The organism is Photobacterium sp. 270122K, from assembly GCF_059941365.1.
The window spans coordinates 115,344-173,014 of record NZ_JBPOEN010000011.1 but is presented as its reverse complement, the minus strand read 5'-3'; the positions used below and the strand labels follow the sequence as shown (position 1 = coordinate 173,014).

Below are 57,671 nucleotides of genomic sequence, written 5' to 3'. Positions count from 1 at the left end.
CCACCAAATTCGTATACGAAGACATCCTAGGATGTCCAGAAAGCCCCCTAAATCTCTGGTTTAGGGGGCTTTCTTGTATTTATATTCTTTACTCGTGTTACCTTCCCTCTTTTGAGAGATAGCTCTAGTTCATGTCCAATAGTATCCGTAAAGGGCTAACGAATATTGCATATCCCCTACAAGGGATATAAGGTTAAATATCCCTTACAGGGGATACGAGTTTGAATATACCCTATAAGGGATAGCTTATTTCATACTATGGATGCGCCTACTATGATTTACAGTCCACGCCAACTCGCTAATCATCTAAAACTAATCCGAACAAAACATCAGCTGACCCAAGCAGAGCTTGCCCAACGTGTGGGCCTAAAGCAGGCTACCCTCTCCAATTTTGAAAATAATCCAGACACCACCCAACTCAAAACCTTATTCAAGATAATTCAAGCATTGGGTGTCAAAATAGAAATTCACGACCAAATCCCCCCAATGCAACAACAAGATAATGAAGAGGTGTGGTAATGGACACGTTAAACGCTTACATGAATGGTGAACGGGTCGGTGAGTTCATCAAATTAACGAATGGCGCCCACGAATTTCAATATGATACCCATTGGATTGAAAGCCCTAAAGGTAGACCCTTATCGCTCTCTTTGCCTCTCCAGTATCAAAAACACACCTCAAGTCATGTTATTAACTACTTTGATAACCTACTACCGGATCTGACTGAAATCCGCGATCGCATTGTAGCCAGATATCAAGCCAACTCTCGGCAAACTTTCGATTTATTAAAACAAGTCGGCAAAGACAGCGTCGGGGCCATTGCTTTATATAGCACGAATGAAAAACCAAACATCAAACGACTTGACTACGATGTACTCAATAAAGACCGCTTAGAAAAAGTGCTGAGCGCGTACCAAAGCAAGCTCCCGCTTGGCATGCTCAATGATGAAGAAGACTTTCGTATCTCTATTGCTGGCGTACAAGAAAAAACGGCGTTGCTAAAAATGGGCGATCAGTGGTGTGTGCCTAAAGGTGCAACCCCTACAACACATATTATCAAGCTGCCTATTGGTGAAATAAAGCAGCCCAATGCAACCCTTGATATGACCGACAGTGTCGAAAATGAATATCTCTGCCTTTTGCTCGCAAAGGCTCTTGGATTCAATGTGCCCCATGCAGAAATCATAAAATGCAACCACATCAAAGCCCTCGCCGTTGAGCGCTTCGACCGTCGATGGTCAACTGACGGTTCTTGGCTATTACGCCTCCCTCAAGAAGATATGTGCCAAGCATTCGGTAAGCCTTCTGCCATCAAGTATGAAACCGATGGTGGTGTCGGCATTAAAGACATTATGAAATTACTGCTAGGATCAAGTAACGCATTGGCCGATCGAGAAACGTTTATGCGCTTCCAAGTCTTTCAATGGATTATTGGTGCAACAGATGGGCATGCCAAAAATTTCTCTATTTTTCTTGGCGTAGGCGGCTGTTATCAACTTACCCCATTTTATGACATTCTTTCTGCTTACCCCCTCTTAGGAGGAAAAGGCTTACATCTTCGTTCTCTAAAATTGGCAATGGGACTCAAAGCGAGCAAAGGGAAAAAGTATCAGTTAGACGGTATTTTTGCCCGACATTTTATTGCTACAGCGAAAGACGTGGGCTTCAGTCTCCACCAAATGAATACAATCATTGATGAATTCGTTGTTCAACTTCCAGGCGCCATAGAAAGTGTCAATCGCATACTACCAGAAGACTTTCCAGAACATATCTCTCAGGCTATTTTTGAAAATTCATTAAAAATGGCCCATAGACTGACGCTGGGGCGCTGATCATTCAAATAGAACATGGATCACTCACTCAATGATTGGAAAGCAAACGCTGTTTACACGGAACATACCATCATCATATAAAAGAATCATAAAAGAAAGGCTGCACAAAGCAGCCTCTCAGTCTCGATAACACGTGGTTTACCCAATGCTTATTTTTGCTCACTCTTCTTCATGTGAAAGTGAAAGCGTTCATGAAAGTAAGCTTGGATATGCTCTTCCATTTCCAAGACTTTTGCATCAATACGGTCACATAAGTATTGATCACTGTTCATCGAATTCACTTTATCTGTCGCCAATTGTTCAATCAGGCTTTTTTGTTCATCAGTGAGCGTTGCTAATGACTTGTTATTCATAGGATGTTCTTTTTCTTAGAAGGCTGGAATTCTTGTTTAACGTTAGCATAGGCAAAGTGACTTTGTCTTACCTGAAAAGTGGCATCTGTGTTTGATCAAATTGATGTCAAGATGATATGCATGAACACTAGATTGATAAAGCATACACAACGGACAGATGTGACTTATAGTCCGTGGACTTAAAGTCTACACAGGTCAAATATATCGTTCATAAATATAAATGGATTTGTTGTAATGAACGAACATATTCTCAAGCCCTTCGGTAACCATATCAAATCACTCAGGCTAGAGCGTGACTTAAGCCAAGAAGAACTTGCTGCACGATGTAGCCTTGATCGTACTTATATCAGTGGCATTGAGCGTGGACGGCGAAATGTCAGTCTCGTTAATATTTTTCGTCTAGCAACAGCACTTAATACACCTCCTTCTCAGCTCCTTAATTTTGAAGTTGGTGATAAAAATGAGTAATCGCGCTTTTTATTCATCAGATATTAAAACCTTTATTTCTACAGCCAAAGAAGAAATCATAGGTAATTTATCCAAAGCACATACACAACAGCTCGAACATCAACAGACATCAGCTTGGTTAACTCAAGTAAATATCTTACAAAAAGAGCTTTCAAAACTAAAATGTAAAACCGGCTACATTTTCTTTGAATTTTTAATTCCACGGATGGGCCGACGCGCTGATGTGATAATCATACTTGGTGGTCTTGTCTTTGTGATTGAATTTAAAGTTGGGGCAAGCTCATATCACGCAGAAGATATGAGGCAGTGTTTGGGTTACGCTTTAGACCTAAAAAACTTCCACAGAGGCAGTCACCCAAAGACTATCATTCCACTCTTGTTATCTACGAAAGCTCCAAGTTCAGATGTTGATCTGGCAATATCCCATGACTTAGTCGTTAACCCAATCTGCTCAAATGGTGAAGACTTAGCAGCGCTATTAGAACGCATTGCTAATCAATACATTAACACACCTTTTGATGCATTAGAATGGGCTCACAGTGGCTACCTTCCTACCCCAACAATTATTGAAGCAGCACAGGCACTATATGCCGATCACGCTGTTGAAGATATTGCTAAAAGTGAAGCCGACACCTTAAATCTTGGCGTTACAAGCAACCAACTTATCGATATTATTCATAATGCAAAAATTGAAAAGAAAAAAGTCATTTGCTTTGTTACAGGTGTACCAGGAGCAGGTAAAACACTCGTTGGCTTAAATATCGCAAATACTCATTCAAACCCTAAAGATGATGAGTATTCAGTATTTCTTAGTGGTAATGGCCCTCTCGTAACCGTTCTTCAAGAGGCATTGGCTGTTGATAAATCAAAAAGAACAAATATTTCGAAAGCCGCTGCTCGACGAGAGACATCACAGTTCATCCAGAATATTCATCGATTCAGGGATGAAGCTTTAGATGGCTCTATTCCTCCAGAAAAAGTAGCCATCTTCGATGAAGCCCAACGAGCTTGGAATGCAGAACAGACATCTAAGTTCATGCAAACGAAAAGAAGCCAACCCGGTTTCAATAAGTCAGAGCCTGAGTTTCTTATCGAAGTGATGGATCGCCATCAAGATTGGGCTGTCATTGTCGCTCTTATCGGTGGCGGGCAAGAAATCAATACAGGAGAAGCGGGACTTGAAGGGTGGCTGTCTTCTTTAAACGCCCACTTTCCTCATTGGCAAGTCTACTGCTCAGACCAACTACTAAGCGGCGAGTATATTTCCGGGGATTTAACCGAGGAGAATTTAAGTCAACTACATAAAATTGATAGCTTACATCTAGCCACTTCGATGCGATCATTTCGTGCTGAGGCACTTTCTAGCTTTATTCATTTTGTTATCGCAGGAAAGAAGGATGATGCTTTCTCTCTATCGGTTAGTTTAAAAGAGAAATACCCTCTTTTAATCACACGAGATCTTAAAAAAGCAAAGCTCTGGCTAAAATCACAATCTCGAGGCACTGAAAGTGCGGGGTTACTTGCTTCGTCGAATGGAATACGTCTAAAAGCAGAAGGCATTTACGTAAAAAACAAATTCGATCCTGTGAATTGGTTTCTTGGTTCACATGACGATATTCGATCATGCCACTTTTTAGAAGATACCGCGACCGAGTTTGATGTACAGGGGTTAGAGCTAGACTGGTGCTTAGTCGGTTGGGATGCAGATTATCGTTACAATGGCTCTCATTTTGAGCATTGGCGATTCAAAGGCTCTAAATGGCAAAAGAGGCACAAAGAAGAAGACTGCCGCTACCTTGAAAATGCCTATCGAGTGCTACTAACACGGGCAAGGCAGGGAATGATATTGTATATTCCCAAAGGGAGTGACGACGATCAAACACGCTTGCCCGCTTACTATAATGAAACCTACAAATTCCTACTTGAATGTGGTTTCACTGAGGTTTAAGCCTCAAACAATCAACCTACCACTCGCCCACCAGTAGCCGGCTCTTCACGCCACGCACTTGTAGGCCCATGGCTTCGAAGACGTATTCGAAGTCTTGGCATTGCGGGGGGATATTGGGCAGTGACAATACCGCTTCGGAAAAGAAGCGGTGTTGTAACGCCTCTTCTGCCCCCCATGCGACCTGCCACCAATCAAGAATGCGGCTTTTTGAGGCTTGCAAGCGATAAGCGGTGGGGACCTTATTGCTCTTTTTGAGGTTTTCACTGGCTGTCGTAGGCAATAAATTCCACTTATCATTATTCGGCCAATAAGCAAATGGCAGGCAGTGATCAATATGAAAGGTGTCGTTAAGTTTGCTACCACTCCATACGCTGTGCAGGGCAATATCTTGCTTTTTTAGCTCGGCGACACGCTTTCGCACATCACGAGTGTCGTGGTCTTTATCAATCCACACTAAACAATCATGGTAGGTTTGTAGGCCGATATTTCGAGCGCGGTTTAGCTCAAAACGCTGCATTTCTAAAATCCACTGGTTGACGACCAAGGGTTCTATCCATGCGTTGTACAACCGGAAACATTCCCACAAGCTTTCATCTAGTACGAAACTGCCGAAACTAGCCAGAAAGTCACTGTCGATAACCAAAGATTCAAGCGTCTTACGTCGGTGAGTCGGCGCCACAATATCAAACAAGCGATTGGCTTTATCACCTTGGTAAATAAAAGTCACCGGCCCACTTTTGATGGTGGCCAAGGTATGAGAAAGCGTCTTTTGCAAGGCTTTCGCTTCCGCGCCAAGGAACAAGGCTCCCACGGTAAGATCATCCGCCGCTAAATGTTGGAGTTGGTTCCAGCCGTCTTCTTTGACAAACCCCAGCCCTTTGGTGGTATTTGAGTTCTGCTGAATACCACCACAGCCTTCGATGTCCACATCCAATAAACGCTTGAACTGGCGCATCCAATACAATGCAACCAAGCCTGCCGGGATCGCTATTTTGCCATCACTGCGATCGATCACCGCACCAGCATGGGCATCAGCAACGCGCAATAACGTACGCAGCAGAGCCAGCTTATACGTAGCCGATTTACTATCATTGACAATAATGTGGCGCACCCGATTCAAGTCACCAGAGCCGTCATCGGGCAGACTCATTACAACGGTTTGCCAATGTACCTCATCGCGCTTTAATGAATCATCACTATCACTAATCTGACGTACTAATAAGGCGCTGTTTTTAGCAAACTGTTCGAGTTCTTCAACCGAGACGCCAAAGTGCTGGCGCGAGTCGTTAAATTCACCATGGCGTAAAGTGATCACCAAGCGTCCATTGGGCGCTAACAAGTTAGATAACTTACGAAAGGCGCGTTCACGGTGACTCGGCGCAAGATGCATCCATACTGCACTCACTAAAATACAGTCAAACCGCATCCCGAGATTTTCAGTTTTCGTTAAAGCAGGCAACGCATCGTTAAGCCAAGTGACCATTGAATCGGTATACGCTTGACCTGCTTGGCGCAATCCATCACAAGGTTCTAAGGCAATAACGTCACAACCTTGTGCTGCCATCCACTTCGCATCACGACCACTGCCTGCGCCCACATCTAAAACGCGATCGCCACTGTGTGGCCAAAAGGGTTGCCAGCTTGCATGAACATGCTCAAACATGAGCGAGTTATATTGCTGACAAAGGCTGAGGGTGTTTTGCTCGTAAAATGAAAGTGTTGCAGACATGATGATAGGTCAATTATTAAACTGTTGGCATCATAGTGCAGGGAGAATCCGTTAGCAAATAATATGAAAGATGTCTCATCTTTATTCATCAACGCTCTGATGACTGAACCACAGGACAAATGTCCTCACACCTCCCCGACTAGGCTCTTTATAATCGCGGCCATAAAGGCAGCGCATAACAATAACAATCGCCTGCCCGGTGGTAAAAAACCATCTCGCAACACCCCGTACAACCAGGTTGAATAACCGGCGATAGACCCTTTTGACAAGCCTGAACGGCACGCTCAGGCCCTTGCTCTCTTTTTAGGATTCTGTATGAACGTACTTGTTATCAATGGACACCCTGACTTGTCTCAATCGGTGTCGAACGCCACGATTCTGGCGGACTTGACCGCACAAACGGATTGGACCATTCACTCGGTGGCGGGCTTTGCCGGCGATATTCGCGCCGAGCAACAACGTCTGCTAGACGCGGATGTGATTGTGGTGCAGTTCCCGCTGTACTGGAGCACGTATCCGGCTGTGCTGAAAAAGTGGATCGATGACGTGTTCACCTACGGCTTTGCCTTTGGGCCAGAAGGCAGTCAACTAAAAGACAAGCCGTTCTTGTTCTCAGTAACCGCGGGGGCAACGGCTGAGTCTTACAGCACCACGGGGTTTAACTTCCTGCCGTTTGAGCATTACCAAGTGGCGTATGAACACCCGTTCCGCGCGGCTGAAGTGACGATTTTAGATACCCTGATCACCTTTGAAATGAACGCGACGCCTGAAGAAGGCGGCGACAAAGACAACACGCTGGCACTGGCGCACACCCATGCCACACGCATTATCGACGCGGTTAACGCGCACCAGGAGTCACGTGCATGATGCAATCATTGCTAGGGATAGCAGTCCTACTTTCCATCGGCTTTTTAGCCTCTGAAAACCGTCGCCAAATTAGCTGGCGGGCGGTGGTCGGTGCCTTCGGCATCATCCTGACAGTCGCGTTTTTCGTACTCGCTACTGAAGCCGGCGGCGGCGTGCTGCTGGCGGTCTCTAATACTGTGGGCAAGGTGTTTGGCTACGGCGCAGAAGGGATCCGCTTTGCCTTTGGCAATCTGGTGAACTTCAGCGTTGATGGCATCGGCTTTGTCTGGGCACTGCAAGTGCTGCCACAAATTATCTTTACCGCGTCACTGACCTCGTTACTTTACTACTTGGGCATCATGCAGTGGTTCGTGTTGATCATCGGCGGCGGCCTGCAAAAAGTGCTGGGCACCTCGCGTGCAGAATCAATGAATGCGGCCGGTAACATTGTGCTGGGCCAAACGGAAGCACCACTATTAGTGAAGCCGTACCACCACGTACTGACCCGCGCGCAGATCTTCGCCATCATGGTGGGGGGACTGTCGTCTATCGCGGGGTCGATTTTGGCAGGCTTAGCGGGCATGGGCGTGGATCTGAACTTCCTGATCATGGCGTGTTTCATGTCGGCACCCGCGGGCCTGATGTTCGCGAAAATGATCATTCCAGAAAGCGAATCCACTATTGATGAAGTGCCTGAGCTGCCAGACGATGAGAAGCCCACCAGCTTCATTGATGCGGTCGCCAAAGGCGCGATTACCGGCGTGGGCATTGCCGCGATTGTCGGTGCGGTGATCATCTCGTGTATCGGCCTGATGGCGATGCTGAACGGCGGCCTTGGCGCGATTGGCGAATTGCTGGGCGTACCGAACCTGTCGGTGGATGTCATTCTCGGTACCCTGTTTGCGCCCGTGGCATGGCTGATCGGTATTCCGTGGGATGAAGCCATGACCGCAGGGGCCTTCTTGGGCCAGAAGATCGCGATGAATGAATTCGTGGCCTTCGCCAGCATGAACAGCGTAGAGATGACCGATCGCTCAACCGCGATCATGACTATCGCCTTGTGTGGCTTTGCCAACATCGGCTCGGTCGCCATGGTGTGTGGTGCGCTGAGCAAGATGATCCCGGCACGCGCAGGATTGATCGGCCAGTTGGGCATGAAGGTACTGCTGGCGGCAACGCTGGCCAACCTGATGAACGCGGCGATTGTCGGCCTATTCGTCTAACAACGTTTTAGCAATACCGCCGTGGGTTGGCGCTTGTCAGCCCACGGCTTTTTTATCGTTCTTTTTTCGTCACCTTTTTGTGTGACGTTCTGTGTAACACCCATTTTTAGTAACTGTAACAAGCCGTCACTATGGCGGAGTAAGGGCATTAATGAGCAAGCAGCCTCACCTTTTAGTTGAACCCCAGCAGATCACAGACAAGGTCATTGTGTGTGGTGAGCCAGACCGCGTTAACCGTATCGCTGAACATTTGACGGACGTGGAATGTCTGGCTGAAAACCGCGAATTCCGCTTGATGCGCGGCCTGTACCAAAACACCCCCATCACCGTGTGTAGCACCGGTATTGGGGCCGCCTCGGCATTAATTGCGCTAGAAGAACTGCGCCTGTGTGGCGCAACACACATTGTTCGTGTCGGCTCCGCCGGGGCGTTACAGCACCATATCAGTTTGGGCGAGTTGATCATCGCGGAAGGGGCGGTACGTGACGAAGGCGGCTCTAACAGTTATGTGCCTGCCGCGTTTCCGGCCTACAGCGATATCAGCCTACTCAACGGCCTGCATGCCTACTGTACCCAAGCCAATATCACCGTTCACGCGGGCATCGTACGCTCACACGACAGCTTTTACACCGATGATGAGCAGCAGATCTGCCAGTTCTGGCATCAAAAAGGCGTGCTGGGGGCGGATATGGAAACCGCCGCTCTGCTGACCGTGGGCCGTCTGCGAGGCATGAAAGTGGCCGCGATCCTGACGAACGTGGTGCGCTTTGAGCAAGACGTGCAAGAAGGCGTGGCGGATTATGTGGCCGAGTCTGAGGCCACCAGCCAAGGTGAGCGTCACGCGATCCTCGCGGCACTGCATGCGCTGACCTGTTGATCGAGATTCTAGGTTTTCGGTTTTTGATTCTCGGTTCTCGGTTCTCGGTTCTCGGTGCTAGCAAGCACGAAACAAATTAGTAAGCGCAACACAACAGACGGGGGACAGCCCTGACACCCTGCCCTGATCACACCCCCATACAAAAAGACCACAGGGGGTGCGATCAGCGGCCTTCAACATATTGGGACAACGCGCCCTTTTTTGTATACTGCGCGCTCTTTATTTTGAGTGCCGTTCAGAATGCAATTACATCCCATGCCTTCCACCCGTTTTGCCGATCACCTTGCGCCGCAACAACAGGCGTTTGAGCAGGCGTTGTTTGCGTGTCAGACCGGCACCCGCATACTGGCCGCTGGCGAGACCCTGTTAGAGCAAGGCCAATCCGTGACCCACCTGTTTGTGATCCCAACCGGGCGCGTGTCCATGCACACCAGTGCCAGTAATGGTCGCCGGTTTCAACTGGGAGAAGTGCACTGTGATCAGCACGTATTCGGCGAGATGGAATTTTTCACCAGTCAGCCGTGCCAATGGAATGTGGTGGCCGATGAACCGCTCACGGCCAAGGTGATTTGCGCTACGCGCCTGCAAAAATGCCTGACCGAGCAACCGCATTTGGCACTGTTTTTTGCCTCGGCACTGGCGTGGGACTATCAAGAGTCGATGGAGATCTACACCCACCGCGTGTTGCACCCCATCGCGTACAACATCGCGTTTGATCTCTGGCAGCGCCACAACAGCCAAGTCTCGTTAGGAGCCTTTGATAAGATGGAACAAGAAGCCGAGCGCTTTGGCACCTCCAGCCGCGTTTACCGCCGCGCCTTAAATACATTGATTGAGCAAAACCTGATTGCGAAAAACGGCAACCACATCCACATTGTGGATCACGCCGCACTTGAAGCGTTTATTGCAGTCTGTTGAATACGTCGCATTATGGTTACATCCACCAAGCGCCATTAACAAGTCAATACAACCTACTTAACAAGCGGTAATTGTTAGTGATTCACCCCGCGATATTGGGGGCAAGATCAAAAAGTCATGGGGAAATTCCCTTAAGATGATCCCATTTAACAGGATCCTTGAGGAGCCACCATGACCCTTGTAAATCAGGACCGCTTGGTCCAACACTTCATTGAATTAGTCAAAATCGACAGTGAGTCTGGCAATGAGAAAGCCGTGGCAGAAACACTGGCTGAACAGCTTGGCGCGCTGGGCTTTGTCGTCAACAAGTTGGCAGTACCGGCCGATCTGTCTAACGGCTTCAACCTGTACGCAACCTTGGCCGGCACCCTGCCAGGTAGCATTTTACTGAGCTGCCACATGGATACCGTGACACCGGGCATCGGCATTGAGCCGGTGATTGAAGACGGTATCATCCGCTCACAAGGCGACACCATTTTAGGTGGCGATGATAAATCCGGTATTGCTGCCATTATCGAAGCGATCCGCGTGATCCAAGCGACAGGCGTGCCACACCAAACCATCGAAATTGCCTTCACCGTGTTTGAAGAAGGCGGCCTGCACGGCTCGAAAAACTTCGACATGAGCCAGATCCAATCACAGCAAGCGATCGTATTGGATTCTAGCGGCCCGATCGGCACCATCATCACCACAGCACCGGGTCAGCAGAACCTGAAAGTGACCATTCAAGGCAAACCGGCTCACGCAGGCTTAGCACCGGAAGAAGGGATCAATGCCCTGACTGTAGCGGCAGATGCGATCAGCCAGATGCAGCTGTCACGTATCGACCATGAAACCACGGCGAACATTGGTGTGGTGAAAGGCGGCCAAGCGACCAACATCGTCATGCCTTCGTTGTATCTGGAAGGGGAAGCGCGCTCGCTGGACGATACCAAACTGCAAGCGCAGGTAGATCACATGGTCGCGACCTTTGAAGCCGCGGCTGAAAAGCACGGCGCCACGGTCGACATCGTGTCTTCTCGTGCCTACAACGCGTACCGCATCAACGAAGACGACAGCCTGATCGCCGGTATTAAAGCCGCTTTCGCGGCGAACGGGATTGATGACATCACGAAATCCACCGGCGGCGGCAGCGATGCCAACGTCTTTAACGGTCGTGGCCTGAAAACCGTCAACCTGTCGACCGGTATGTCAAAGGTACACACCACAGAAGAATTCATTAAAGTTGACGACATGGTCGCCATCAGCCAGTTCCTCGTGACTTACCTGACCCGCTAACCGCCTGCGCAGGGCACTGCCCTGCGCCCCCTTTCTTTATTCCCCAAAAGAATACGCCCACAACGTCAAAATGTTGGCTTTATCATCTTATTTTTGACGCTTAATCAAGAAAAAGGTCATTAGTGACAAATAAAACGCCCGGCAGCCATCACTCAGTAAACCGTCGTTTTGTTATTTTTATCGGCAAAAACAAAAAACGCACAAAATCAATACAAAACAACCACTTAAACAAAAAATCAATAAACGAGACTTTTTTGACTCAAAGTGATGGCTTGGCACATCCGACCTTAAAAAGTGATCTTGCTCCACGGCGAAAAGGGGTCTTCGCTTAATTCGATTACAAAATTTTGAGCCAAAAATTTCCCATCTTATAAATTAGCGATATTCCCATGTCGAAACCAATCGCATTTTTTATACCCTTTGGATCCCTTCTCCGCTGTTATCAGTACAATCAATATGACTTTTAAGAATGCATGTTGCATCTAACCTTTTTTGAGCAGGAAGCTAGTGAGTATGGAATATTTAGAGCGAATTAAGCGTTTAGCGAAAATTCAAGGGATCAGCCAGAAACAACTTGGCGAAGCACTTGAGCTACAACAGGGAACAATGAGCCGTAAGCTATCCGGCAAATACGGCATTGAAGTTCGTGAACTGGAGAAAATCGCGGAAGCCCTCAACACCTCTATCAGCTACCTATTAACCGGGCAAGTAGACACCGGCACTCAGGCGACTACGACAATTAATAACGCGTCAGAGCAAGGTACAACCAGCACCTACATCCCGATTATTCACCGTAAAGATTTCATGTCTTTCAGCAATGGTGCAACGGTTGATGTCGTGAGCAAGCGCGCTATCCCACAACACCTTGTGCGTGAAGAGTGCCTGGGTTTGTTGGTCGACAATGAAAACATCGCACAATGTGCACCGATCGGTAGCTACGCACTGGCAACCAAAACCGCGTCATACCGTCCAAAGCAGCCCGTGTTCGCGTCAGTTCGCGGCAGTGAGCCGGATTTCTACCACATGACGCAGTTGGCTGACGGCGTGGTATTTTCAACGTCACAACCGGATTTCCCGAACTTGTTTGTGAACAACGGCGAATTCCAGATCCACGGTTTCATCATCCAATCAGATTGGGCTTACGATCGTTAATGCCCGCTGCCTTGCAGCCATGACGTATCGCTTGGCGGTGTAACATTGCGCCGCCAAGACGTATACCACGGTCCCTGTAAGACGCTACAATCATCCCCTCTCTTTCAAATGGATGATTGTCATGCCTGCCATTATTGTTGCTTCCACCAACCCCGCGAAAATCTCTGCCGTTGAGCACGCCTTTGCCCTCGCCTTTCCCCAACTGAATTTTTCCATTCAAGGGGTCAGTGTCGCCAGTGGGGTCAGCGAACAACCCATGACAGCAGATGAAACCCTGCACGGTGCGCGCACTCGTGTCCGTAACGCCAAACACGCCATGCCCGAAGCCGACTATTATGTGGGACTTGAAGCGGGGCTGGATGGCGATCTGACCTTCGCGTGGATGGTAATTGAAGACGGTCACACGTCGCGTCGCGGCGAAGCCCGCTCTGCCTCACTGCCTTTGCCCCCTGCCGCGCTCGAACAACTGCACCAAGGGCTGGAACTTGGTGATGTGATGGATGCGATGTTTAACCAAACCAACATCAAGCAAAAAGGCGGCGCGATTGCCGTGCTGACCCATCACTTGCTCAGCCGCAGCTCGGTGTACCAGCAAGCGCTGATTTTGGCACTGATCCCCTTCATGCAGCCGGATCTGTTCCCGGCCGAAACCGCCTCGGCATAATCATTCGAGCCGGTGTTGTGCGAGCAGCGACGCTGCCATCAAGCAACCATCAAAAACGTCCTCGCCACAGGCATGAACACCGCGCATAAAAAAGCCCCCAGCGCCAATACGCTGGGGGCTTTTTACATCTGGCACACATGCCTTAACGCGGCTTTTGCGCGTCCAACAAGGCAGATAACCACACCTTGGTGTCGTTATCATGGTGCTTGAGTTCATTCGAGCCACGGGTGATGGTCGCCACGCCCACACCTAGCAACTCACTGATCTTGCGCTGGCTTCGATCACCATTGAGCAATTCATGCAGAATATTGACGCGCGAGAGTAACACCGTCCGTTCATCTGGGGTCAACAACAGCTTCAGTAACGTATCGTCCCTCTGTTCGCTGGTTGCTTGACGTAAAATATCAAGTACTTGTTGCCACTCGGTAAATTCCGGTGTTTCTTGGCTATTCGACATGTCATCCTCATTTGATGTACTCGTTTTCGAGTACTGATTCTATCCCTTTACGCCAAGACTACCTAGCCCCGATCAGGAAAATTCCTTTTACGCTGCGTCGTTCCGTCCAAAACAATCAGTATTTTGCGGCTAATTCATTCTTTCTGAGCAACGGCGGCATTTGCCCCATCAACTCGCCGTAATAAATCTCAAACATCAAAATGTTCTGCACGTAACCGCGCGTTTCATTAAACGGAATAGCTTCAATGAAGGCATACGCGTCCAGCTTACCGTCGGTGCCGGCACGCCAGCGATCCACCCGACTCGGCCCCGCGTTGTACGCCGCAAAGGCAAAAATGCGGTTGTTGTCGTAACGCTCCAGCATCATCTTGAGGTAACCACTGCCTAAACGAATGTTGACCCCAGGATCAAACAGACTCTCTTTACCGGCATAATTACGTCCCAGCTTCTTTGCTGTCGCTTTGGCTGTGGCTGGCATCAACTGCATCAATCCACGTGCGCCTACTGGCGACATGGCTTCCACGTTCATGGCACTTTCTTGTCGCGCCAACGCCATCATGGTCACCGTCGGCAGATCGCGCTTCTTACTGAAGAAGTCAAACCACCACTTATGGGCAATTGGGAAACGCAGCGGAATGTGATCCCATAGCTTACCGGCAATGGTCGCCTGCACGGCCAAGTGGTGCCACTTATGCTTGGCCGCATACGCGGCCAGTGCGGCGATCTCGTTTTGATCCAACCCGCGCATCAGATAGTGCCATTCGCGGTTCGCCGCCAGCACCTTGTCTTCCAGCACCAGCTCTTTGATCCGCACCAGTGTCTCTTGGTACTTTTTGGTCACCGCCGAGGTATCTGTCACGGTTTTGGTCGGGTATGTAATCGGCTCGCCCAATACTGTCGCAGCGGCAGCACTGTAGAAATTACGCTGACCTAATAGCGCGGTATAACCGGCTTTTGCTTTATCATCACGCCCCGCCATCGCATCCAATCGGGCTTGCCAGAAACGCCAGCGAATGTCTTTCTTCGCTTTTGCAGGCAGGCGATCGACCCATTGCACCACCGCGTCCCAATCGTCTTCACGCATGGCTTGGCGAATACGGCGTTCCAACAATGAAATGGACTGACTTTTCGCCAACGCTTGATCCCGCCACTGTTGCATGTCCGCATCTTGCGTCGCCATTAGCCGGCTGGCGGCGTAATCCGCCAACACCTGTTGCTTCGTTTGGCTGAAATGCTGCCCTTTCATGGTAGCGGTGTATTGCGCGATCGCTTCATCCACATCGCTGCGCACCAGCTTTTTATAGGCCAAAGTGGTCAACTGTTGATTAAACGGCGTGACCTTGCTGCGCTTGGCAAACACGGCAACGCCTTCCGGTTTATCATACAGGCTGACAATGGTGTTGCCCGCTTGCTGGCTGTTGCCGGATAACTGCTTGCGCAGGTACTTGAGGCGATTTTTGTTGCCCTCGCCGTAGACCAGCAACATGCGATCCAAGATCAGGCCGTTAGTGAGCTTACCCGCCGCTTTCCATGCATCGAGTAGTGGATCACAGGTATCGTGGGTCGAATTGCCCGTCAGCCACGCGGCTTTTGCGCCTTTCCACGCTTGGTTTTTGTCACCGGTTTCCAATTTTGCCGTGTAGTAATAACACTGCAATGCACGGCCTCGCGGCGCCTCTGGCTGCATGGCGAGGAAGGTTTTCCATTGCTGCGTGCGCGCCAGTTGGTATAAATAACGATCATGGATCGTGCCACTGAACGGCAAGGCGTTAAATTCCTCAACAAACGTCTTCACGTCTTCCGGGCTTTTAGTCGGCAGCAACAAGGAAAACTCGCGGTAATCCAAATACGGCGCCAAGGGATACGCATCCAGTTGGCTGCGTAAGGCTTGGTAGGCCGGCATGTCCTGTTCTTCTAATGCGGCCTGCGCTTGTGCATACCACTCGCGCTGCTCGTCCAAGGTGGCCGCTTGCGCCATAGATAGCGGCAATAGCAGCATCCCCAGCGACAACGCCCATCCTGATAATCTGTTTCGATTTTTCATGCTATGCACAGCACCATCCCATTCTTCGTTCGTCCATGCCGATTCTGGTTATCTCTCATTTTTGTCGCGATAACAGTGTTATATTGCATATATCTGCCATCGACCACAAGTCACGCTCGGCAAGGTTGGATTGACGTCAAACCCCGCACTGTACCGAATGATACCCTGCACACATCAACGGAGCGCAAACACTAAAATTATAGACAGCCTCATCGTCGGCAGGCATGTATTAGGGGGTATTTCCCGTGTATTTTTCTGGCCGTTTTCACCGGCTTTTTTCGCCAAGGCATCTCGATTGACCCCCTCTCGTCCCGTTACCGCTCACACCACCGCCACGTCAGCACACCGTTCATCTTGCCTGTGACTGTGATCGTATTCACGAACATGTTCGCGAAGTGGCCGAGAAGCATCAGAATGCATCGGGTAAACGCCAACAATTATCAACATAGCTGTTAAACTTGTGTCCAGAACAGGTAAAATACTCCCTTTCATTTATAGTTTAGAGATCGCAAACGGATATGGCTGAATACGTCTATACCATGTCGCGCGTGGGTAAAATCGTCCCACCAAAGCGTCAAATCCTAAAAGATATTTCACTGAGCTTTTTCCCTGGCGCCAAAATCGGCGTATTGGGCCTAAATGGTTCAGGTAAATCCACCCTACTTCGCATCATGGCGGGTATTGATACCGACATCGAAGGTGAAGCACGCCCACAAACTGGCCTGAAAGTGGGTTATCTCCCACAGGAGCCGGTACTGGACGAAGAAAAAACCGTCCGTGAAGTGGTTGAAGAGTCGGTTGCCGATGTAAAAGATGCGCTCGCGCGTCTGGACGCGGTTTACGCGGCCTACGCAGAAGAAGATGCAGACTTTGATAAGCTGGCGAAAGAGCAAGGCGATCTAGAAGCCTTGATCGAAACCAAAGACGGTCACAACCTTGAGATGCAACTTGAGCGTGCGGCCGATGCCCTTCGCCTGCCTGAATGGGACGCGAAAGTGAAGTTCCTGTCCGGTGGTGAGCGTCGTCGTGTGGCAATCTGTCGCCTGCTGCTTGATAAGCCAGACATGCTACTGCTTGATGAACCAACCAACCACTTGGATGCAGAATCCGTGGCATGGCTTGAGCACTTCTTGGTGGACTACAGCGGCACCGTTGTGGCGATCACGCACGACCGTTACTTCCTGGATAACGCCGCAGGCTGGATCCTGGAACTTGACCGTGGTGAAGGTATTCCATGGGAAGGTAACTACACCTCATGGCTTGAGCAGAAAGATGCGCGTTTGAAGCAAGAATCCTCGCAAGAGAAAGCGCGTCAGAAGACCATCGAGAAAGAACTTGAGTGGGTGCGTCAGAACCCGAAAGGCCGTCAGGCGAAATCAAAGGCCCGTATGGCGCGCTTTGAAGAGCTGAACAGCACCGACCACCAGCGTCGTAACGAAACCAACGAACTGTTCATCCCGCCAGGTGAGCGTTTGGGTGACAAAGTGCTGGAAGTGAAGAACCTGACCAAGTCGTACGGTGATCGCGTTCTGATCGACGATCTGTCATTCAGCATGCCAAAAGGCGCCATCGTCGGCATCATCGGTGCGAACGGCGCGGGTAAATCCACCCTGTTTAAGATGCTAAGCGGCGTTGAACAGCCTGACTCAGGGACGGTTGAGCTGGGTGAAACCGTGAAACTGGCGTCGGTGGATCAGTTCCGTGACAGCATGAACGACAAAAACACGGTCTATCAGGAAATTTCAGAAGGTGCGGAAATCATCCGTATCAACAACTTTGAAATTCCAGCCCGTGCGTATGCGTCTCGCTTTAACTTCAAAGGCAGCGATCAGCAGAAGTTGATTGGCGATTTGTCTGGTGGTGAGCGTAACCGTGTTCACTTGGCAAAACTGCTGAAAGCGGGCGGCAACGTGTTGCTACTCGATGAACCGACCAATGACTTGGACGTAGAAACCCTGCGTGCATTGGAAGAAGCGCTGTTGGAATTCCCGGGCTGTGCCATGGTGATCTCGCACGACCGTTGGTTCCTTGACCGTGTGGCGACCCACATTCTTGACTACCGTGATGAAGGTCAGGTGAGCTTCTTTGAAGGTAACTACACCGAATACACAGATTGGTTGAAGAAAACACTGGGTGCACAAGCGGCTGAGCCACACCGCATCAAGTACAAGCGTATGTCTAAGTAATCCCAAGACATCAGCAACAAAAAGGGCAGCCTACGGGCTGCCCTTTTTTATTTGTCTTTATGTTTATCGTTATCTCAGAGGCTTAGCCTGAGACGCGATCAAACGCAGTTAAAGCTTCTTGCAGATCTTCCACGGCAATGATCTCGATACCGCTGATCTGACGGCTGGCGTTGGCTTTAGGCACGATGGCACGGGTAAAGCCCTGCTTGGCCGCTTCACGAATACGTTCTACCCCGTTGGCCGCCGGACGAATATCGCCGTTCAGGCCAATTTCCCCAAACACCAACACATCCTGCGGGATCGGCGCATTTTTAAAGCTAGAGAAGATGGACAGCAGCACCGCCAAGTCTGCCGAGGTTTCTTCAATCTTGATCCCGCCGACACAGTTCACGAAGATATCCATGTCTGACAGCATCACCCCACCGTGACGCGCCAATACCGCAATCGACATCGCCAAGCGGTTACCGTCATAGCCCACGGTTAAGCGGCGTGGGTTCTCCGTCACCGATGTATTACACAGTGCCTGAATTTCCACCAGCAGCGGACGCGTACCTTCCCACAAGGTGGTACAGGCTGAGCCCGCATGGTTTTTATCCGATCGACTCAGGAACAAGGCCGACGGGTTTTTCACCTGCTTCATACCCGTTTCCGTCATGGCAAAGAAGCACGATTCTGAATCGGCACCGAAACGGTTTTTCGAGGTACGTAGCACGCGGAATTTTTCATCGGCGGTCGACGACAGCGCAAACAGCCCATCCACAATGTGGATCAACTGCATCGGCCCCGCCACATTGGAATCTTTATTGATGTGGCCGACAATCATGAAGGTCACGCCTTCGGTCTTGGCAAAACGGGTTAACGCCGCGGCCGACTCTTTGACCTGACTCGGGCTACCGGCCGCCGAATCGTTGTGCGCCACGGTCATGGTTTGGATGGAGTCGATGATCACAAACTCGATCTTTTGCTCGGTAATGTGATTTAAAATCTGCTCGACCGAGGTTTCCGCCACCACGTGAATTTTGTCTACGTTAGGCGTACTCAAACGCTGGGCACGCTGGGAGATCTGATGAATAGATTCTTCCCCCGACACATACAGCACGGTTTTATTGGCGGCAACCGCACCGATGCTTTGCAGCAACAAGGTCGATTTCCCCGCCCCCGGATCGCCACACAGCAGCAACACTGAACCCGGCACAATGCCGCCACCAAACACCCGATCCAGCTCAGAGATCCCCGAGGTGTAACGCGGCAAGTCTTTACTTTCGACTTCCGAGAGTTTTTGTACCTTGGTCGCCGCACCGGCATAACTGTTGGCGGCACTGGATGCCCCAACCGCCGCACGGGTTTTCGGCACGGTAAATTCTGTTATTGTGTTCCAGGCAGCACAGGCGCTACATTGCCCCTGCCAGCGAGGAAAGTCGGCGCCACAATCACTGCAGACATAAGCACGTTTGATTTTCGCCATGATAGCCCCTCACTTTACGGCACACACTGCCCCGCCAACGGCTCAGCAATAAGAAATAATGACCATTGCACACGCATATAGGCTCAATTTTTGGGGCAAAAGACCGATAATAAACGAAGACCTTCAAAATAAAAAAGTACTATGTTACTCAACACGCACAAAGGGTTGATTGAAAGCCTCATTCCCGTCTATGACCGCGATGACTTTACCGATACCTTCGACATGATGACCCAAGGCGAGGATGGCCCGACACGGTTACAAATTAAGATGGAACTGCACCGTCTGATGGCCCCCTGCCACCAAATTGTGGATTTGCGTGGCCGCGTCAACGGTGACTGTCGCCCGTATGAATTGCACGGCTTGCGCCATTGGCTGGATGACGTGGCACTGAACACCTATCACCAAGGCATCCTCGCGTTTGGCGGCCAATTTCGGGTCGGGCTTTATGAGGCGCTGACAAACACACACAACAATTTCCGCGTGATGCACCAGCAGGAAAAGCAACAACAGCAAGCCCTGCTGCAAGCTGATGACACGCCTATGCTCAGTCGTGACACCCAGCATGACGTGCCTTTGCTCCGTTTTGGTCATTACCTGACACGCCATGAAAACCGCCTGCATATCAGCACACCCGTTAATCTGGAACTGCCTGACGGCCATGTGGTGAATGCCATTACGGCGGACTTGTCGTTTTCCGGCGCCAAATTCAAGGTACCGTCCGCGTTTGCCTATCACCTTGGCATGGTCGTGAACGCCCGTTTCCCCAAAATGGCGGACGTGCTGAATACGCCTCACCTGATGCGGGGCTTGGCCTACCGCGTGCTGGCGATCGACGAAAGCAGTGAGCACGACAGTTATAAATGGCTGCGGCTGAAAATTGTCGGTGACAGCTCCGTCATCAAAACGGCCATTGAAGACTACCTTGACCGTACTCAAAACCGCGCCCGTCAAGATCACGAAGACAAGGTGATCCAAGTGCGCACCCGCGGCTATGAACACTGCTACCTCAAACACAGCAGTGCGATGCCGCTGTTCTTTTCCGGCACCACGCTCAAATACAGCTTATTGACCCCGCACAACCGACATTTATGGGACGACTGGCATGATGAACGTAACCAGCCAGTGATTAACCACTTGCTGTCAGACGCCCGCCTCACCAGCTTGGGCAAAGCTGGCTTGAAACAATCGAGCACCCTGCTCTATAGCTTCAGCCACACCCACAGTGGCAAAACCTATTTTTACTCGGCTGCGCTGCCTGAAATGAACCGTGAACAACGTCAGCTGTTTTGGCATGTCGGTGCCCAGCGCGCCAGTTGGCGGGTATATCGCCTGACCTTACAGCCCATCAGCCGCGATAACCTTGACGCGCTCAAAGACATCGCACCTGACATGATCGGCCCGCTCAGCACGTTAACTCATATCGGGCTATTGCAAGATCTGAGTAACCGCGACGCGCAGCATGACTACCGGTTGATCTTCAAACCGAAAATGCCGGCCAGTGCCTTGCACCCTTTCCGTCACCCGCGCGATCCGGTGGCCAGTGCCAAAGCGGTGTATTTCGATCCCAAACCGCAACGCTGCGAAGATCGTTTCTTGTTTCAAACACCGGTACATATCCACACCGAAGACGGTGTGAATTTGCCCGGTAAGAGTGTGGACTTCTCTTCGCGTGGCTTGAACATTACCTTGTCATCGCCGTTGTCCCTTAAACGCCACGACACGATCACGATCAGCTTTCCGCGCCTGCAACAGATGGACAAACGGGCCCCACTGGAGCGGGTGCCGTATCGCGTGGTACGAATCAGTCCCGACTACCGACAGATCCAGCTCATCACCGGTGACGGCGCGCGCGCCGAAAAATGCGCACTGTTTTTACGTAAACTGATCCAACATAACGAGAATAAGCTGACCCGTCGGGGCGAAAGTCTGCCACGGGGTGAGCTGTTACTGGCGATGCACCAAATGCTGCTCGGTCGCCTCAACAGTGTGCCGTATTTTGCCGAGAAGGCCGCCCACAAAGCGACCATCAAAGCCATTGGCTGTAACTTCCCAGTGCCGCCGCTGGTGAAACTGTTTCATCAAATTGGCGAACAAACGGGCTACTCGCTGGAGCCTATTTTCCGCGATCGCCACAAACGGATGCTGACCGATCCCTTACGCCCCGCCGAGATCCAGCAACCGTATGTGCACGAAGTGTATATGTGGGTCGAGCGGGAGGGCGACACAGTGCTGCATGTGGAAGGGCGACTGTATGATGACTTTGCCGATACGGACGCACGGGTTCAATTTATCAAGCAGGCCCGTTATCACGGCGAATTCATTGCGTTACGGATCACCGCGGTACCGGTACTGAGCCCGATGACGACGCTGATCCGACGCGAATTGGGGGAACTGGCGCGGTTAACCCTGCATCGGGCGCGCGCCTTGGAAGAAGAATTCAGCACGTTAATGGGATGTGGTGAGTTGCATGACATCACCGATGAAGTGCTGATCCGGCTAGAGATCACCTAGCCGATAGATCATCGTTGCCTCGCACTCCGGCGATCACCAGCTGAGGTGGTGCGGCAGTAACGAAACGGACAACACACAGAGAATCGCGCCGAGAGCGGCATAGCGCACGGCCACGGGCGATTCTGCCTGCACTTTCGGTTTGGCGTGGTAGGCCACGCCAAGCCCTGCCGCTTTGATCATCACTAAATCATTCGCGCCGTCGCCCACCGCCACGGTGTTGTGCGGGGCAATGTCATATTGCGCCGCCAAACGGTGCAAAATGGTCGCTTTCGCTTGTGCATCGACAATGTCACCCAGCACCTTGCCGGTCAGCTTGCCGTCGACAATTTCAAGGGTATTCGATTGAGCGTGGGCGAGTCCCAGCTCTTGTTGCAGGAAATCGGAGAAATAGGTGAAGCCGCCGGAGGCAATGGCGGTTTTCCAGCCATAATGGTGCAAGGTCTCCACCAGCTCACGCAACTCGGGCATTAACGGCAACCCAGCCCGCACCTGCTCTAATATGGCTTCATCCGCCCCTTCAAGGGTTGCGACCCGTTGATGCAAACTCTGGGCAAAATCCAGCTCACCCTGCATCGCACGCTCAGTCACGGCAGCCACTTCCTCACCGACACCCGCCAAAGCCGCGATTTCATCAATACATTCAATTTGAATGGCAGTGGAGTCCATATCCATCACCACTAAACCGGGCTCGAGCAAGTCCGGCACATCCTGCACATGGGCAATATCCAGTTGGTGGGCGATCACGCACTCCGCCAACGCCTCAGAATAAGGAACCGTGGCCAACAAGCAATCATACGGCCCGACCTTCCACGCCGCCGCCAACCCCAGCGAAACCGACAGCGTCGCTTCGATGGACGCCACCATCTCTGGGCAGATCGCTTGACCATAAATCAGGGTGCTCGCGCGGTGACGATCACGGTTACTGGCCGATACCACGGCGGGATACCGTTGATATAGCGAGGTATGTTTCCTTATTTTAAGCACTTATACACCATCCATGTTAAAGTAAATGTCTTGCCACACGTTACCCTATTGTAAATTACCAGGGCAAGCCCAAAGATAATATTGGCACACTTAGTACTGCTGAGATGATGAAATATAAAAAAACGCGCTTTCAAAAAGCATGGCAACTGTTTGTCGTGTTCGGCTGTTTAGCCGCGGTCATTACGATGCTGGAATATGGCTCGGATCTGACCAAACGTAACTACCAAGCTTTAAGTGAACAAACACAGACCCTCACTCGCTTGATGGCCCGTCAAGCCGCACAAACCGCGAGCTCGGATGTGGTAGAGAAACATCAAGACAAGTTGCAGGTGCTGGTGGAACGCTTGGCCGATGAACCCTTGATCCTCGATGCCACGATCTACAGTTTGGAAGGGGCGACCATCGCCAAAAATACGGACGCGATGCCGCTGACCCAAGTCACCGGGCTCTCAACCCCGTTGTCGGTGGCCAGTTATGGCCGTCAGCAAATTGTAGAACCGATCATGACATCGCATCAGGTGGTGGGATTTCTGCGCTTAACCTTAGAGCACGATCGCCTGTTGGCACGGACGCTGTATGACATTGACCATATCACCTCCGTGATCCGCTCACTGATCATTGCGGCTGTGGCCATCGGGTTCATGCTGGCTTTCACGTTTGGCCGCCGTAAAGACATTTGGCATTTCCCGTATTTGCTCACCGCCAATAAGAAAGACTAATGCACGGCGCGTGCGTATACCATCGCTAACGGGATAGTGAACCGAACGAAAACAAAAAGGGCTGACCCAATGGGTCAGCCCTTTTTTTATCGCCTGATTAAGGACGCTTATGCTTCGTCAGCGTCGCCAAGCAACACAGACTCAAGCGCGATTTCCATCATTTCGTTGAACGTTAGCTGACGCTCTTCAGAAGTCGTCGCTTCGCCACGTAGGATGTGGTCAGACACAGTACAGATAGTCAGTGCTTTCGCGCCGAATTCTGCCGCCAGACCGTAGATGCCTGCGGCTTCCATTTCTACGCCCACGATGCCGTATTTGTTCATCGTTTGGAAGAAATCGAAATCTGGGTTGTAGAACAGATCCGCAGAGAAGATGTTACCCACTTTTACGTCGATACCTTTGGCTTTCGCCGCATCAACCGCGTTCTTCACCATGCCAAAATCAGCCAGTGCCGCGAAATCGTGGCCGCCAAAACGCATACGGTTCACTTTAGAATCCGTTGATGCACCCATGCCGATCACAACATCACGTAGGTTTACATCGTCACGTACCGCACCACAGCTACCAACACGGATGATTTTCTTCACGCCGAAGTCTTTAACCAACTCAGTGGCGTAGATAGAGCAAGAAGGGATACCCATGCCGTGACCCATGACAGAGATCTTACGGCCTTTGTACGTACCGGTGTAACCGAACATGTTACGTACGTTACACACTTCTTTTGCGTCATCTAGAAAGGTTTCTGCAATGTATTTTGCGCGAAGTGGATCACCCGGCATCAATACTACGTCTGCAAAATCACCCATTTCTGCGTTAATGTGAGGAGTCGCCATTGTTATTTCCTTTATATCATGGGTTGGTGTGGGTCTTATTGTTGTCGCCCATCCCAATGTCAACAGATCTGCCCAGCGCAGTGTTAATCTAAGCAAATATAGACCTAAACGGCGCTGGGATCAGTCTTTTTCGTTCGGCTTACAGGAAAGATTTCCCGTATTCCATGTCGCTGGTACCAAAGTATTCTGCCAAGCTCTGACCGATGTCAGCGAACGTGTCGCGACGGCCAAGTGAGCCTGCTTTGATCTTCGGACCGGTCACTAAAACAGGGATGTGCTCACGGGTATGATCCGTGCCTGGCCACGTAGGATCACAACCGTGATCGGCGGTCAGGATCAACACGTCGTCTTCCTGCAGTAGCGCAAGAATTTCCGGCAAACGCTTGTCGAAATATTCCAGTGCCGCGGCATAACCGGCAACATCACGGCGGTGGCCGTACGCGGAGTCAAAATCAACGAAGTTGGTGAACACGATGGTGTTGTCACCCGCCACTTTCATTTGCGCGAGCGTCGCATCAAACAACGCAGGAATACCGGTTGCTTTCACTTTCTGCGTGATACCACAACCCGCATAAATGTCAGAGATCTTACCGATGGCGATCACGTCACCGTTTTTCTCATCCACTAGCTTCTGTAGCAAGGTTGGCGCCGGCGGCTCAACCGACAAATCACGACGGTTACCGGTACGCTCAAACTGGCCTTTCGCAGGACCAATGAACGGACGTGCAATCACGCGGCCAATGTTGTAATCGGCCAATTCTTCACGTGCGATCTGGCACAGCTCAAGCAGCTTGTCCAAGCCGAACGTCTCTTCGTGACACGCAATCTGGAATACCGAGTCTGCCGAGGTGTAGAAAATCGGCCAGCCGGTTTTCATGTGTTCTTCGCCCAAGTCATCCAGCACTTGTGTGCCTGATGCGTGGCAGTTCCCCAAGAAGCCGTCAAGGCCTGCACGGGCAAGAATGCGATCGGTCAATTCCGTTGGGAAGCTGTTGCTGTGATCGGAGAAATAGCCCCAATCAAACAACACCGGTACACCGGCCATTTCCCAGTGACCCGATGGGGTGTCTTTCCCTGAAGACAATTCCGCTGCGTGGCCGTAAGCGCCCGTGATCTCAACCTGCGGGTCAAGCCCTGCAGGGAACTCACCGGACGATTCTTCGCCCGCTTTACCCAAACCCAAACGGTTCAGGTTTGGCAGGTTCAATGGACCACTGCGTAAACTGTTATCGGCTTCGCCGCGTGCACACGCTTGTGCAATATGGCCCAGGGTATTGGCACCTACATCACCGAAATCAACGGCGTCTGCAGTGGCACCAATGCCAAAAGAATCCAGAACCAGAATAATTGAACGTTTCATTTTGCACTCCATCAAACATCTTCAGGACGAACACGGCGGTAAACAACCGGTGTGGGTGCCGGCTTTTCATCCGCAATCGTGATTGCAGCACGCACGGCTTTGGCCGCTTCTTCCCACTGTGCGTCAGTACGCGCGTGGATCACGGCCAGTGGTTGCTCGGCATTGGCTTCATCACCCAAACGGATCATGTCGCTCAGGCCTACCGCGTAGTCAATGGTGTCTGCCGCCACACGACGACCGCCACCCATGCCCACAACGGCCATACCCAATGCGCGAGTATCCATCGCGTACACATAACCGCTTTGCTCGGCGTATACCGGCTTGGCGATCTCAGCGCGTTCGAGGTAGTTGTCGTAGTTCGCCATAAAGTCAGCCGGACCACCAAGGCCAGCGACCATTTTACCAAAGCACTCTGCCGCTTTACCGTTATCCAACACCGTTTGCAAATCCGTGCGCGCCTGATCAATATCTGCCGCTAAACCACTGTTTACAAGCATTTCCGCACACAATGCCATGGTCACTTCAAATAAGCGAGGATTGCGGTATTCACCGGTCAGGAATTGCACGGCTTCGCGCACTTCGAGCGCATTCCCCGCCGTTGATGCCAACACCTGATTCATGTCAGTCAGCAACGCGGTGGTTTTGGTGCCCGCACCGTTCGCCACAGCCACAATCGATTTAGCCAAATCTTCTGACGCTTCGTAGGTCGGCATGAACGCCCCTGAACCCACTTTCACGTCCATCACCAACGAGCCAAGGCCTGCGGCCAATTTCTTCGACAAAATAGACGCCGTGATCAACGAGATGTTATCCACGGTCGCGGTCACGTCACGGGTGGCGTACACACGCTTGTCCGCTGGCGCTAAGTCACCGGTCTGACCGATGATCGCCACACCCGCGTCTTTGGTCACTTGACCGAACACGTCATTGGTTGGGGTAATGTTGTAACCTGGAATGGATTCCAGCTTATCCAATGTACCGCCTGTGTGACCGAGGCCACGACCAGAAATCATCGGCACGTAACCGCCACATGCTGCCACCATTGGGCCAAGCATCAGCGATGTCACGTCACCCACACCACCGGTAGAGTGCTTATCGACGATTGGGCCATCAAAGTTCATGTGGCTCCAGTCAATCACCATACCGGAATCACGCATCGCACAGGTCAGCGCAACACGCTCATCCATGGTCATATCATTGAAGTAGATCGCCATCGCGAATGCAGCGATCTGGCCTTCTGACACGGTATCTTTGGCAATACCTTGAATGAAGAAATTGATTTCGTCAGCCGTTAGCTCAATGTTGTCACGTTTCTTGCGGATGATTTCTTGTGGTAAATACATGGTATTCCCCAATAATAGCGAATATAGGATCGTTACGGTTTACTGTCGGTGATTTTCAGGTGTACGCGAGCCGCCTGTAGACGCCGCACAAAGCGAACGTAGGCAAAAATCGTCATTAAAAACCAGAAAGTAAAACGTAAAATGGACAGTTAAAAATAAGGCGGCCAGTCGGCCACCTTATTGGAATGGATTAGTAGCCGCCTTCCGCTGCTGCTTCGCCTTCACCTAGCGTGTGAAGTAGGCTTGCTAGCAAGCTTGATGCACCAAAACGGTAGTGCATGTTGTCTGCCCACGTGTCGCCCAAAATGCGGTCAGCCATTGATAGATACTGCTGTGCATCTTCTGCCGTGCGTACGCCACCGGCTGGTTTGAAACCAACCGTTTCTGCTACGCCCATGTCTTTGATCACGTTTAGCATGATCTCAGCGTATTCTGGGGTCGCGTTCACTGGCACTTTACCAGTAGACGTTTTGATGAAGTTTGCGCCAGCGTTGATTGAAATTTCAGAGGCTTTTTTGATCAGCGCTTCTGTTTTCAATTCGCCCGTTTCGATGATCACTTTTAGCAATACATCGCCACACGCCGCTTTACACTGTTTAACCAGCTCAAAGCCCACTTCTTCGTTGCCCGCCATTAGCGCGCGGTATGGGAATACCACGTCCACTTCGTCTGCACCGTAAGCCACAGCGGCTTTGGTTTCAGCGACAGCGATCTCGATGTCGTCGTTACCGTGTGGGAAGTTAGTCACAGTTGCAATGCGCACGTTCGGTGTGCCTTGCTCACGCAGCTGCTTTTTCGCCACAGGAATAAAACGCGGATAAATACAAATCGCAGCCGTGTTACCTACCGCTGTTTTTGCATCTTTACAAAGCGCGATCACTTTTGCGTCAGTGTCGTCTTCGTTCAGCGTAGTAAGATCCATTAGTTGAAGCGCACGCAGTGCAGCCGCTTTTAATTCGCTCATGACTTTCTCCAGTCCAATTCTATTTAAACAAGCTAATAAACACCGTTCCTCTACGCCTAGCAGTGATATTCAATATCACTGCCAAACGGCCCGCGATGTGAACAGTGATACCCGATGCAGCGCACCGCTGCCACTCAGGTATAACGGACTTGATTCCCTGAAGTCTTCTCCCCCTATCGCGAGATCAGGGAGCGAATTGCTATCCGTTTCACCGCGCCGACAACCGCATGATGGGGTTGCTCGGCCGTGATGCTCACTTGCACTCACTGGTCATAACATAATGACAAAACAAGGCAAATACAGCGTAAATCTTATTTCGATGGTGCCGGTCAATCATACCAAGGCAACCTAGGCCTCACCATGAAAGTTACGTTTCCAGCTGTGGACAATGTGTTTCCAGAACGAAAAACTGACCACCGGAGTAAACAACGCGACCGTCACTAGGTAAAAAAGCGTTCGACGATCCACTGGTACGCAATCCCGCCGCCGTAGACCCCGAAAATGCCCATCACCCCTGATAACACAGGCGGTGCTGGGATAGGCAATTTGATCGCTGAAAACAGGACCCCCACGATAAAGCCCGCAACAACGGCTAACAGTACTTCACTCATGATTTTTCTCTCTGTCTGCTTTTGCACACAGAAAGTGTAGTCGCCTAAACCACGAATGTAATGCTAGCAAAGGGGGACAGCAGAAACCGGAGCGCAATCGATTTTATGACATGTATTGGCCACAAGATCGCAGATGTTTACCGTATGTGTTGATCGGAGAGAAGCAGGATACGAGATGTGCAAGCACAGAACCTAGAACCTAGAACCTAGAACCTAGAACCTAGAACCTAAAAATACAGGGACGAGGGACTAGGAACGAGAAATGCGGGAATCCGTGGCGAGTAGCGAGATAAAGCAAGAAAACCAAAAGCAGGAACGAGGAACTAGGGACGAGAAACGCGACACTCAACACTCGAAACTCGATTCTAGGTTATCGACACAAACAAAAACGCCGCGGTGATTGCTCACGGCGGCGTTCTTTATTCAGCGAGGCTCGAACTTACATTGCAGACAATGTAACGAACAGACCTGCGATTGTCGCTGACATCAGGTTAGACAATGTACCTGCTGCTACGGCCTTCATACCGAAGCGTGCGATGTCGTGACGACGGCTTGGTGCTAGACCACCCAGACCACCCAGTAGGATAGCGACTGAAGATAGGTTAGCGAAGCCACACAATGCGAACGAGATGATAGCTTGTGTCTTATCAGACATTGCCGCACCGGTGTTAGCAACCAGCATACCGCCTTCCGCTGCATCTTTCAGGTAAGGGGCAAAGTTCAAGTAAGCCACGAATTCGTTCACAACCAGTTTCTGACCGATGAATGAACCCGCTACTGTTGCTTCTGACCATGGCACACCGATAAGGAATGCAAGTGGTGAGAACACGTAACCCAGAATCAATTCTAGTGTTAGGTGAGGCATACCGAACCAACCGCCGATGCCGCCCAACATACCGTTAACCAGTGCAATCAAACCGATGAATGCAAGTAGCATCGCACCAACGTTCAACGCAAGTTGCATACCTGAAGAAGCACCCGCAGCGGCTGCATCAATCACGTTTGCTGGCTTGTCGTCGCCTGACGTTGCGTCTTCAGCCAACTGAGTGACAGGCGTTTCAGTTTCAGGCTTGATGATCTTAGCAAATAGAAGACCACCTGGCGCTGCCATGAATGATGCGGCAATCAAGTACTCTAGTGGTACACCCATTGACGCATAACCCGCCAATACACCACCCGCAACAGACGCTAGGCCACCACACATAACGGCAAACAGCTCAGACTGTGTCATCTTCGGTACGAACGGACGAATCACCAACGGTGCTTCTGTTTGACCGACGAAAATGTTCGCTGTTGCAGACATAGATTCTGCGTGAGACGTGCCCAGAACTTTACGTAAACCACCACCAAGAATGTTGATGACGACCTGCATGATGCCCAAGTAGTACAGCACGCTGATCAGTGCAGAGAAGAAAACAATAACAGGTAGTACACGTAGGGCAAAGACGAAACCGCCGCCGCCGAACAGTTCAAACATTTTGTCTGACGTTAAACCGCCGAACAAGAAGTTGATACCGTCGTTACCATAGTTGATAACGTTAGCAACACCTTGAGACATGCCGTATAGCACGTCACGACCGACTGGTACATAAAGAACAAATGCACCAATAATAAATTGGATGGCAAATGCACCACCAACAGTACGAAGATTAATAGCTTTACGGTTATCAGATAGAAGTACAGCAATCAGTAGCAGTACTACCATCCCAACCAGGCTCATAAACACGCTCATAGTTTATGGCATCCCTCAAGTTAAGTTTGGCGTCTCGACAATTCGGCTCATTAAGAGTCCGGCGCATTATACTCATGCAACGCCGGATAAAATAATGCCGACATCACAATTTGCAAGGAAATGAAGTGAAAGAAAAACACCAAACGTGAGGTTGATCACATAAAACAGGATACGATTGCGCAATCGTTTAGCGCAATCGTTTTTTATGTGAGCTCGGTTCACATCGGAATACCAAAAAGTTCAGCGGTGGTTAAGGTAACTACATGCTCAACATCTCGTTCGCTTTCCCCTCGGATCGCTGCAAGTTCATGCAACACATGCACCAATCGGTCTGGTCGGTTCGGTTGCCCTTGATAGCCAGCAATAGGCATATCCGGCGCGTCCGTTTCCAGTAACAACGCCGTCAATGGCAAGGCCGCTATCGTCTGACGTGTCTTATTGGCGCGCGGATAGGTTATCGTACCCCCCACCCCAATATTGATACCTAGATCAAGAAGCTGTTTCGCTTGTGGATAGCTCCCACTAAAAGCGTGATAGACCCCACCTGCAACCGGTGTCTGTTGCCGCAACAAACGCACCAATTCGGGAAACGCGTTGCGACAATGCAAGATCACAGGCAGGCGATACTGATTTGCCAATTGGAGCTGTGCGTCCAATAACGCCATCTGTTGATCTTTATTGGCATCAGCAATGGCAAAGTCTAGTCCACATTCCCCCACTGCAACGCATTTGCTGCGCAATTGTGCTCGCAAAAATGCGTCAGCCGCCAGTGCATCTGCCAGCGCGGTGACATCCGATGGCGTATGCTCGGCACTGAAAAAAGGGTGTAGACCTAAGGCAAAGTAGATCCCGTCATGCTGTGTGGCGAGGGCTTGTACCGCCGCCCAATTGCGCACACCAATGGCAGGGATCACCAACTTTTCAACCCCAACGCGCCGCGCGTCCGCTAAATACTGCGCCGGATCGTCACAAAACGGGGCAAAGTCGAAATGACAATGGCTATCGATCAGCATGCGTTGTCCGTCTCTGGTTTTGCTTTAGCTTTATTCGCCTCTGGCTCGGCCGATACTGCAGCTTGTTTGGCTTGTCGCGCACGCTGAGCCGGATGCCGCGGATCATCCTCGTCATAGCGCACCGGCGCACAACTGCGCCGATGCTCCGGGGCTAATCCCATGTCTCGACACCAACGGTCATACGCCGCCAGGGCGCGTCGTAATACAGCTATCATGGGTTCTCTTTTTTATTCCTCATTCTTTCTTCCGGTTGTGGCAACGGTCACGCAGTTCTCGCTGACACCTCTTGAGTCGACTTGGCGACCATAACAACCATACTTCGGCCACTGATCAGCATACGGTCATACGGATAAATCGGTGCTTTGCCGACCGGATAAATATCGTGCGGAGCCGCTTTGGCCGTGTTGATCAACATGTGCCATTCGCTGCCTTCACGGCTGGGTAAGGTAAAGTTCAGCGGATCCCAGTAGGCATTACACACCACGTACAGCTCATCTTGGGTGATCGGATGGTACACGGTCAACGCCAACGAGTGTGAATGTTCCGACCAATCCGGTTGATCCGGCTGCACCCCGTGCCAGCGAATGCTCACATCTTCCAGCACCTCATTGAGGGAAATGTGCATGTTCCAATCAAAAACCGGTTCCGCGGTGCGGATCTCACTGAGCAACGTCACAAACCGCAGCAAGTCACTATGCTTGTCCACCAGCGTCCAGTCCATCCAGCTGATCGGGTTATCCTGACAATAGGCGTTATTGTTCCCCTGCTGAGTACGGCGCACTTCGTCCCCCATGCTCATCATCGGGGTACCCAGAGACAAAAACAGGGTCGCCATCATGTTCTTACACTGACGGTGGCGCAGGGCTTCAATGTCATGGTTGTCGGTTGGCCCTTCCACCCCGTAGTTGCTGGAAATATTGTGGTTATCCCCATCACGGTTAGCTTCCCCATTGGCCAAGTTATGCTTCTGGCTATAGCTGACCAAATCGTTCAGGGTGAAACCATCATGGGCACAGATGAAGTTCACGGAACGATGCGGAGTGTGGTGGTGACGGCAATAAATATCGGGTGAGCCTAATAAACGAGAGGCGAACCGGCTGACACACCCGCTGTCGCCGCGCCAAAATGCACGCACATCATCACGGTATTTGCCGTTCCACTCGTTCCAGCGATCCCCAATGAAGGAGCCCACTTGGTACAGACCGGCGGCATCCCACGCTTCGGCAATGATTTTGGTGTTACACAAGATAGGATCCGAATCGATGGACCACAGCAACGGCGGCTCTTGCATCGGATGGCCTTGACTATCACGGGATAAGACGGAGGCTAAGTCAAACCGGAAGCCATCGACATGCATTTCCGTGACCCAAAAATGCAGCGCATCAATGATCATTCGGCGCAACACACTATGGTTCGCGTTGCAGGTATTGCCACACCCACTGTAGTTACTGTAGTGGCCATTTTCGTGATCAATCAGGTAATACGCGCCGTTCTGTAAGCCTTTAAAACAGAAGGTCGGGCCGTGTTCATCGCCTTCGGCGGTATGGTTAAACACCACATCCAGGATCACTTCAATGTCTGCTTTGTGCAGCTCTCGCACCAAGGTTTTGAACTCATCAATGGCGCTGAGTGGATCGTTTTCCACGCTGTAACCGGCATGCACGGCAAAGAAGTTGATCGGGCTATACCCCCAATAATTTTGCTTGCCGTCGGGGGCATCATCCACATCAAACTGCTGCACCGGCATCAGTTCAACCGCAGTGACGCCCAAGGCTTTCAGGTACGGGATTTTTTCAATCACACCGGCATAAGTGCCCCGCAAGGTAGGGTCAACACCCGATGATGGATCGCGGGTAAACCCGCCGACGTGCATTTCATAGATGATGGTATCGGTCAGGGAATGGCGTGGGGCCCGTACCCCTTGCCAGTCAAACCCGCGGTGATCTACCACGATGCTTTTCATGCAGGCATCGATATTACACTCTGGGGCGATCGCCCGTTCACGGGAGTACACCGTTCCCAAGCTGATCGCCTGACTGTACGGGTCAATCAGCACTTTCTCTGGGTTAAAGCGCAGCCCTTTGTCGGGGATCCAAGGACCATCCACCTGTAAGGCATAATGCTGGCCGTGGCCGATGTTACCGACAAAGATAAACCAGTAATGGCCCCGTTTATGCAGGGAAGGATCCAATTCAAACGAATGCTGCGGGCGAGTGGCATCAGCATGGGTGAACAAATGCAACGTCACCCGTGTGGCGTCTTTGGAATAGACGCTAAAATTCACCCCATCAGCAAGGACAGAGGCGCCGAGTGGGTGTGCTTCACCTTGTAAGGTATACACCGATTTTTCGGCGGCGAGCATACGGCTTAACGCCGCTGATGCATCATGGGTCGGATGGTCTTTCATCGGTCTGCACTCCTTGGCTTGACGATAAAGGCACGCGATAACGGGACACCTGTGCGCGTACGGTGTGGCCGTTCTGCGTGATCGATTTACCCCAAATAGTAGACCTTATCCTTCGGTCGGTAGCCAGTGATAGCGCGGTGTTTCACAAAAGCATAAAAAAGCCGTCACAACTGTGACGGCTTTCGTTTTCTTTCCTACCAGCAACGGGCATTTTCCCGTTTACTCGTGAAAATTAGTGTTCGCGTGTCGCGCGGAAATCCACTTCTGGGAAACGCTCTTTCGCCAGGTTCAGATTCACCATGGTTGGCGCGATGTAGCTCAGGTTGTCACCGCCATCAAGGGCAAGGTTCGCCTGGTTCTTACGTTTAAAGTCTTCAAACTTCTTCACGTCGTCACATTCCACCCAACGGGCGGTTGCCACGTTCACACCTTCGTAGATGGCTTCTACGTTGTACTCAGACTTCAGACGGGCCACAACCACGTCAAACTGAAGCACACCGACTGCACCCACGATCAGATCGTTGTTCTGCAACGGACGGAAAACCTGTACTGCGCCTTCTTCAGACAGCTGTACCAGACCTTTTAGCAACTGCTTCTGCTTCAAAGGATCTTTCAGACGAATGCGACGGAACAGTTCCGGTGCGAAGTTCGGGATACCCGCAAACTTCAGGCTTTCACCTTGCGTGAACGTATCACCGATCTGAATAGTACCGTGGTTGTGCAGACCGATGATGTCACCCGCATACGCGGTTTCAGCACGTGAACGGTCGCCCGCCATGAACGTAACCGCATCTGAAATGCTCACCAATTTACCGGTACGCACGTGGTTCATCTTCATGCCTTGGGTATACGTACCGGATACGATACGCATAAAGGCGATACGGTCACGGTGTTTTGGATCCATGTTTGCCTGGATCTTAAACACGAAGCCTGAGAATTTCTCTTCTGTCGCTTCAACATCACGCTCTACCGCTTGACGCGTTTTTGGCGCTGGCGCCCACTCGGTCAGGCCATCTAGCATGTGGTCAACACCGAAGTTACCCAATGCCGTACCGAAGTACACTGGCGTCAGTTCACCGGTCAAGAACGCTTCAAGATCAAACTCTGGGCAGGCACCCATCACCAATTCAAGCTCATCACGTACGTTTGCCGCCAGGCTTGCACCGACTTTCTCATCAAGCTCTGGGTTATCCAGCCCTTTAATGATGCGCACTTCTTGGATTTCATGGCCGTGACCTGATTCATACAAAATCGTCTCATCACGGTGAATGTGGTAAACGCCTTTAAACTCTTTACCACAACCAATTGGCCAGGTAATTGGCGCACACATCATACCCAATTCGTTTTCTACTTCGTCCAAGACTTCCATTGGATCACGTACTTCACGGTCCAATTTGTTCATGAACGTCACGATCGGCGTATCACGCAGACGAGTCACTTCCATCAGCTTACGGGTACGATCTTCGACACCCTTCGCCGCATCGATCACCATCAAACAGGAGTCAACCGCCGTTAGCGTACGGTAAGTATCTTCCGAGAAATCTTCGTGTCCCGGGGTATCCAGTAGGTTCACCAAACGGTCGTTGTAAGGGAACTGCATCACCGATGTGGTTACCGAGATACCACGTTCTTTTTCCATCTCCATCCAGTCAGATTTCGCATGCTGGTTAGAGCCACGGCCTTTAACGGTACCGGCTTTCTGGATCGCGTTTCCGAATAACAGCACTTTTTCAGTGATGGTTGTTTTACCCGCATCGGGGTGAGAAATGATCGCAAACGTACGGCGTTTGTTCACTTCAGGTAGAAAAGACATAAGCGTTGATAATCCTGTGAGAGATTTCAATAATCGAACTGCGTCCCGTGCAATACACGCTGACGGGTTGGCAAGCTCCTAATGCCAAGATCCACGGGGATCCGGCGTCTCTGCGCTGGCAGACATAGATAAATCAATAAATGGATGAATCAATAATCAACAATTACATGACGTCCTCTAGCTGGCACAGCATCGTTATAAGGTGATAGGAGCGTTGAATATGGCGGAATTATACGCAAACTCCGCCCAAAGCGACAGAGGCAAGAGGCCTCTGTTTGTGCGGGGGATTACCTGCGCAACGGCTACATCATCATATACGTCATGATTAACGCATCTTCGCGGCCATTGTCTGCAGGGTAGTAACCCACACGTCGGTTGATTTCATTGAAACCTAACGATTCATACAGCTGATAAGCACGGGTGTTGCTTTCTCGCACTTCCAACCAAATTTCTTCAGCATTGCGCGCTTCAAGCAGCGCCATAAAGCCTTCCATCAAGGCTTTACCCAAGCCTTTGCCTTGCCAGGCCGGATCCATTGCAATGTTCAGCACGGTCGCTTCACCGGCCACCAACTGGCCAAAGCAATAGCCAACCAGCGTGCCGTCCACTTCCAACCCACAGTTCAGGGCGATCTTGTTAGGCGCTTTGCGGATCATGGATTCTGCCCACGGGTACGCATGGGCGGCTTGTTCAATGCGCCACACATCATCAAGGTGATGCGGCGCCAGTAATACGATGTTATGTGTCATAAGAACAAATCTGTTGCCAAAGGGCTTTTTTACTCGTTGGATGGGTATGCATCTGCGCTAACGCGGTGGAGGTCAGCAATTGGCATCCTGTCGGATGCACGGCGTCACAACCGGCGATCCAACACCAGGTTAAATGGTGTTCGCGGATCTGCTCGACAGCGACAGACGGCAGACACAGTGCCTGTTCAGGCGTGAGTTTCATGCTGCTCAGAATACGGCCAAACAACCAGCGATCGTGCTCATCCAATTCATCATCACAGACAAAGAGCAGCTGGCAGGAGGGCGGCAAATCGATTGCCGGCAGATCGCGTCCCGGATAAAAATCCGGTTTACGCACTTGCCAGTAGGTCAATCCCATCTCTTGCATGAGCTGTAAATCGCGCTGTTTCATCCACTCACCTACATGCTGTTCATTCTGGCGGGAGATACTACCAGATCCCCGCGGGAACACAGTAAAGACACGCAAAAAAAATACCACCGACAGGTGGTATTTTTGCTCGCAAGACGGTTACGCCTTAGACATCGGCAAATTCAGGGCAATATTCGATCATGCCTTGTTTGCCCGCGATCGTGTCTGGCAGCAGTTCCAGCACCATGAAGAGTTCTTCCGGTACCGGAAACGGACACGTTAACCCTTGCAATGATGCTTGGCTGAAGCCCACTTTCGGGTAGTACTGATCACTGCCCAATACCACGATCACCGGGTAGCTCAGTTCGGCCAATATTTGCTTCGCTTCTTCCATCAGTGCCAATCCCACGCCCTGACGCTGATAGTCTTCTCGTACAGCCAGCGGACCCAAGCCTTGCCAGCTTTCGTCTTCACCGTCACGGGTCACCGGACTGAAGAACGCGTGGCCAACTACCTCGCCGTCATCGTTGCACGCTACCAATGACAAGGTACGGTTGCCATTTTCACGCAAACGCATCACCAAGTTAGCTTCGGCTTCGGTATCAAATACCGCTTTAAGCAGGCGGTCGATCGGCAAAATATCGGCGGGAGCTTCCGTTCTAATGAGCATTCATCACCTCTTTACGTTCCGCCGACGATTGCATGCCTTTCTGAATGAAATCGGCGGACTGATTAAGCACAAATTTCACCGGTGCTGGCAGTGAATCTAAATCGATGCTGTCCATCAGATTTTTCACTTCCAGCCCTAATTCGGTATCGCCTTCAATGCGCAAACGGCGCTGGAAGAACAGCGTATCCGGGTCTTCTTTGCGCGCCGCAATCAACACCAAGTCATTGCACTCGCCGCTGAAGCTCACGTCTTCTTGTTCAACATGCTCTGACACCACCAGTTGCTCGTTTTGGTAACTGATGTACCAGCGCAGATCCAGATCCCTCACTTCGACTTTTAACCAACGATCGTCCAAAAACTCGAAATCACCGTCTTCCAAGGCTTCTTTGAAAACCATGGCCAAGCCTTCCAGCATGACTTTTTTCTGAACGGCAAACGGCGTCAGTTTGGCAGGTACACGTAAAAACGCTGGGCCATGTTGAACCAGCTGTTGTCTTAGTTGAGCAATCACTATTAATCTTTTCCTGTATAAGGTCGCATGGGACACTTGATTGTATGGCAAGAAAGGGCCGCCATTTTATGCCTTGAGTCAAAAAATACGGTATTCATGCCGCAAAGTTTGGGATTACCGCCAAGAGGCAAGGTATAGTAATAAAAAATACACCTGTCGCCTTGTTCTTTTGCGGGCAGCTACATACGGATATCCCTTTCATACCATGCCGACAGAGCAACTCCATTACTGGTTTCCCCTGCTGACGGATAACAGCCCTTTTCTTTTTGCGGTGTTAGATCAGCAACATAATTATCTGGCGGTGAATAATCGCTATTGTGAAATCAGCGGACTAGAGCGCACAGAGCTGCTCGGACTCAATGATAATGACACCTTAGGCCCGACATTTTATCGGACCATGTCACCGTATTACCAACGGGCCTTTGCCGGTGAAACGGTAGAAGGCGAAGTGGTGCTTGATGACAGCCGTCATGACACCAGTATGCATTTCAGTTTGTCTCCCCTGCGCACTGACGACGGGCAAGTCCAACACATTGTGTTGCATTGTGCCGATACCTCGGAACGCCAAGTACTGGTCAACACCATCCAGGAGCTGGAAAAACAACTGCAAGTGCTCAATCAGATGATGCATGAAGGATGCTGCATTGTCGAAGAGAACACCATTATTTCTGCCAATGCCAATGCAGCGATGCTACTGGGCTTTGAGTCGGTGGCCGATCTGCAAGGCGCGGAGATAGGAAACTTACTGGTCGATAGCAACAACAAGCCGCTGCAAAAAGCGCAGTTACAATCACTGAGCAAAGGCGAAAGCCGCAATTGCCAGACCAGCCCGCGGTGCCCAAACCAACGCGCATTGCGCCTGTCGGCCTCGCCAATCCCTTTGCTGGGGGCACCAGCTCGCCTATTGCTGTTACAAGACAACAACCAACAGCTCAGTAAACAAGAAAAACTCGACCAATTGGTCCAAACCGATCCCTTAACGGGTATGTTGAACCGTCACGGTTTCAGCCGCAAGCTGGAGCAGACCATCAAGCAAGACATCCCGTTTTTCATGCTTTACCTCGACATTGATAACTTTAAAAATATCAATGACTCTCTGGGTCACCACATTGGCGATCAGGTGTTGCAAGAAATTGGTAAACGACTGGTACGTGCCTTGCCCAAAGAGGCCATTATCGGTCATCTCAGTGGTGATGAATTTGCTATTCTGTTATCCCACCCCGAGCATCACAAGGTGGGGGATGTAACCGCCGAGCAAGTCATTGCCCTGATCAATCAGCCGTTTAACTTGCACCATTTCAGTAAGCACTTAGCGTGCTCGATTGGCATGGTCAACTTCCCCGGTGATGGTAACGATGCCCGTATTTTGCTGCAAAATGCAGATACGGCCATGTACGAAGCGAAAAACCGCGGCCGTAACCGTGCAGTGGCCTTCAGCGAAGAAATGAACAAAGAAGCGCGCATGCAACTATGGCTTGAAATCGAGTTGCAAAAGGCGCTGCAAAATAATGGGTTGGAAGTCTGGTATCAGCCCAAAGTGAACGCCCGTGATTTTGCCATTGACGGGGCCGAAGCCCTTGTGCGCTGGAATCATCCGGTCGAAGGCTACATCAGCCCGGCGCAGTTTATTCCGGTCGCTGAACGCTCAGGCCTGATTGAACAACTGGGCCAAGTGGTGATGCGTGAAGTGTTTACCACGGTGAAGCAATGGAAGTCCCAAAGCCTGCTGACCGGCCGTGTGGCGATCAACCTGTCGCCGCAGCAATTTGGAAACCCGAACCTGATCAAGTTTGTTGATCGCCTGCACAAGTCTATCGGGGTGAACCCGAACGACATCACCTTTGAGCTGACCGAAAGTGCGGTCATGAGCGATGGTGAGCACACCATTCAGATGCTCAATGCGATCAAAAAACTCGGCTTTTCGCTGTCGATTGATGACTTTGGTACCGGTTATTCGTCATTGTCTTACCTCGCCCGCTTCCCGCTGGATGAGCTCAAGATCGACCGCGCCTTTATTCAGGATATCGACAGTGTGCCCAAGCAGCTCACATTGATTGAAAACATCATCAATTTAGGCAAGGCCCTGAACATGAGCGTGGTCGCCGAAGGCGTCGAGACACGCCAGCAAGCCACCTTGCTGTCAAACTTGCACTGCAACTCTATCCAAGGTTTTCACTTCTACAAACCGCTACCTAAAGACGAACTTGAAGCCATTTTGCATAAGCACACGCACCATTAGTCGTGATCCGTTAGCGACTAAAAATGCAAAATAAGTTGTCCTAAATCAACAAAACCTGCCTGATATCAAAACATGGGGGCCGCGTGCCCCCTACTATTTGCGCTATCACTTTATTTCCAGACTGGTAGATGACATCAACATGGAGCTACTTTGCCCCGCCGGGAACCTTCCGGCGTTGAAAACGGCCATTGATAATGGCGCAGATGCGGTGTATATCGGCTTTAAAGACGATACCAACGCACGCCATTTTGCCGGCTTAAACTTTACAGGACGTAAATTAGAAAAAGCCGTGCAGTATGTACGAGACCACGACCGTAAACTGCATGTTGCCCTGAATACTTTTGCCCACCCAGACGGTTTTGACCGCTGGCGTACCGCTGTCGACACGGCCGCCGCGATGGGCGTGGATGCCTTGATCGTGGCGGATATCGCAGTGCTTGAGTATGCCGCCACGAAGTATCCGGATCTGGAACTGCACCTGTCTGTACAAGCTTCGGCGACCAATACGGCCGCGATTGACTTTTACAAACAGAACTTCAATGTAAAGCGTGTGGTCTTGCCACGCGTGCTATCGATCCACCAAGTGAAGCAATTGGCACGTAACACCGATATGGAACTGGAAGTGTTTGCCTTTGGTAGCTTGTGCATCATGTCGGAAGGTCGCTGCTACCTGTCATCGTACATGACAGGCGAATCACCAAACACCGTGGGCGCCTGTTCACCCGCGAAATATGTTCGCTGGCAGGAAACCCCACAAGGGTTGGAATCACGCTTGAATGAAGTGCTGATTGACCGTTACGCCGCAGGCGAAAATGCAGGCTACCCGACGCTGTGTAAAGGCCGCTTTGACGTGAACTTGGAAGGCATTGACCGCCGTTACCACGCGCTGGAAGAGCCTACCAGCCTGAACACGCTGGAAATTCTGCCAGAGCTGTTCAACGCGAACATTGCCTCCGTGAAAATTGAAGGCCGTCAGCGTAGCCCGGCTTACGTCGAGCAGGTCACCAAAACCTGGCGTGCGGCGATTGACCGTTACAAAGCCAACCCTGAAGGCTACAGCGTCGAGCCGGCATGGAATGCGTGCTTGGGTAACGTCTCTGAAGGTAAACAAACAACGCTCGGTGCTTACCACCGTAAATGGCAATAAGGAGCCGACATGAAATACGCCCTTGGCCCCCTACTGTACTTTTGGCCGAAAACCGACGTGGAAGCCTTTTATCAGCAAGCCATGCAGGCCAACACCGACATCATCTATCTCGGTGAAACGGTATGCTCTAAGCGTCGTGAAATGAAGCCTGCGCACTGGTTCGAGATCGCCAAAGACATTTCGGCCTCCGGTAAGCAAGTCGTGCTATCGACCATGGCGCTGTTGGAAGCCCCAAGCGAAGTCAATGTAATGAAAAAATACATTGATAACGGCGACTTCATTATTGAAGCCAACGATGTGTCGGCGATCCAACTGGCGCATGAAAACCGTGTACCGTTTGTGGTCGGCCCGGCCGTGAACTGCTACAACGCCCAAACCCTAAACCTGTTCTTGAAAAAGGGCATGATCCGCTGGTGTATGCCGGTTGAGTTATCTCGCCAATGGCTACAGAACGTGGTCAGTGAATGTGAGCAAATGGGCATTCGCAGTCAGTTTGAAACCGAAGTGTTCAGCTATGGCTACCTGCCACTGGCTTACTCGGCACGCTGCTTTACCGCGCGCGCAGAAGACAAAGCGAAAGATGATTGTGAAACCTGCTGTATCAAGTACCCGAACGGGATCACGGTAAACAGTCAGGAAGAGCAAAAAGTCTTCACCTTAAACGGCATTCAGACCCAATCAGGCTACTGCTACAACCTGATCAACGATCAGCTTGGGATGGAAGGCTTGGTGGATGTGGTACGTTTGAGCCCGTTGGGTATTGATACCCTGTCGCTGGTCGATGACTTCCGTGCCAACCAGCACGGTCACACCCGTCATGCGCTGGAAGGTGGCCATCACTGTAATGGTTACTGGCACAACGTGGCAGGCTTGAACATCGAGTCATAAGTCACCCTGTCAAATAGACAGATAGATAGACCAATAGACAAAGACGCCACACACAAAAAAAGCCGCCAGTGATAACACTGGCGGCTTTTTTATATGTTGGCTATCGGCCTCGCGAGCGGTTACTGTGCGGCGTCGCTTTCGTTGTCTACATCCAGTACCGCATCAAATTGCTGTTGTTCATTGATTGCAGCCTGCAAACGGCTCAGCTCCAACAATGAGAAACGGTGCTCAACAAACTCATACACATTGCCCGCCAACGCCAACTTATACAGCATCAGTGCGGTGCCGTAGTCTTTGTTGTGGAAGTAGAGTTTGCCCATGTAGAAATAAGCTTCTGTCAGACGCTCCGCCAATAGCGCATTGTCTTCGCTTTCCAGCGCGATCTGATTTAAAAATTCAGTTTCAGAGATGTCGTTGAGGTACCAGCGAACGATCTGCCAGCCCCAATCCTGCTTGTCACTGTTGTCATAACGCAGACGCAGCTTCTCTTGTGCTTTTACCGGATCTTGTTCCAGCTCCACCAAGTACAGCCAAATCACCCGGTAAGGGTCATTGATGTTCTGCTGGTAATGGGTATTTAAATCATCAAACGCCAAGTCGTAACGGCCGCCGTAATACAGGGCGATACCGCGGTTACGCTGCGCAAACGGGTGATGAATATTCAGTTCAAGGCTGGAATCAAAGGCTTCATACGCGGCATCAAAATGGGCGCTCTGGGTAAAATACACCCCGAGAATATTGAAGACATCCGCTTGATTCGGCTTATAAGAGAGCGACTGATTAAAGTCGAGACGAGCAAGATCACGCAAGCCAATGCTGTCGTGCAATAAACCACGCTCGTAATACATTTGTGCCAACGTATCATCATTCAAATCGTTGCGGCGCAACAATTGATCAATACGGGCAAGTTGAATTTGTTCTTGAATAGTTGGCTGGAATGGCACCGCCATCGGTGGCTGGGCCCACTGTGGCTGGGATGACGTGCACCCCGTCAGTAATATGACCAATGCGGCACAGGCCAGTGTTATCCGATTTGCAATCAATGCCGTTCTCCCTCGGTGAGACGCCTCTATGTCTAGCATATACGATCGTAGCGCAAGCATGGTGGCGATAACGGTAATAATAAAAAAGGGGCTTAATAGCCCCTTTATATCATGCTTTTAGCAAAAAGCCTTATGCTTCTGGCTTGTCTGCTGCTGCAGCTGCTGGGTTTTGATCTTCAGCGGCTTCTTTCATGCTTAGACGGATACGGCCCTGACGGTCGATTTCAAGTACTTTAACTTGAACTTCCTGACCCATTTCAAGGTGATCAGCCACTTTCTCGATACGCTCTTGAGAGATTTGAGAAATGTGTACTAGACCTTCTTTCGCACCGATAACAGAAACGAATGCACCGAAATCAACAATACGCATTACCTTACCGGTGTAGATGCGGCCAACTTCAACGTCAGCAGTGATTTCTTCGATACGGCGGATAGCTTCTTGTGCTGCAGTCCCTTCGGTTGCTGCAATTTTCACTGTACCGTCGTCTTCGATTTCGATTGTTGTGCCGGTTTCTTCAGTTAGGGCACGAATTACCGCACCACCTTTACCGATAACGTCTTTGATCTTCTCAGGGTTGATCTTCATCGTGTGAATACGAGGTGCAAACTGAGAGATATCTTCGCGAGGTGCGTTGATAGCTTGATCCATTACGCTAAGGATGTGCGTACGCGCGCCTTTAGCTTGGTTCAGAGCGATCTGCATGATCTCTTTCGTGATACCTTCGATCTTGATATCCATCTGAAGTGCAGTGATACCGTCATCAGTACCCGCTACTTTAAAGTCCATGTCACCTAGGTGATCTTCGTCACCCAAGATGTCAGAAAGAACAACGAAATCATCGCCTTCTTTCACAAGACCCATTGCGATACCCGCAACAGATTTCTTGATTGGCACACCTGCATCCATAAGAGCAAGAGACGTACCACATACAGACGCCATTGAAGAAGAACCGTTAGATTCTGTGATTTCAGAAACCACACGAACAGTGTACGGGAATTCGTCAACAGAAGGCATTACCGCAGCAATACCACGCTTAGCCAGTTTACCGTGACCAATTTCACGACGCTTTGGCGAACCTACGAAACCAGTCTCACCCACACAGTATGGAGGGAAGTTGTAGTGTAGTAGGAAGTGATCTTTACGCTCACCGGTTAGTTCGTCGATGATCTGTGCATCACGCTGGGTACCTAGGGTCGCTGTTACCAACGCCTGCGTTTCGCCACGCGTGAACAAAGAAGAACCGTGTGTACGTGGTAGTACACCAGTACGTACGTCTAGCGCACGAACCATGTCTTTTTCACGGCCATCGATACGTGGGTTGCCAGCGATAATGCGGCTACGAACAACGTTCTTCTCTAGTTTGCCTAGCATGCCACGGATTTCACGCTCATCTAGCGCTTCGTCTTCTGCAAGTAGTGCTTCTACTACGTCGTTCTTGATCGCGCCAACTTGCTCGTAACGCGCCATTTTTTCAGTGATCTGGTAAGCGTCAGCTAGACGAGCTTCTGCTTTTTCTGCAACGCGTGCTTTTAGCTCTGCGTTAACAACCGGTGCAGTCCAATCCCAAGCAGGTGTTGCCACTTCAGCTGCGAATTCGTTGATTGCATTGATAACAGTCTGCTGCTGATCGTGGCCGTAAACAACCGCTTGTAGCATTTGCTCTTCAGATAGACGGTCAGCTTCTGACTCAACCATCAATACTGCGCCAGCAGTACCTGCAACAACAAGGTCTAGCTTGCTGCTGTCTAGTTCAGTTTTGCTTGGGTTCAGTACGAACTGGTCGTTGATGAAACCAACACGTGCAGCACCGATAGGACCGTTGAACGGAAGACCAGAGATAGCAAGTGCCGCAGAGGTTGCGATCATCGTGATGATGTCTGGTTGTACATCTGGGTTTACAGAAACCACAGTTGCAATAACCTGCACTTCGTTTTTGAATGCTGATGGGAATAGCGGACGGATTGGACGGTCAATCAGACGAGCAGTCAGTGTTTCGCCTTCTGAAGGACGACCTTCACGCTTGAAGAAACCACCAGGGATTTTACCTGCAGCGTAAGTACGCTCTTGGTAGTTCACTGTTAGAGGGAAGAAATCTTGACCTTCTACTGCTTCTTTTTTACCAACAACAGATACGAATACAGACGTATCGTCCATGCTAGCCATAACTGCAGCTGTCGCTTGACGAGCCATTACACCAGTTTCAAGGGTAACCGTGTGGTTACCGTACTGGAAAGTCTTTACGATAGGATTCACGTGAATTTCCTTAATTTATTCCGCTTTCTATTTGCGCCGTTAAGTATATCTGAGACAAAGAAAAGCGTCATGTGATGAAAGGCTATTTACCGCAATTTCACGCATCGCGACTAATGAAAATTCTCGGGGAAGAAAGAACTGTCATTAGTCGCGACCTCTAGGTCGACGAAAACGACTCGTGGAATGTGATAAAGAGCAGATAAAAAGAAAGGAGCCATAAGGCTCCTTTCTAAAAGCAATCTTAGCGACGTAGGCCTAGACGCTTGATTAGGTCTTGGTAACGATCTAGGTTCTTACCTTTTAGGTAGTCTAGAAGTTTACGACGACGAGAAACCATACGTAGTAGACCGCGACGGCTGTGGTGGTCGTGTTTGTGGTTAGCAAAGTGACCTTGAAGGTGGTTGATCTGTGCTGTTAGCAAAGCAACCTGAACTTCAGGAGAACCAGTGTCGTTTTCGCACTGCGCGTATTCAGCAACGATTGCTGCTTTAGTTTCTGCATTCAGAGACATAACTCATTCCTAATACAAAGATGTTTCAAATTTGTGCCGCCAATCTCTGATTCAGCCGGCACCCGAACCGCGGATTATACGTGGAGGCTTGGTGGACTACAAGTGAATAATCACACAGCAGACGCGGATTAAGAAAAAGAAAGAAACAAGGGGCGAGGTACGAGTCAGCGAGTTTCAAGGAAGAGCGTGAACGAGTTTATGAGTCTAAAGAATTGCGAGGCAAGTAAGGGCAGAAAAAAACCAAAAGGGACGTGGGACAAGTCCAAAGGTGCGAGGAAGAGCAAAAGCAGAAGCGGGTGTCGAGTGAAGCTTCGCGCCGAGTGGCGAGTAAAGCGGAGATGTGGTTCTATGCTGATATAACCCGCATAAAAAAAGCAAGCGCATTCACGCTTGCTTTTCCATAGGACCTTAGGGCCAAGAACCGCTCTTACACGCCCTTCCTAGCCCCTCGATACTCGCTAACTTATTCCGCTTGCTCGTTCGCCATCACGCGCTTCGGTGCCAATCGACCTTCACGGTCAATCACACCCACGCCGATAAACTCACGCGACTCACCCACGGTAATGCGCACTTGCGTGCCTTCTGCCGGCACCACGCCTGCATTCACAGGGTTACCGTGCAGAATGTACACCGCAGACGCCGGTACAATGTTCACCTCTGGCAAATCTTGTACCGCGGTATCTGTCGGTAGCAGCAACGGATCCAACAAATCGCCTGGGGCAATGTCTTGCGCTTTGGCTTGCTCAAGCAACGCTTCCAGTTGCTCTAGCGTGACCATGCGTTCTAGCGGGAAGTTCGACACACCGGTACGACGAAGGTACGACACGTGTGCACCACAACCCAACATTTCCCCAAGGTCATCCACGATGGTACGGATGTACGTGCCTTTGGACACGTGCAGTTCCATTTCCACTTCGTTGTCGCTAAAGCGCAGCAAATCCACCGAAAAAACCGTGATTTTGCGTGACTCACGCGGTACTTCAATCCCCTCGCGGGCATATTCGTACAACTTACGACCTTGGTACTTCAGTGCTGAGTACATGGACGGGATCTGATCCGTGGTACCACGGAACTTATCGATGCAACGTTCTAGCTGATCGCGATCAACGGCCACATCGCGCGTTTCCACGATTTCACCATCAGAGTCAGACGTGTCCGTGCGTTCGCCCAATTTGGCGATCACAATATAACGCTTGTCCGAATCCAATAGGAACTGTGAAAACTTGGTCGCTTCACCAAAACAGATTGGCAGCATACCTGTAGCCAGCGGATCTAATGCGCCGGTGTGCCCTGCTTTTTGCGCAAAGAAGATGCGCTTTACTTTTTGCAGGACATCATTCGAGCTGAACCCTGTTGGTTTATCCAACAAGATCACACCATCAATTGGACGGCCCTTACGACGACGTGCCATGGATTACTCCTCGTCGTCCGACTGAGGTTCATCACCACGACGCTCAACATCACTGCGTACCGCATTCGACACAAGGTTTGAAATACGCATACCTTCTGTCAGTGACTTGTCGAAAATGAAGTTAATTTCAGGCGTAACACGCAAGCGGATTTCTTTACCCAGCAGTGAACGGATGTACGGTGCCATTTCACGCAGTGCTGCTAGGCTCTCTTCTGGCGTTTGCTCGCCCACAGTAAAGAACGTCACATACACTTTGGCGTAGTTCATATCACGAGAAACGTCGACGCTTGAAATGGTCGTCATACCGATACGTGAGTCTTTAATTTCACGCTGCAGGATCACCGCCAGCTCTTTTTGAAGCTGTTGGGCAACACGCTGTGTACGGCTAAATTCTTTTGCCATTTTTCTATCTCTCTTTAAAGAGAACTCTCTAATGAAGAATGCTCTGTTGAAAGAATGGGGAGCCGAAGCTCCCCATAGGATTAATTGTGATAAAGCAGCTTTTGACTGTCAGTATTAGTCAAGCGTACGCTTAATTTCAACAATTTCGTAAACTTCGATCTGGTCACCCACGCGAACATCATTATAGTTCTTCACGCCGATACCACACTCGTAGCCGTTCTTCACTTCTTGCATATCATCTTTAAAGCGACGTAGAGATTCTAGTTCGCCTTCATAGATAACAACGTTATCACGCAGTACGCGGATAGGGTTGCTACGCTTGATAGTACCTTCAGTAACCATACAGCCAGCGATTGCGCCCAGTTTCGGTGACTTAAATACGTCACGTACTTCAGCAAGACCAATGATTTCCTGACGGAATTCAGGTGCTAGCATGCCGCCCATTGCTGCTTTCACTTCATCAATCAACTGGTAGATGATTGAGTAGTAACGCAGGTCAAGGTTCTCAGTTTCAATCACACGACGTGCTGGAACGTCTGCACGAACGTTGAAACCAAGTAGGATAGCGTTTGACGCAGCAGCCAATACAGCATCTGTTTCAGTCAACGCGCCCACACCAGAACCGATGATGTTCACTTTCACTTCATCAGTTGATAGCTTACGTAGTGATTCAGCAATCGCTTCCACAGAACCTTGTACGTCAGCTTTCAGTACAACGTTCAGTTCAGCAACTTCGCCAGCGGCCATGTTCGCGAACATGTTCTCTAGCTTCGCTTTCTGCTGGCGAGCCAGTTTCACGTCACGGAATTTACCTTGACGGAACAATGCAACTTCACGTGCTTTACGCTCGTCACGAACAACAGTCGCTTCATCACCCGCAGATGGCACGCCAGAAAGACCTAGGATCTCAACTGGGATAGACGGACCTGCAGATTCGATATCTTGACCTAGCTCATCGCGCATTGCACGAATACGGCCATGCTCAAGACCACAAAGAACGATATCGCCCTTACGTAGCATGCCTTCTTGAACAAGTACGGTTGCTACTGGACCACGGCCTTTATCAAGACGTGATTCAATAACGACACCCTTCGCCATGCCTTCTGCAACAGCAGTCAGTTCAAGAACTTCCGCTTGCAGTAGGATTGCTTCAAGTAGGCCATCGATGTTCGTACCCTGCTTCGCAGAGATGTGAACGAACATGTTCTCGCCGCCCCACTCTTCAGGCATAACGTCGTACTGAGCTAGCTCATTCTTAACGTTATCTGGGTTTGCATCTTCTTTATCGATCTTGTTCACAGCAACGATCAGAGGTACACCTGCCGCTTTCGCGTGCTGGATAGCTTCAACCGTTTGTGGCATCACGCCATCGTCTGCTGCAACAACAAGAACAACGATATCCGTTGCCTGAGCACCACGAGCACGCATAGACGTAAACGCTGCGTGTCCCGGAGTATCTAGGAAGGTGATCATACCGTTGTCAGTTTCAACGTGGTATGCACCGATGTGCTGGGTAATACCACCCGCTTCACCCGATGCAACGTGTGCTTTACGGATGTAGTCAAGGGTCGATGTTTTACCGTGGTCAACGTGACCCATGATGGTCACAACTGGTGCGCGTGGCACAACAGCCAGATCAGCATCACGGTCAGACATTACAGCGTCTTCAAGCTCGTTATCGTTACGGAAGATAACCTTGTGGCCCATTTCTTCTGCAACTAGCGATGCGGTTTCTTGATCGATAACTTGGTTAATGGTTGCCATTGCACCCATTTTCATCATCACCTTGATAACTTCAACGCCTTTTACAGACATCTTGTTAGCAAGTTCAGAAACAACAATCGTTTCGCCGATAACAACATCTTGTTTCGCGACAACAGCTGTTTTATCGAAGCCATGCTGCATAGACGTTGGTTTAGCCATTTGCGGCTTACCACGACCACGCTGGTTACGACCACCGCGGGTATCTTGCTTAGCAGCTGGTTTCTTTTTCTTACGACGACGTGCGCCTTCTTCTTTACGATCTTGTTCGTCTTCCGCCGCACGAGCGTGGGTAGACGTTGTAGTATGGTAGTCTGTTTTATCCATATTACCTTTTTCCTGGTCAGCTTTTGACCAGTTCTTTTCATTCATTTCTGCCATTTTGCGTGCCTCTTCTAGCTGACGCTGACTTTCTTCTTCGGCTTTACGCTTGGCTTCCTCTTCCCGGCGACGTTGTAGCGCCTCGGCATCTATCTTAGCCTGTTCATCAGCGGCGGCGCGTTTGACTTTTTTGTCAGTCGAACGCTTTTCATCAGTGTTACGCTTCTGCTGTTCCTCAGCATCACGCTTCACCTTCTGTTCTGCATCTTGCTTAGCTTGTTCTTCAGCTAAACGCTTCTCTTGAGCGGCGTGCTGTGCAGCTTGTTCAGCTTCACGTTTTGCCTGCTCATCAGCGTCACGCTTAGCAGCTTCTTCGGCTGCTCGCTGAGCGGTTTGTTCCGCGTCACGTACAGCGTTTTCTTCCGCTTCACGTTTCGCTTCTTCCGCGGCACGCTGTTCTTCTTCAAGCGCAGAACGCTTAACGTAGGTGCGCTTTTTGCGCACTTCTACCTGAACACTTTTATTCTTGCCACCAGAACCCGAAACACTCAACGTGCTGCGGGTCTTACGTTGCAAAGTAAGGCGTGTAGGGGCCTCGCCAGCGCTGCTTTCACCACCATGTTCTTTCTTTAGGTGGGCCAGCAGCGACTGTTTTTCTTTTTGGCTTACGCTATCTTCAGCATTCTTGCTAATACCAGCACCGGCAAACTGTTGAAGCAAACGGTCAATCTGCGTGCCGATTTCCTCGGCTAATGCTTTAACTGTAACCTCTGACATGCTGCTCCTCCCTTGCGATTAATATTTTAAGCTTCGTCACTGAACCAGCAGATGTTACGAGCAGCCATGATTAGCTCGCCCGCTCTTGCTTCGTCAAGACCTTCGATATCCATCAACTCGTCGGTACCTTGATCAGCAAGATCTTCCAGTGTGCATACGCCTTTAGCAGCCAACTTAAATGCAAGTTCACGCTCTAGGCCAGCAAGGCCAAGAAGATCGTCAGCAGGCTCTAGACCTTCAAACTGCTCTTCTTGCGCAAGTGCAAGTGTCGTTAGCGCTTCTTTTGCACGGTCACGCAGGGCGTTAACAGTCTCTTCATCAAGACCTTCAACAGCCATCAGCTCGGCTACCGGTACGTAAGCAATTTCTTCTAGCGTAGTGAAACCTTCTTCCACCAATACTGTCGCGAAATCTTCGTCGATATCTAGGTGTTTAGTGAACGTTTCAATCGATTCTTGTGCTTCTTCTGCGTGCTTCTTCTGTAGATCTTCTACAGTCATCACGTTCAGTTCCCAGCCAGTTAGCTGAGACGCTAGACGAATGTTCTGACCACTACGGCCGATTGCTTGAGCAAGGTTGTCCTTCTCTACAGCAATGTCCATGGTGTGGTTGTCTTCGTCAACGATGATAGAGCTTACTTCAGCAGGTGCCATTGCGTTGATAACGTATTGCGCTGGGTTCTCATCCCAAAGCACGATATCAATGCGCTCACCGCCAAGTTCACCAGAAACTGCTTGAACACGTGCGCCACGCATACCTACGCACGCACCCACTGGGTCAATACGCTTGTCGTTGGTTTTCACTGCGATTTTCGCGCGAGAACCTGGATCACGTGCCGCGCCCATCAGTTCAATCATCTCTTCGCCAATTTCTGGCACTTCGATGCGGAACAGTTCAGACAGCATATCTGGCTTAGAACGGGTCATGAATAGCTGGAAACCGCGCGCTTCTGGACGTACAGCATACAGCAAACCACGCACACGGTCACCCGGGCGGAAGTTTTCACGTGGCAATTGATCGTCACGTAGGATAACCGCTTCTGCGTTGTTACCTAGGTCAATGATCACGGCATCACGGTTCACTTTTTTCACAACACCAGTGATCAATTCACCTTCGTTGTCGATGAACTGCTCAACAATTTGTGCGCGCTCAGCTTCACGTACTTTCTGTACGATCACTTGCTTCGCCGTTTGCGTCGTAATACGGTCAAACGTTACAGATTGAATTTCTTCTTCAACGTAGCCGCCTAGTTCCATTGTTTCGTCGTCGTATTGCGCCGCTTCAATGGTCATTTCTAGCGTAGGCTGAGTCACTTCTGTTACTGCTTTCCAGCGACGGAAGGTTTCAAACTCACCCGTTTTACGATCGATTTCAACACGAACGTCAATTTCTGCTTCGTATTTTTTCTTTGTTGCTGTAGCCAGCGCGATCTCTAGTGCTTCAAAGATACGCTCACGAGGTACAGCTTTTTCGTTGGATACCGCTTCAACGACAGCCAAGATTTCTTTGTTCATTTCTAATGCCCCAATTTAGCGGTTAGAACTTTGGAACCAGGTTGGCCTTGGAAATATTGCTTAGTGCAAATGTTTCTTCATTGCCATCAACGTTTAATGTGACAAGCTCACCGTCAACGGTCACGATGTCACCTTTCCACTTGCGACGGTTACCCATCGCCATTTTCAACACCAAGCTGACCTCGTGGCCAATAAACTGTTGGTAATGTGCGGCTTTAAATAGCGGTCTTTCTAGACCAGGGGAAGAGACCTCCAGGTTGTAAGCAACCGTGATTGGATCTTCAACATCCATCACTGCGCTGATCTGGCGGCTAACTTCTGCACAATCTTCAACAAAAATACCGTTTTCATGGTCAATAAAAACACGCAATGTTGAGTGTGCACCGGCACGGATAAATTCCAAACCGACTAATTCATAGCCTGTGGCCGTTACAGGCGCCTCAAGCAGTTCGGTCAATTGCATCTCTAAAGCTGTCAAGACAACCCCCCGGAAACAAAAAAAGGGCATAAAGCCCAGGAGATATCTGAATGGTCATATTTCAGATAATAAAAAACCCCGAATTACGGGGTTTATTATCACTGGACCCTGAATACCAAAGCAGTGACGCTTTGATAGAAAAAACAAATCTCATTAAGAGTAGTCGTTTTTTCGGAAAGTGGTTGCGGGGGCTGGATTTGAACCAACGACCTTCGGGTTATGAGCCCGACGAGCTACCAAACTGCTCCACCCCGCGTCCGTAATCTGACAACGATTATATCGTTCAGAGGTTACTCTTTCAAGTGAGTAACGGAATAATGGTGCCGAGAAGGGGACTTGAACCCCTACACCTTGCGGCACTAGCACCTCATGCTAGCGTGTCTACCAATTTCACCATCTCGGCTAAATTCTTTATTTACTGAGGAATATCACTGTTAACGGGTGCACTCTCAGTTTTCTCAACTGCTTGCTCAGTTGCTGGGGCATTTAAGTTTTCCCAACCGCTGGTTTCATTGGCTTGCTTGGCACTCATGTTGCCTAGAACAAGACTGATAATGAAGAATACAGTTGCTAAAATTGCAGTCATTCGGGTTAAAAAGTTACCGGAGCCGCTTGCGCCAAACAGTGTACCTGATGCGCCTGCGCCGAATGAAGCTCCCATATCTGCGCCTTTACCTTGCTGAACCAAAACTAGGCCAATAACACCAAGCGCAGCCAACAGATAAATCACAAGTAGAATTTCGTACATGTTTCCACCTATGGTTAAATTGTTGTGCCGGCTTTGCCAACAAAGCAGTGCCAGCGCACCCCTTCCCTCAGGAGCGGAATGAATACTAGCGAAACTGCTCTGTACTGACAAGTAAAATTTTGAGAAAAAGCCCTTCCTATGAATTACTTGTCGAAGTTTTAGGCAAAACCAGCACTAAGTTAAGAGAATCTAGCAGTTATCTTTAACTGCTTGCGCGATCTGCAAGGCTGAATCTTGTACCAATTGGGCATCTTCACCTTCGACCATGACACGGATCAGCGGCTCAGTCCCCGATTTACGTAGCAAAACACGCCCTTTCTCTCCCAGTTTAGCTTCTACGGCCGCTTGTGCCGCTAATACTGCTTCTGATTCCAACGGATTACTTTCGCCAGCAAAACGCACATTCTCCAGCACCTGTGGGTACATGGTCATGCCATCTGCCAACTCTTTCAGTGACATCTTACTGCCCACAATCGATGCCATCACCTGCAGCGCTGCAACAATACCGTCACCGGTTGTCACCTTATCAAGCAAAATCACATGGCCGGAGTTTTCTGCGCCAATCAACCAATCGTGCTTTTTCAGCTCTTCCATCACATAGCGGTCGCCCACTTTCGCACGAACGAACGGAATACCGAGGTTTTTCAAGGCGTTTTCCATGCCCAAGTTCGTCATCAGCGTACCGACAACGCCCCCTTTCAATTCGCCACGGCGCAACGCGTCACGGGCAATGATGTAAGCGATCTGATCGCCGTCAACCTTGTTGCCCTCTTCGTCAACCATGATGATACGGTCGCCGTCACCATCCAGTGCCACACCGAAATCGGCTTTTTCTTCCAGCACTTTTGCTTGCAGGGCTGCGACATCGGTCGCCCCCACTTTATCGTTAATGTTGGTGCCGTTTGGCTCACAACCGATAGTGATCACTTCTGCACCCAACTCTTTGAATACATTCGGGGCAATGTGGTAAGTCGCCCCATGGGCACAGTCCACCACGATCTTATAACCCGCAAGATCATATTTGCTTGGAAACGTACCTTTACAGAATTCAATGTAACGGCCCGCCGCATCATTGATACGGAATGCTTTACCCAACAAGGCCGATTCCACGCACGTCAGCGGTTTTTCCATTTCCGCTTCAATGGCCATTTCTACTTCATCCGGTAACTTGGTGCCTTCAGACGAGAAAAACTTGATGCCATTGTCATAGTACGGATTATGAGACGCTGAAATCACAATGCCCGCTTCCGCACGGAAGGTACGGGTTAAATACGCAACCGCAGGGGTTGGCATAGGACCGGTAAACGCCGCTTGTAAGCCGGCAGCGGCAAGACCCGCTTCTAGCGCGGATTCCAACATGTACCCAGAGATACGCGTATCTTTACCGATAATGACTTTACGCGTGCCTTGCTTCGCCAATACACGGCCAGCCGCCCAACCCAGTTTCAACACAAAGTCAGGGGTGATCGGTGCTTGACCCACTAAACCGCGTACGCCATCCGTACCAAAGAACTTACGTTCTGTCATGATTCGCTCCTAGCAAATTTTATTAACCTACGCGCCCTACGGCATGGCATGTTTAACGTTGCGACAACGTCATCTCACAGACTTTGAGTACATCAACCGTCTCTGCCGCGTCGTGAACGCGAATGATCTGCGCCCCTTTCATCGCGGCAATCGCTGCACACGCCAAGCTTCCCGCAAGACACTCCGCAGGTTTTTTATTTAATAATTTAAAGATCATCGATTTACGGGACATCCCTACCAACAAGGGTAGACCGAAACGATGAAAATCGTCCAAATGCGCAAGCAATTGATAATTCTGTTCGAGCGTTTTGCCAAATCCATACCCCGGATCCAGCAACAGCTGTGAGCGTGGGATCCCCACCGCATCACATGCCGCAACACGCTCGGTTAAAAACGCGCCCACATCCGCAATCACGTCACGGTATGTCGGCTGGGTCTGCATTGTACGTGGTTGACCTTGCATATGCATCAAGCAAATAGGGACACCCGCTTGTGCCGCCGCGGCTAACGCATCCGGCTCTTGCAATGCACGCACATCGTTAATGAGATCGGCCCCTGCTAACACTGACTCTCGCATCACTGCGGCTTTGCTGGTGTCTATCGAAATCCAGCAATCAAACCGCTGGCGCAAGGCTTCAATCACCGGGATCACACGTTCAAGCTCTTGGCTTTCACTGACCTCTGCCGCCCCCGGTCGGGTCGATTCCCCGCCAACATCCAAAATGCTGGTACCAGCCAATACCATTTTCTCTGCGTGACGCAATGCACTGTCGAGTTGATTAAATTTGCCACCATCGGAGAAAGAATCCGGGGTCAGATTGAGGATCCCCATGGTATGAGGACTGCTTAAATCGAGGGTTTTGGCTTTACTGGTTAATATCACGGATGGGGTCTCCCTGAATCCTTCCTGTTTAACTCCCCGGCATGAGGGAAAAACAGTGCGCAATAATATAAAAAGGGTCAATAAAAAAACCCCGACCTAGGCCGGGGTTTGGTATCGCTTGAATGCCGTTAAGCCTGTGGCTTATCGTCTTCGTTTTTCTGTAGCGATGGCGCTTCCGCCGCGTCAGGAGCTTGTTCAGCCTCTGTCGCTGCAGGCTCAGCGTTTGCCTCATCGGCAGCCGATGCTTTCAGCGTGTCACCTTCGTCACCCCAGCCTTTTGGTGCTCGGATTTCGCTCTTACGCTCCATCAGATCATCAATCTGGCCAGCATCGATCGTTTCGTACTTCATCAACGCATCTTTCATTGCGTGCATGATATCCATGTTTTGCTCAAGGATTTCACGGGCACGTTCATAGTTGCGGTCGATCAATGCACGAACTTCATTATCGATAAGTTTCGCGGTGTCATCAGACATGTGCTTGCTTTGTGTGACTGAACGGCCAAGGAAAACTTCGCCTTCATCTTCAGCATACAGCAATGGACCTAACTTCTCAGAGAAGCCCCACTGGGTGACCATCTTACGGGCAATATCTGTTGCACGTTCGATATCGTTTGATGCACCCGTTGACACTTTGTCTACGCCGTAAATCAGTTCTTCTGCCAAACGACCGCCGTACAGGCTTGAAATCATTGACTCAAGGAACTCACGCGAGTGGCTCACACGATCTTGCTCAGGCAAGTACATGGTCACACCCAGCGCACGGCCACGTGGAATAATAGACACTTTGTACACAGGATCATGGTCTGGTACGAGACGACCAATGATCGCGTGACCCGCTTCGTGGTATGCCGTGGATTCTTTCTGCTCTTCAGACATCACCATTGATTTACGCTCTGCGCCCATCATAATCTTGTCTTTAGCCAGTTCAAACTCCACCATCGATACGGTGCGTTTGTTACCACGTGCAGCAAACAAGGCTGCTTCATTTACCAAGTTCGCAAGGTCTGCACCTGAGAAGCCCGGTGTACCACGTGCAATCAGTTCTGGTTTCACATCACCATCTAGCGGCACTTTACGCATGTGCACTTTTAGGATCTGCTCACGGCCACGTACATCCGGCAAGCCTACGACAACCTGGCGGTCAAAACGACCAGGACGCAATAGTGCAGGGTCAAGTACGTCAGGACGGTTGGTCGCGGCAATCACGATGATGCCTTCGTTACCTTCAAAACCATCCATTTCAACCAGCATCTGGTTCAGGGTTTGCTCACGCTCATCGTGACCACCACCTACACCCGCGCCACGTTGACGGCCAACGGCATCGATTTCATCGATAAAGATGATACAAGGTGCCGCTTTCTTTGCTTGTTCGAACATGTCACGGACACGGGATGCACCCACACCGACAAACATTTCAACGAAGTCTGAACCAGAAATCGTGAAGAACGGTACTTTCGCTTCACCTGCAATGGCTTTCGCCAGCAAGGTTTTACCGGTACCTGGAGGACCGACCATCAAGACACCGGTCGGGATCTTACCGCCCAGCTTCTGGAAACGGCTTGGATCGCGCAGATAATCCACCAGTTCTTTCACATCTTCCTTCGCTTCATCACAGCCCGCCACGTCCGCAAAGGTCGTTTTGATCTGATCTTCGCTCATCATGCGGGCCTTGGATTTACCAAAGGACATAGCGCCTTTGCCACCGCCACCCTGCATTTGACGCATGAAGAAAATCCAGACACCGATGAGCAATAGC

Annotated in this window: 49 protein-coding genes, 2 tRNA genes and 1 other RNA gene (2 of these 52 cut by a window edge); 18 read left to right on the top strand and 34 right to left on the bottom strand. The window is 50.4% G+C overall.

Annotation, left to right across the window (positions count from 1 at the left end):
- The 3 genes from ssrA to ACSF8W_RS19075 form a co-directional block, all read left to right on the top strand.
- Nucleotides 1–6: a transfer-messenger RNA gene (gene ssrA / locus ACSF8W_RS19085) on the top strand; it begins 363 nt to the left of the window's first position.
- 267 nt (nucleotides 7–273) lie between these two features.
- Nucleotides 274–519 carry a type II toxin-antitoxin system antitoxin HipB gene (gene hipB, locus ACSF8W_RS19080; RefSeq protein WP_107205028.1) on the top strand — a complete coding sequence of 82 codons (246 nt, stop codon included), beginning with the start codon at nucleotides 274–276 and terminating at the stop codon, nucleotides 517–519.
- Nucleotides 519–1,832: a type II toxin-antitoxin system HipA family toxin gene (locus tag ACSF8W_RS19075; protein WP_500848742.1), complete on the top strand. Its 1,314-nt coding sequence runs from the start codon at nucleotides 519–521 to the stop codon at nucleotides 1,830–1,832. Before hipB ends, ACSF8W_RS19075 begins: the two co-directional genes overlap by 1 nt.
- A 149-nt stretch (nucleotides 1,833–1,981) precedes the next feature.
- Here the strand turns inward: ACSF8W_RS19075 and ACSF8W_RS19070 are convergent, their stop codons facing one another.
- A complete protein-coding gene (locus ACSF8W_RS19070) occupies nucleotides 1,982–2,185 on the bottom strand; it encodes a hypothetical protein (protein ID WP_500848741.1) in 204 nt (67 codons plus the stop codon).
- Between the two features lie 234 nt (nucleotides 2,186–2,419).
- Between ACSF8W_RS19070 and ACSF8W_RS19065 the strand changes: the two genes are divergently transcribed.
- Nucleotides 2,420–2,653 carry a helix-turn-helix domain-containing protein gene (locus ACSF8W_RS19065; protein WP_500848740.1) on the top strand — a complete coding sequence of 78 codons (234 nt, stop codon included), beginning with the start codon at nucleotides 2,420–2,422 and terminating at the stop codon, nucleotides 2,651–2,653.
- On the top strand, nucleotides 2,646–4,601 hold the full coding sequence (locus ACSF8W_RS19060; RefSeq protein WP_500848739.1) for a DUF2075 domain-containing protein: 1,956 nt from the start codon (nucleotides 2,646–2,648) through the stop codon (nucleotides 4,599–4,601). The genes ACSF8W_RS19065 and ACSF8W_RS19060 overlap by 8 nt, the downstream gene beginning before the upstream one ends.
- A gap of 16 nt (nucleotides 4,602–4,617) precedes the next feature.
- Here the strand turns inward: ACSF8W_RS19060 and ACSF8W_RS19055 are convergent, their stop codons facing one another.
- Entirely contained in the window at nucleotides 4,618–6,330 is a 1,713-nt protein-coding gene (locus tag ACSF8W_RS19055; RefSeq protein WP_500848738.1) for a class I SAM-dependent methyltransferase, read from the bottom strand.
- A gap of 315 nt (nucleotides 6,331–6,645) precedes the next feature.
- On the opposite strand from ACSF8W_RS19055, the gene ACSF8W_RS19050 reads away from it, so the two are divergent.
- The 7 genes from ACSF8W_RS19050 (at nucleotide 6,646) to yjjX (ending at nucleotide 13,288) form a co-directional block, all read left to right on the top strand.
- Entirely contained in the window at nucleotides 6,646–7,197 is a 552-nt protein-coding gene (locus tag ACSF8W_RS19050; protein WP_500848737.1) for an NAD(P)H-dependent oxidoreductase, read from the top strand.
- A complete protein-coding gene (locus ACSF8W_RS19045) occupies nucleotides 7,194–8,399 on the top strand; it encodes a NupC/NupG family nucleoside CNT transporter (protein WP_428476294.1) in 1,206 nt (401 codons plus the stop codon). The genes ACSF8W_RS19050 and ACSF8W_RS19045 overlap by 4 nt, the downstream gene beginning before the upstream one ends.
- A gap of 151 nt (nucleotides 8,400–8,550) precedes the next feature.
- Complete coding sequence (locus tag ACSF8W_RS19040; RefSeq protein ID WP_500848736.1) at nucleotides 8,551–9,276, top strand: nucleoside phosphorylase; 726 nt, start codon at nucleotides 8,551–8,553, stop codon at nucleotides 9,274–9,276.
- A gap of 240 nt (nucleotides 9,277–9,516) precedes the next feature.
- Entirely contained in the window at nucleotides 9,517–10,194 is a 678-nt protein-coding gene (locus ACSF8W_RS19035; RefSeq protein ID WP_500848735.1) for a Crp/Fnr family transcriptional regulator, read from the top strand.
- A gap of 171 nt (nucleotides 10,195–10,365) precedes the next feature.
- Nucleotides 10,366–11,472 (top strand): M20/M25/M40 family metallo-hydrolase, encoded by a 1,107-nt coding sequence (locus ACSF8W_RS19030; protein ID WP_500848734.1) that lies wholly within the window; start codon nucleotides 10,366–10,368, stop codon nucleotides 11,470–11,472.
- A 513-nt stretch (nucleotides 11,473–11,985) separates the two neighbouring features.
- Nucleotides 11,986–12,624 carry a helix-turn-helix domain-containing protein gene (locus ACSF8W_RS19025; RefSeq protein WP_428476303.1) on the top strand — a complete coding sequence of 213 codons (639 nt, stop codon included), beginning with the start codon at nucleotides 11,986–11,988 and terminating at the stop codon, nucleotides 12,622–12,624.
- A 121-nt stretch (nucleotides 12,625–12,745) separates the two neighbouring features.
- The gene (yjjX, locus tag ACSF8W_RS19020; protein ID WP_500848733.1) at nucleotides 12,746–13,288 is read left to right on the top strand and encodes an inosine/xanthosine triphosphatase; all 543 of its coding nucleotides are present in this window, start codon (nucleotides 12,746–12,748) and stop codon (nucleotides 13,286–13,288) included.
- A gap of 142 nt (nucleotides 13,289–13,430) precedes the next feature.
- Here yjjX and trpR read toward each other — a convergent pair whose 3' ends face one another.
- Together trpR and sltY are read right to left on the bottom strand one after the other, a co-directional pair.
- Nucleotides 13,431–13,745 (bottom strand): trp operon repressor, encoded by a 315-nt coding sequence (gene trpR / locus ACSF8W_RS19015; RefSeq protein WP_428476290.1) that lies wholly within the window; start codon nucleotides 13,743–13,745, stop codon nucleotides 13,431–13,433.
- A gap of 115 nt (nucleotides 13,746–13,860) precedes the next feature.
- Complete coding sequence (gene sltY, locus ACSF8W_RS19010; RefSeq protein WP_500848732.1) at nucleotides 13,861–15,789, bottom strand: murein transglycosylase; 1,929 nt, start codon at nucleotides 15,787–15,789, stop codon at nucleotides 13,861–13,863.
- A 518-nt stretch (nucleotides 15,790–16,307) separates the two neighbouring features.
- Between sltY and ettA the strand changes: the two genes are divergently transcribed.
- Entirely contained in the window at nucleotides 16,308–17,975 is a 1,668-nt protein-coding gene (gene ettA, locus ACSF8W_RS19005) for an energy-dependent translational throttle protein EttA (protein ID WP_500848731.1), read from the top strand.
- A gap of 82 nt (nucleotides 17,976–18,057) precedes the next feature.
- Here the strand turns inward: ettA and radA are convergent, their stop codons facing one another.
- Nucleotides 18,058–19,440, bottom strand: a complete 1,383-nt coding sequence (gene radA / locus ACSF8W_RS19000; protein WP_500848730.1) for a DNA repair protein RadA — start codon at nucleotides 19,438–19,440, stop codon at nucleotides 18,058–18,060.
- A gap of 141 nt (nucleotides 19,441–19,581) precedes the next feature.
- Between radA and ACSF8W_RS18995 the strand changes: the two genes are divergently transcribed.
- On the top strand, nucleotides 19,582–21,951 hold the full coding sequence (locus tag ACSF8W_RS18995) for a PilZ domain-containing protein (protein ID WP_500848729.1): 2,370 nt from the start codon (nucleotides 19,582–19,584) through the stop codon (nucleotides 21,949–21,951).
- Nucleotides 21,952–21,984: 33 nt separating this feature from the next.
- Here the strand turns inward: ACSF8W_RS18995 and serB are convergent, their stop codons facing one another.
- Complete coding sequence (gene serB / locus ACSF8W_RS18990; RefSeq protein WP_500848728.1) at nucleotides 21,985–22,935, bottom strand: phosphoserine phosphatase; 951 nt, start codon at nucleotides 22,933–22,935, stop codon at nucleotides 21,985–21,987.
- 104 nt (nucleotides 22,936–23,039) lie between these two features.
- On the opposite strand from serB, the gene ACSF8W_RS18985 reads away from it, so the two are divergent.
- Entirely contained in the window at nucleotides 23,040–23,654 is a 615-nt protein-coding gene (locus ACSF8W_RS18985) for a YtjB family periplasmic protein (protein ID WP_500848727.1), read from the top strand.
- 107 nt (nucleotides 23,655–23,761) lie between these two features.
- Here the strand turns inward: ACSF8W_RS18985 and deoD are convergent, their stop codons facing one another.
- The 14 genes from deoD to ubiT form a co-directional block, all read right to left on the bottom strand.
- Nucleotides 23,762–24,487, bottom strand: coding sequence for a purine-nucleoside phosphorylase (gene deoD / locus ACSF8W_RS18980; protein WP_428476283.1), 726 nt, complete (start codon nucleotides 24,485–24,487; stop codon nucleotides 23,762–23,764).
- A 139-nt stretch (nucleotides 24,488–24,626) separates the two neighbouring features.
- Nucleotides 24,627–25,847, bottom strand: a complete 1,221-nt coding sequence (locus ACSF8W_RS18975) for a phosphopentomutase (protein WP_500848726.1) — start codon at nucleotides 25,845–25,847, stop codon at nucleotides 24,627–24,629.
- 11 nt (nucleotides 25,848–25,858) lie between these two features.
- Nucleotides 25,859–27,190 carry a thymidine phosphorylase gene (deoA, locus tag ACSF8W_RS18970; RefSeq protein ID WP_500848725.1) on the bottom strand — a complete coding sequence of 444 codons (1,332 nt, stop codon included), beginning with the start codon at nucleotides 27,188–27,190 and terminating at the stop codon, nucleotides 25,859–25,861.
- 190 nt (nucleotides 27,191–27,380) lie between these two features.
- A complete protein-coding gene (gene deoC / locus ACSF8W_RS18965) occupies nucleotides 27,381–28,154 on the bottom strand; it encodes a deoxyribose-phosphate aldolase (protein ID WP_500848724.1) in 774 nt (257 codons plus the stop codon).
- 440 nt (nucleotides 28,155–28,594) lie between these two features.
- Complete coding sequence (locus ACSF8W_RS18960; RefSeq protein ID WP_500848723.1) at nucleotides 28,595–28,765, bottom strand: XapX domain-containing protein; 171 nt, start codon at nucleotides 28,763–28,765, stop codon at nucleotides 28,595–28,597.
- A 439-nt stretch (nucleotides 28,766–29,204) separates the two neighbouring features.
- Nucleotides 29,205–30,497 carry a NupC/NupG family nucleoside CNT transporter gene (locus ACSF8W_RS18955; RefSeq protein WP_500848722.1) on the bottom strand — a complete coding sequence of 431 codons (1,293 nt, stop codon included), beginning with the start codon at nucleotides 30,495–30,497 and terminating at the stop codon, nucleotides 29,205–29,207.
- A 218-nt stretch (nucleotides 30,498–30,715) separates the two neighbouring features.
- The gene (locus ACSF8W_RS18950; protein ID WP_500848721.1) at nucleotides 30,716–31,510 is read right to left on the bottom strand and encodes a TatD family hydrolase; all 795 of its coding nucleotides are present in this window, start codon (nucleotides 31,508–31,510) and stop codon (nucleotides 30,716–30,718) included.
- Entirely contained in the window at nucleotides 31,504–31,725 is a 222-nt protein-coding gene (locus ACSF8W_RS18945) for a DUF5363 family protein (RefSeq protein WP_500848720.1), read from the bottom strand. The genes ACSF8W_RS18950 and ACSF8W_RS18945 overlap by 7 nt, the downstream gene beginning before the upstream one ends.
- A 47-nt stretch (nucleotides 31,726–31,772) precedes the next feature.
- On the bottom strand, nucleotides 31,773–33,917 hold the full coding sequence (gene glgX, locus ACSF8W_RS18940; RefSeq protein WP_500848719.1) for a glycogen debranching protein GlgX: 2,145 nt from the start codon (nucleotides 33,915–33,917) through the stop codon (nucleotides 31,773–31,775).
- 232 nt (nucleotides 33,918–34,149) lie between these two features.
- Complete coding sequence (prfC, locus tag ACSF8W_RS18935; protein ID WP_500848718.1) at nucleotides 34,150–35,730, bottom strand: peptide chain release factor 3; 1,581 nt, start codon at nucleotides 35,728–35,730, stop codon at nucleotides 34,150–34,152.
- 302 nt (nucleotides 35,731–36,032) lie between these two features.
- Entirely contained in the window at nucleotides 36,033–36,479 is a 447-nt protein-coding gene (gene rimI, locus ACSF8W_RS18930; protein WP_500848717.1) for a ribosomal protein S18-alanine N-acetyltransferase, read from the bottom strand.
- A complete protein-coding gene (locus ACSF8W_RS18925) occupies nucleotides 36,469–36,870 on the bottom strand; it encodes a DNA polymerase III subunit psi (protein WP_500848716.1) in 402 nt (133 codons plus the stop codon). Before ACSF8W_RS18925 ends, rimI begins: the two co-directional genes overlap by 11 nt.
- A gap of 124 nt (nucleotides 36,871–36,994) precedes the next feature.
- Nucleotides 36,995–37,498, bottom strand: coding sequence for a GNAT family N-acetyltransferase (locus ACSF8W_RS18920; RefSeq protein ID WP_500848715.1), 504 nt, complete (start codon nucleotides 37,496–37,498; stop codon nucleotides 36,995–36,997).
- Entirely contained in the window at nucleotides 37,488–38,009 is a 522-nt protein-coding gene (ubiT, locus tag ACSF8W_RS18915) for a ubiquinone anaerobic biosynthesis accessory factor UbiT (protein ID WP_500848714.1), read from the bottom strand. Before ubiT ends, ACSF8W_RS18920 begins: the two co-directional genes overlap by 11 nt.
- Before the next feature lie 205 nt (nucleotides 38,010–38,214).
- On the opposite strand from ubiT, the gene ACSF8W_RS18910 reads away from it, so the two are divergent.
- From ACSF8W_RS18910 to ACSF8W_RS18900, 3 genes are all read left to right on the top strand, one after another.
- A complete protein-coding gene (locus ACSF8W_RS18910) occupies nucleotides 38,215–40,248 on the top strand; it encodes a putative bifunctional diguanylate cyclase/phosphodiesterase (protein ID WP_500848713.1) in 2,034 nt (677 codons plus the stop codon).
- Nucleotides 40,249–40,387: 139 nt separating this feature from the next.
- The gene (gene ubiU, locus ACSF8W_RS18905) at nucleotides 40,388–41,395 is read left to right on the top strand and encodes a ubiquinone anaerobic biosynthesis protein UbiU (RefSeq protein WP_500848712.1); all 1,008 of its coding nucleotides are present in this window, start codon (nucleotides 40,388–40,390) and stop codon (nucleotides 41,393–41,395) included.
- Between the two features lie 9 nt (nucleotides 41,396–41,404).
- Nucleotides 41,405–42,283: a U32 family peptidase gene (locus tag ACSF8W_RS18900; protein ID WP_500848711.1), complete on the top strand. Its 879-nt coding sequence runs from the start codon at nucleotides 41,405–41,407 to the stop codon at nucleotides 42,281–42,283.
- A 119-nt stretch (nucleotides 42,284–42,402) separates the two neighbouring features.
- Here the strand turns inward: ACSF8W_RS18900 and nlpI are convergent, their stop codons facing one another.
- From nlpI to ftsH, 14 genes are all read right to left on the bottom strand, one after another.
- Nucleotides 42,403–43,326: a lipoprotein NlpI gene (gene nlpI / locus ACSF8W_RS18895; RefSeq protein ID WP_500848710.1), complete on the bottom strand. Its 924-nt coding sequence runs from the start codon at nucleotides 43,324–43,326 to the stop codon at nucleotides 42,403–42,405.
- Nucleotides 43,327–43,456: 130 nt separating this feature from the next.
- Nucleotides 43,457–45,580 (bottom strand): polyribonucleotide nucleotidyltransferase, encoded by a 2,124-nt coding sequence (gene pnp, locus ACSF8W_RS18890; RefSeq protein ID WP_500848709.1) that lies wholly within the window; start codon nucleotides 45,578–45,580, stop codon nucleotides 43,457–43,459.
- Between the two features lie 241 nt (nucleotides 45,581–45,821).
- Complete coding sequence (gene rpsO / locus ACSF8W_RS18885) at nucleotides 45,822–46,091, bottom strand: 30S ribosomal protein S15 (protein WP_005369538.1); 270 nt, start codon at nucleotides 46,089–46,091, stop codon at nucleotides 45,822–45,824.
- Nucleotides 46,092–46,554: 463 nt separating this feature from the next.
- Nucleotides 46,555–47,502, bottom strand: coding sequence for a tRNA pseudouridine(55) synthase TruB (gene truB / locus ACSF8W_RS18880; RefSeq protein WP_500848708.1), 948 nt, complete (start codon nucleotides 47,500–47,502; stop codon nucleotides 46,555–46,557).
- A 3-nt stretch (nucleotides 47,503–47,505) separates the two neighbouring features.
- Nucleotides 47,506–47,904: a 30S ribosome-binding factor RbfA gene (gene rbfA, locus ACSF8W_RS18875; RefSeq protein ID WP_500848707.1), complete on the bottom strand. Its 399-nt coding sequence runs from the start codon at nucleotides 47,902–47,904 to the stop codon at nucleotides 47,506–47,508.
- 114 nt (nucleotides 47,905–48,018) lie between these two features.
- Nucleotides 48,019–50,763: a translation initiation factor IF-2 gene (gene infB / locus ACSF8W_RS18870; RefSeq protein WP_500848706.1), complete on the bottom strand. Its 2,745-nt coding sequence runs from the start codon at nucleotides 50,761–50,763 to the stop codon at nucleotides 48,019–48,021.
- Between the two features lie 26 nt (nucleotides 50,764–50,789).
- The gene (gene nusA / locus ACSF8W_RS18865; RefSeq protein WP_500848705.1) at nucleotides 50,790–52,277 is read right to left on the bottom strand and encodes a transcription termination factor NusA; all 1,488 of its coding nucleotides are present in this window, start codon (nucleotides 52,275–52,277) and stop codon (nucleotides 50,790–50,792) included.
- Between the two features lie 22 nt (nucleotides 52,278–52,299).
- Nucleotides 52,300–52,755, bottom strand: a complete 456-nt coding sequence (gene rimP / locus ACSF8W_RS18860; protein ID WP_500848704.1) for a ribosome maturation factor RimP — start codon at nucleotides 52,753–52,755, stop codon at nucleotides 52,300–52,302.
- Between the two features lie 179 nt (nucleotides 52,756–52,934).
- A tRNA-Met gene (locus ACSF8W_RS18855) sits at nucleotides 52,935–53,011 on the bottom strand.
- 62 nt (nucleotides 53,012–53,073) lie between these two features.
- Nucleotides 53,074–53,158 (bottom strand) — tRNA-Leu (locus ACSF8W_RS18850).
- 12 nt (nucleotides 53,159–53,170) lie between these two features.
- Nucleotides 53,171–53,503, bottom strand: a complete 333-nt coding sequence (gene secG, locus ACSF8W_RS18845; protein WP_500848703.1) for a preprotein translocase subunit SecG — start codon at nucleotides 53,501–53,503, stop codon at nucleotides 53,171–53,173.
- A 189-nt stretch (nucleotides 53,504–53,692) separates the two neighbouring features.
- Complete coding sequence (glmM, locus tag ACSF8W_RS18840; protein ID WP_500848702.1) at nucleotides 53,693–55,030, bottom strand: phosphoglucosamine mutase; 1,338 nt, start codon at nucleotides 55,028–55,030, stop codon at nucleotides 53,693–53,695.
- A gap of 52 nt (nucleotides 55,031–55,082) precedes the next feature.
- Complete coding sequence (gene folP / locus ACSF8W_RS18835) at nucleotides 55,083–55,913, bottom strand: dihydropteroate synthase (protein WP_500848701.1); 831 nt, start codon at nucleotides 55,911–55,913, stop codon at nucleotides 55,083–55,085.
- Nucleotides 55,914–56,041: 128 nt separating this feature from the next.
- A protein-coding gene (ftsH, locus tag ACSF8W_RS18830; protein WP_500848700.1) for an ATP-dependent zinc metalloprotease FtsH crosses the window boundary here: on the bottom strand, nucleotides 56,042–57,671 show its 3' portion. The gene runs 329 nt beyond the window's last position; 1,630 of the gene's 1,959 nt are visible here — the last part of the coding sequence; its start codon lies off the right edge, out of view — the gene reads right to left on this strand; the stop codon is at nucleotides 56,042–56,044.

Coding starts and splice junctions, on each gene's coding strand:
- hipB (WP_107205028.1), top strand. CDS start 274: ATGATTTACAGTCCACGCCAACTCGCTAATCATCTAAAACTAATCCGA.
- ACSF8W_RS19075 (WP_500848742.1), top strand. CDS start 519: ATGGACACGTTAAACGCTTACATGAATGGTGAACGGGTCGGTGAGTTC.
- ACSF8W_RS19070 (WP_500848741.1), bottom strand. CDS start 2,185: ATGAATAACAAGTCATTAGCAACGCTCACTGATGAACAAAAAAGCCTG.
- ACSF8W_RS19065 (WP_500848740.1), top strand. CDS start 2,420: ATGAACGAACATATTCTCAAGCCCTTCGGTAACCATATCAAATCACTC.
- ACSF8W_RS19060 (WP_500848739.1), top strand. CDS start 2,646: ATGAGTAATCGCGCTTTTTATTCATCAGATATTAAAACCTTTATTTCT.
- ACSF8W_RS19055 (WP_500848738.1), bottom strand. CDS start 6,330: ATGTCTGCAACACTTTCATTTTACGAGCAAAACACCCTCAGCCTTTGT.
- ACSF8W_RS19050 (WP_500848737.1), top strand. CDS start 6,646: ATGAACGTACTTGTTATCAATGGACACCCTGACTTGTCTCAATCGGTG.
- ACSF8W_RS19045 (WP_428476294.1), top strand. CDS start 7,194: ATGATGCAATCATTGCTAGGGATAGCAGTCCTACTTTCCATCGGCTTT.
- ACSF8W_RS19040 (WP_500848736.1), top strand. CDS start 8,551: ATGAGCAAGCAGCCTCACCTTTTAGTTGAACCCCAGCAGATCACAGAC.
- ACSF8W_RS19035 (WP_500848735.1), top strand. CDS start 9,517: ATGCAATTACATCCCATGCCTTCCACCCGTTTTGCCGATCACCTTGCG.
- ACSF8W_RS19030 (WP_500848734.1), top strand. CDS start 10,366: ATGACCCTTGTAAATCAGGACCGCTTGGTCCAACACTTCATTGAATTA.
- ACSF8W_RS19025 (WP_428476303.1), top strand. CDS start 11,986: ATGGAATATTTAGAGCGAATTAAGCGTTTAGCGAAAATTCAAGGGATC.
- yjjX (WP_500848733.1), top strand. CDS start 12,746: ATGCCTGCCATTATTGTTGCTTCCACCAACCCCGCGAAAATCTCTGCC.
- trpR (WP_428476290.1), bottom strand. CDS start 13,745: ATGTCGAATAGCCAAGAAACACCGGAATTTACCGAGTGGCAACAAGTA.
- sltY (WP_500848732.1), bottom strand. CDS start 15,789: ATGAAAAATCGAAACAGATTATCAGGATGGGCGTTGTCGCTGGGGATG.
- ettA (WP_500848731.1), top strand. CDS start 16,308: ATGGCTGAATACGTCTATACCATGTCGCGCGTGGGTAAAATCGTCCCA.
- radA (WP_500848730.1), bottom strand. CDS start 19,440: ATGGCGAAAATCAAACGTGCTTATGTCTGCAGTGATTGTGGCGCCGAC.
- ACSF8W_RS18995 (WP_500848729.1), top strand. CDS start 19,582: ATGTTACTCAACACGCACAAAGGGTTGATTGAAAGCCTCATTCCCGTC.
- ACSF8W_RS18985 (WP_500848727.1), top strand. CDS start 23,040: ATGATGAAATATAAAAAAACGCGCTTTCAAAAAGCATGGCAACTGTTT.
- deoD (WP_428476283.1), bottom strand. CDS start 24,487: ATGGCGACTCCTCACATTAACGCAGAAATGGGTGATTTTGCAGACGTA.
- ACSF8W_RS18975 (WP_500848726.1), bottom strand. CDS start 25,847: ATGAAACGTTCAATTATTCTGGTTCTGGATTCTTTTGGCATTGGTGCC.
- deoA (WP_500848725.1), bottom strand. CDS start 27,190: ATGTATTTACCACAAGAAATCATCCGCAAGAAACGTGACAACATTGAG.
- deoC (WP_500848724.1), bottom strand. CDS start 28,154: ATGAGCGAATTAAAAGCGGCTGCACTGCGTGCGCTTCAACTAATGGAT.
- ACSF8W_RS18960 (WP_500848723.1), bottom strand. CDS start 28,765: ATGAGTGAAGTACTGTTAGCCGTTGTTGCGGGCTTTATCGTGGGGGTC.
- ACSF8W_RS18955 (WP_500848722.1), bottom strand. CDS start 30,497: ATGAGCGTGTTTATGAGCCTGGTTGGGATGGTAGTACTGCTACTGATT.
- ACSF8W_RS18950 (WP_500848721.1), bottom strand. CDS start 31,510: ATGCTGATCGATAGCCATTGTCATTTCGACTTTGCCCCGTTTTGTGAC.
- ACSF8W_RS18945 (WP_500848720.1), bottom strand. CDS start 31,725: ATGATAGCTGTATTACGACGCGCCCTGGCGGCGTATGACCGTTGGTGT.
- glgX (WP_500848719.1), bottom strand. CDS start 33,917: ATGAAAGACCATCCGACCCATGATGCATCAGCGGCGTTAAGCCGTATG.
- prfC (WP_500848718.1), bottom strand. CDS start 35,730: ATGTCTTTTCTACCTGAAGTGAACAAACGCCGTACGTTTGCGATCATT.
- rimI (WP_500848717.1), bottom strand. CDS start 36,479: ATGACACATAACATCGTATTACTGGCGCCGCATCACCTTGATGATGTG.
- ACSF8W_RS18925 (WP_500848716.1), bottom strand. CDS start 36,870: ATGAAACAGCGCGATTTACAGCTCATGCAAGAGATGGGATTGACCTAC.
- ACSF8W_RS18920 (WP_500848715.1), bottom strand. CDS start 37,498: ATGCTCATTAGAACGGAAGCTCCCGCCGATATTTTGCCGATCGACCGC.
- ACSF8W_RS18910 (WP_500848713.1), top strand. CDS start 38,215: ATGCCGACAGAGCAACTCCATTACTGGTTTCCCCTGCTGACGGATAAC.
- ubiU (WP_500848712.1), top strand. CDS start 40,388: ATGGAGCTACTTTGCCCCGCCGGGAACCTTCCGGCGTTGAAAACGGCC.
- ACSF8W_RS18900 (WP_500848711.1), top strand. CDS start 41,405: ATGAAATACGCCCTTGGCCCCCTACTGTACTTTTGGCCGAAAACCGAC.
- rpsO (WP_005369538.1), bottom strand. CDS start 46,091: ATGTCTCTGAATGCAGAAACTAAAGCAGCAATCGTTGCTGAATACGCG.
- truB (WP_500848708.1), bottom strand. CDS start 47,502: ATGGCACGTCGTCGTAAGGGCCGTCCAATTGATGGTGTGATCTTGTTG.
- rbfA (WP_500848707.1), bottom strand. CDS start 47,904: ATGGCAAAAGAATTTAGCCGTACACAGCGTGTTGCCCAACAGCTTCAA.
- infB (WP_500848706.1), bottom strand. CDS start 50,763: ATGTCAGAGGTTACAGTTAAAGCATTAGCCGAGGAAATCGGCACGCAG.
- nusA (WP_500848705.1), bottom strand. CDS start 52,277: ATGAACAAAGAAATCTTGGCTGTCGTTGAAGCGGTATCCAACGAAAAA.
- secG (WP_500848703.1), bottom strand. CDS start 53,503: ATGTACGAAATTCTACTTGTGATTTATCTGTTGGCTGCGCTTGGTGTT.
- glmM (WP_500848702.1), bottom strand. CDS start 55,030: ATGACAGAACGTAAGTTCTTTGGTACGGATGGCGTACGCGGTTTAGTG.